The sequence below is a fragment of the Ruminococcus champanellensis 18P13 = JCM 17042 genome, assembly GCF_000210095.1.
GTDB lineage: Bacteria > Bacillota > Clostridia > Oscillospirales > Ruminococcaceae > Ruminococcus_F > Ruminococcus_F champanellensis.
Genome location: NC_021039.1, coordinates 1347861 through 1405531, shown reverse-complemented (window position 1 = coordinate 1405531; position 57671 = coordinate 1347861). Strand labels below are relative to the sequence as shown.

At 52.2% G+C, this 57671-nt stretch carries 53 protein-coding genes, 4 tRNA genes and 1 pseudogene (1 of these 58 only partly in view); 19 read left to right on the top strand and 39 right to left on the bottom strand.

Going from position 1 to position 57671, the window contains the following annotated elements:
* On the bottom strand, positions 1-428 hold the 5' portion of the coding sequence (gene hydG / locus RUM_RS06150; RefSeq protein ID WP_015558311.1) for a [FeFe] hydrogenase H-cluster radical SAM maturase HydG. 988 nt of this gene lie to the left of the window's left edge; 428 of the gene's 1416 nt are visible here — the first part of the coding sequence; its start codon is at positions 426-428; its stop codon lies beyond the left edge, outside the window.
* A gap of 274 nt (positions 429-702) precedes the next feature.
* Between hydG and RUM_RS06145 the strand changes: the two genes are divergently transcribed.
* The 3 genes from RUM_RS06145 (at position 703) to RUM_RS06135 (ending at position 3037) form a co-directional block, all read left to right on the top strand.
* Positions 703-1308: a hypothetical protein gene (locus RUM_RS06145; RefSeq protein WP_015558310.1), complete on the top strand. Its 606-nt coding sequence runs from the start codon at positions 703-705 to the stop codon at positions 1306-1308.
* A 239-nt stretch (positions 1309-1547) separates the two neighbouring features.
* A complete protein-coding gene (locus tag RUM_RS06140; RefSeq protein WP_015558309.1) occupies positions 1548-2009 on the top strand; it encodes an NfeD family protein in 462 nt (153 codons plus the stop codon).
* A gap of 41 nt (positions 2010-2050) precedes the next feature.
* A complete protein-coding gene (locus RUM_RS06135; protein WP_015558308.1) occupies positions 2051-3037 on the top strand; it encodes an SPFH domain-containing protein in 987 nt (328 codons plus the stop codon).
* A gap of 320 nt (positions 3038-3357) precedes the next feature.
* On the opposite strand, the gene RUM_RS06130 is transcribed toward RUM_RS06135, so the two are convergent.
* The 4 genes from RUM_RS06130 to feoB all read right to left on the bottom strand — a co-directional run bounded on the left by RUM_RS06130 (position 3358) and on the right by feoB (position 9648).
* A complete protein-coding gene (locus RUM_RS06130) occupies positions 3358-5106 on the bottom strand; it encodes an ABC transporter ATP-binding protein (protein WP_015558307.1) in 1749 nt (582 codons plus the stop codon).
* Positions 5107-5122: 16 nt separating this feature from the next.
* Positions 5123-6292 carry a 2-hydroxyacyl-CoA dehydratase gene (locus tag RUM_RS06125; RefSeq protein ID WP_041326302.1) on the bottom strand — a complete coding sequence of 390 codons (1170 nt, stop codon included), beginning with the start codon at positions 6290-6292 and terminating at the stop codon, positions 5123-5125.
* Between the two features lie 244 nt (positions 6293-6536).
* Positions 6537-7289, bottom strand: a complete 753-nt coding sequence (locus RUM_RS06120; RefSeq protein ID WP_015558306.1) for an SDR family NAD(P)-dependent oxidoreductase — start codon at positions 7287-7289, stop codon at positions 6537-6539.
* Between the two features lie 10 nt (positions 7290-7299).
* Positions 7300-9648: a ferrous iron transport protein B gene (feoB, locus tag RUM_RS06115; protein WP_015558305.1), complete on the bottom strand. Its 2349-nt coding sequence runs from the start codon at positions 9646-9648 to the stop codon at positions 7300-7302.
* Positions 9649-9910: 262 nt separating this feature from the next.
* Between feoB and RUM_RS06110 the strand changes: the two genes are divergently transcribed.
* The 6 genes from RUM_RS06110 to RUM_RS12060 all read left to right on the top strand — a co-directional run bounded on the left by RUM_RS06110 (position 9911) and on the right by RUM_RS12060 (position 16153).
* Positions 9911-10510, top strand: coding sequence for a methyltransferase family protein (locus RUM_RS06110; RefSeq protein WP_015558304.1), 600 nt, complete (start codon positions 9911-9913; stop codon positions 10508-10510).
* 200 nt (positions 10511-10710) lie between these two features.
* On the top strand, positions 10711-11175 hold the full coding sequence (locus RUM_RS06105; RefSeq protein WP_015558303.1) for a rhamnogalacturonan endolyase family protein: 465 nt from the start codon (positions 10711-10713) through the stop codon (positions 11173-11175).
* A gap of 108 nt (positions 11176-11283) precedes the next feature.
* Positions 11284-12456: a helicase-related protein gene (locus RUM_RS06100; RefSeq protein WP_015558302.1), complete on the top strand. Its 1173-nt coding sequence runs from the start codon at positions 11284-11286 to the stop codon at positions 12454-12456.
* Positions 12457-12520: 64 nt separating this feature from the next.
* Entirely contained in the window at positions 12521-13603 is a 1083-nt protein-coding gene (locus tag RUM_RS06095) for a DUF3991 and TOPRIM domain-containing protein (RefSeq protein ID WP_015558301.1), read from the top strand.
* 5 nt (positions 13604-13608) lie between these two features.
* The gene (locus tag RUM_RS06090) at positions 13609-13941 is read left to right on the top strand and encodes a hypothetical protein (RefSeq protein WP_015558300.1); all 333 of its coding nucleotides are present in this window, start codon (positions 13609-13611) and stop codon (positions 13939-13941) included.
* A gap of 334 nt (positions 13942-14275) precedes the next feature.
* Positions 14276-16153 (top strand): plasmid recombination protein, encoded by a 1878-nt coding sequence (locus RUM_RS12060; protein WP_015558298.1) that lies wholly within the window; start codon positions 14276-14278, stop codon positions 16151-16153.
* 92 nt (positions 16154-16245) lie between these two features.
* Here RUM_RS12060 and RUM_RS06075 read toward each other — a convergent pair whose 3' ends face one another.
* The 12 genes from RUM_RS06075 to RUM_RS06020 all read right to left on the bottom strand — a co-directional run bounded on the left by RUM_RS06075 (position 16246) and on the right by RUM_RS06020 (position 25222).
* Entirely contained in the window at positions 16246-16647 is a 402-nt protein-coding gene (locus tag RUM_RS06075) for a type II toxin-antitoxin system HicB family antitoxin (RefSeq protein WP_015558297.1), read from the bottom strand.
* Between the two features lie 43 nt (positions 16648-16690).
* Positions 16691-16888 (bottom strand): type II toxin-antitoxin system HicA family toxin, encoded by a 198-nt coding sequence (locus tag RUM_RS06070; protein WP_015558296.1) that lies wholly within the window; start codon positions 16886-16888, stop codon positions 16691-16693.
* A gap of 778 nt (positions 16889-17666) precedes the next feature.
* Positions 17667-17758, bottom strand: a tRNA-Ser gene (locus RUM_RS06060).
* A 26-nt stretch (positions 17759-17784) separates the two neighbouring features.
* Positions 17785-17867, bottom strand: a tRNA-Leu gene (locus RUM_RS06055).
* A gap of 125 nt (positions 17868-17992) precedes the next feature.
* Positions 17993-20374: an endonuclease MutS2 gene (locus RUM_RS06050; protein WP_015558295.1), complete on the bottom strand. Its 2382-nt coding sequence runs from the start codon at positions 20372-20374 to the stop codon at positions 17993-17995.
* Positions 20371-21129 (bottom strand): DNA repair protein RecO, encoded by a 759-nt coding sequence (gene recO / locus RUM_RS06045; RefSeq protein WP_015558294.1) that lies wholly within the window; start codon positions 21127-21129, stop codon positions 20371-20373. Before recO ends, RUM_RS06050 begins: the two co-directional genes overlap by 4 nt.
* A complete protein-coding gene (locus RUM_RS12635) occupies positions 21062-21235 on the bottom strand; it encodes a hypothetical protein (protein WP_156299967.1) in 174 nt (57 codons plus the stop codon). Before RUM_RS12635 ends, recO begins: the two co-directional genes overlap by 68 nt.
* 72 nt (positions 21236-21307) lie before the next feature.
* A complete protein-coding gene (gene era, locus RUM_RS06040) occupies positions 21308-22201 on the bottom strand; it encodes a GTPase Era (protein WP_015558293.1) in 894 nt (297 codons plus the stop codon).
* A gap of 9 nt (positions 22202-22210) precedes the next feature.
* The gene (gene ybeY, locus RUM_RS06035; RefSeq protein ID WP_015558292.1) at positions 22211-22711 is read right to left on the bottom strand and encodes an rRNA maturation RNase YbeY; all 501 of its coding nucleotides are present in this window, start codon (positions 22709-22711) and stop codon (positions 22211-22213) included.
* On the bottom strand, positions 22704-23678 hold the full coding sequence (locus RUM_RS06030) for a PhoH family protein (protein WP_015558291.1): 975 nt from the start codon (positions 23676-23678) through the stop codon (positions 22704-22706). Before RUM_RS06030 ends, ybeY begins: the two co-directional genes overlap by 8 nt.
* A 124-nt stretch (positions 23679-23802) precedes the next feature.
* On the bottom strand, positions 23803-24954 hold the full coding sequence (locus RUM_RS06025) for a sporulation protein YqfD (RefSeq protein ID WP_015558290.1): 1152 nt from the start codon (positions 24952-24954) through the stop codon (positions 23803-23805).
* Position 24955: 1 nt separating this feature from the next.
* A complete protein-coding gene (locus RUM_RS06020) occupies positions 24956-25222 on the bottom strand; it encodes a YabP/YqfC family sporulation protein (RefSeq protein WP_242821780.1) in 267 nt (88 codons plus the stop codon).
* 89 nt (positions 25223-25311) lie between these two features.
* On the opposite strand from RUM_RS06020, the gene RUM_RS06015 reads away from it, so the two are divergent.
* The 3 genes from RUM_RS06015 (at position 25312) to RUM_RS06005 (ending at position 27564) form a co-directional block, all read left to right on the top strand.
* The gene (locus RUM_RS06015) at positions 25312-26379 is read left to right on the top strand and encodes a hypothetical protein (RefSeq protein WP_015558288.1); all 1068 of its coding nucleotides are present in this window, start codon (positions 25312-25314) and stop codon (positions 26377-26379) included.
* Between the two features lie 87 nt (positions 26380-26466).
* Positions 26467-27009, top strand: coding sequence for a hypothetical protein (locus RUM_RS13100; RefSeq protein WP_015558287.1), 543 nt, complete (start codon positions 26467-26469; stop codon positions 27007-27009).
* A 468-nt stretch (positions 27010-27477) separates the two neighbouring features.
* Positions 27478-27564 (top strand) — tRNA-Leu (locus RUM_RS06005).
* A gap of 146 nt (positions 27565-27710) precedes the next feature.
* Here RUM_RS06005 and RUM_RS06000 read toward each other — a convergent pair.
* The 4 genes from RUM_RS06000 to RUM_RS05985 form a co-directional block, all read right to left on the bottom strand.
* Positions 27711-28904 (bottom strand): site-specific integrase, encoded by a 1194-nt coding sequence (locus RUM_RS06000; RefSeq protein ID WP_015558286.1) that lies wholly within the window; start codon positions 28902-28904, stop codon positions 27711-27713.
* A gap of 99 nt (positions 28905-29003) precedes the next feature.
* Positions 29004-29222, bottom strand: a complete 219-nt coding sequence (locus RUM_RS05995; RefSeq protein ID WP_015558285.1) for a helix-turn-helix domain-containing protein — start codon at positions 29220-29222, stop codon at positions 29004-29006.
* Between the two features lie 9 nt (positions 29223-29231).
* Positions 29232-29756 (bottom strand): type II toxin-antitoxin system PemK/MazF family toxin, encoded by a 525-nt coding sequence (locus RUM_RS05990; RefSeq protein WP_015558284.1) that lies wholly within the window; start codon positions 29754-29756, stop codon positions 29232-29234.
* A 639-nt stretch (positions 29757-30395) separates the two neighbouring features.
* Entirely contained in the window at positions 30396-30866 is a 471-nt protein-coding gene (locus tag RUM_RS05985; protein ID WP_015558282.1) for an RNA polymerase sigma factor, read from the bottom strand.
* A gap of 517 nt (positions 30867-31383) precedes the next feature.
* Here RUM_RS05985 and RUM_RS05980 point away from each other — a divergent pair.
* Entirely contained in the window at positions 31384-31722 is a 339-nt protein-coding gene (locus tag RUM_RS05980; RefSeq protein ID WP_022403726.1) for a helix-turn-helix domain-containing protein, read from the top strand.
* A 64-nt stretch (positions 31723-31786) separates the two neighbouring features.
* On the opposite strand, the gene RUM_RS12405 is transcribed toward RUM_RS05980, so the two are convergent.
* The 11 genes and pseudogenes from RUM_RS12405 to RUM_RS05930 form a co-directional block, all read right to left on the bottom strand.
* Positions 31787-31960: a cysteine-rich KTR domain-containing protein gene (locus RUM_RS12405; RefSeq protein WP_081460003.1), complete on the bottom strand. Its 174-nt coding sequence runs from the start codon at positions 31958-31960 to the stop codon at positions 31787-31789.
* Between the two features lie 37 nt (positions 31961-31997).
* Positions 31998-34184 carry an ABC transporter permease gene (locus RUM_RS05975; protein ID WP_015558281.1) on the bottom strand — a complete coding sequence of 729 codons (2187 nt, stop codon included), beginning with the start codon at positions 34182-34184 and terminating at the stop codon, positions 31998-32000.
* A 2-nt stretch (positions 34185-34186) separates the two neighbouring features.
* A complete protein-coding gene (locus RUM_RS05970; protein ID WP_015558280.1) occupies positions 34187-34855 on the bottom strand; it encodes an ABC transporter ATP-binding protein in 669 nt (222 codons plus the stop codon).
* Between the two features lie 5 nt (positions 34856-34860).
* Positions 34861-35511: a hypothetical protein gene (locus RUM_RS05965; RefSeq protein WP_015558279.1), complete on the bottom strand. Its 651-nt coding sequence runs from the start codon at positions 35509-35511 to the stop codon at positions 34861-34863.
* A gap of 138 nt (positions 35512-35649) precedes the next feature.
* Positions 35650-36201: a hypothetical protein gene (locus tag RUM_RS05960; RefSeq protein ID WP_015558278.1), complete on the bottom strand. Its 552-nt coding sequence runs from the start codon at positions 36199-36201 to the stop codon at positions 35650-35652.
* Positions 36191-36709 carry an RNA polymerase sigma factor gene (locus RUM_RS05955; RefSeq protein ID WP_015558277.1) on the bottom strand — a complete coding sequence of 173 codons (519 nt, stop codon included), beginning with the start codon at positions 36707-36709 and terminating at the stop codon, positions 36191-36193. Before RUM_RS05955 ends, RUM_RS05960 begins: the two co-directional genes overlap by 11 nt.
* Before the next feature lie 235 nt (positions 36710-36944).
* Positions 36945-38627: a CHAP domain-containing protein gene (locus RUM_RS05950; protein ID WP_015558276.1), complete on the bottom strand. Its 1683-nt coding sequence runs from the start codon at positions 38625-38627 to the stop codon at positions 36945-36947.
* The gene (locus tag RUM_RS05945; protein WP_015558275.1) at positions 38585-39409 is read right to left on the bottom strand and encodes a phosphoadenosine phosphosulfate reductase domain-containing protein; all 825 of its coding nucleotides are present in this window, start codon (positions 39407-39409) and stop codon (positions 38585-38587) included. Before RUM_RS05945 ends, RUM_RS05950 begins: the two co-directional genes overlap by 43 nt.
* Positions 39399-40199, bottom strand: a complete 801-nt coding sequence (locus RUM_RS05940) for a class B sortase (protein ID WP_015558274.1) — start codon at positions 40197-40199, stop codon at positions 39399-39401. The genes RUM_RS05945 and RUM_RS05940 overlap by 11 nt, the downstream gene beginning before the upstream one ends.
* Positions 40196-41248, bottom strand: a pseudogene (locus tag RUM_RS05935) (VirB4-like conjugal transfer ATPase, CD1110 family); the annotation flags it as partial. The gene RUM_RS05940 and the pseudogene RUM_RS05935, both read right to left, overlap by 4 nt.
* Before the next feature lie 379 nt (positions 41249-41627).
* Positions 41628-41706 (bottom strand) — tRNA-Pro (locus RUM_RS05930).
* A gap of 352 nt (positions 41707-42058) precedes the next feature.
* On the opposite strand from RUM_RS05930, the gene RUM_RS05925 reads away from it, so the two are divergent.
* On the top strand, positions 42059-42913 hold the full coding sequence (locus tag RUM_RS05925; protein WP_015558272.1) for an alpha/beta hydrolase: 855 nt from the start codon (positions 42059-42061) through the stop codon (positions 42911-42913).
* Between the two features lie 52 nt (positions 42914-42965).
* Here RUM_RS05925 and RUM_RS05920 read toward each other — a convergent pair whose 3' ends face one another.
* Positions 42966-44882: a diguanylate cyclase gene (locus RUM_RS05920; protein ID WP_015558271.1), complete on the bottom strand. Its 1917-nt coding sequence runs from the start codon at positions 44880-44882 to the stop codon at positions 42966-42968.
* Between the two features lie 240 nt (positions 44883-45122).
* Between RUM_RS05920 and RUM_RS05915 the strand changes: the two genes are divergently transcribed.
* Positions 45123-46262, top strand: a complete 1140-nt coding sequence (locus tag RUM_RS05915) for a glycoside hydrolase family 5 protein (RefSeq protein WP_015558270.1) — start codon at positions 45123-45125, stop codon at positions 46260-46262.
* A gap of 55 nt (positions 46263-46317) precedes the next feature.
* Here the strand turns inward: RUM_RS05915 and RUM_RS05910 are convergent, their stop codons facing one another.
* The 4 genes from RUM_RS05910 to RUM_RS05895 all read right to left on the bottom strand — a co-directional run bounded on the left by RUM_RS05910 (position 46318) and on the right by RUM_RS05895 (position 50877).
* Entirely contained in the window at positions 46318-47676 is a 1359-nt protein-coding gene (locus RUM_RS05910) for a penicillin-binding transpeptidase domain-containing protein (RefSeq protein WP_015558269.1), read from the bottom strand.
* The gene (locus RUM_RS05905; protein ID WP_015558268.1) at positions 47673-48974 is read right to left on the bottom strand and encodes an FtsW/RodA/SpoVE family cell cycle protein; all 1302 of its coding nucleotides are present in this window, start codon (positions 48972-48974) and stop codon (positions 47673-47675) included. The genes RUM_RS05910 and RUM_RS05905 overlap by 4 nt, the downstream gene beginning before the upstream one ends.
* Positions 48974-49387 (bottom strand): FHA domain-containing protein, encoded by a 414-nt coding sequence (locus RUM_RS12630; RefSeq protein WP_041326637.1) that lies wholly within the window; start codon positions 49385-49387, stop codon positions 48974-48976. The genes RUM_RS05905 and RUM_RS12630 overlap by 1 nt, the downstream gene beginning before the upstream one ends.
* A 176-nt stretch (positions 49388-49563) precedes the next feature.
* The gene (locus RUM_RS05895; protein WP_015558266.1) at positions 49564-50877 is read right to left on the bottom strand and encodes a GDSL-type esterase/lipase family protein; all 1314 of its coding nucleotides are present in this window, start codon (positions 50875-50877) and stop codon (positions 49564-49566) included.
* A gap of 175 nt (positions 50878-51052) precedes the next feature.
* On the opposite strand from RUM_RS05895, the gene RUM_RS05890 reads away from it, so the two are divergent.
* The 3 genes from RUM_RS05890 to RUM_RS05880 all read left to right on the top strand — a co-directional run bounded on the left by RUM_RS05890 (position 51053) and on the right by RUM_RS05880 (position 54784).
* Positions 51053-52291: a BaiN/RdsA family NAD(P)/FAD-dependent oxidoreductase gene (locus tag RUM_RS05890; RefSeq protein ID WP_015558265.1), complete on the top strand. Its 1239-nt coding sequence runs from the start codon at positions 51053-51055 to the stop codon at positions 52289-52291.
* Complete coding sequence (locus RUM_RS05885) at positions 52288-53883, top strand: NAD(P)/FAD-dependent oxidoreductase (RefSeq protein ID WP_015558264.1); 1596 nt, start codon at positions 52288-52290, stop codon at positions 53881-53883. The genes RUM_RS05890 and RUM_RS05885 overlap by 4 nt, the downstream gene beginning before the upstream one ends.
* 100 nt (positions 53884-53983) lie before the next feature.
* The gene (locus RUM_RS05880) at positions 53984-54784 is read left to right on the top strand and encodes a helix-turn-helix domain-containing protein (RefSeq protein ID WP_041326300.1); all 801 of its coding nucleotides are present in this window, start codon (positions 53984-53986) and stop codon (positions 54782-54784) included.
* A gap of 146 nt (positions 54785-54930) precedes the next feature.
* Here the strand turns inward: RUM_RS05880 and prfB are convergent, their stop codons facing one another.
* Entirely contained in the window at positions 54931-56058 is a 1128-nt protein-coding gene (prfB, locus tag RUM_RS05875; RefSeq protein ID WP_015558263.1) for a peptide chain release factor 2, read from the bottom strand.
* Positions 56059-56262: 204 nt separating this feature from the next.
* Between prfB and RUM_RS05870 the strand changes: the two genes are divergently transcribed.
* A complete protein-coding gene (locus RUM_RS05870; RefSeq protein WP_015558262.1) occupies positions 56263-57162 on the top strand; it encodes an RING finger protein in 900 nt (299 codons plus the stop codon).
* Positions 57163-57263: 101 nt separating this feature from the next.
* Here the strand turns inward: RUM_RS05870 and RUM_RS13095 are convergent.
* Positions 57264-57671 (bottom strand): EF-Tu C-terminal domain-related protein (locus RUM_RS13095; RefSeq protein WP_041326299.1); only part of this gene is annotated, 408 nt, incomplete at its 5' end.

Below are 57671 nucleotides of genomic sequence, written 5' to 3'. Positions count from 1 at the left end.
TCTCCGGCTTCAATGGCAAGCCGCTTATGCCCCATGTCCTGCAGGGCAATGACCTCCCGGGCAACCTCCTCCTGGGTCAGCTTCTTCCGGGCAATGTGCTTGTTCTTCATATGATAGGGACAGTACACACAGCCGTTGACGCAATAGTTGGACAGGTACAGAGGGGCAAAAATCACGATCCGGTTGCCGTAAAAGTCCAGCTTGATCTGCTCCGCCAGTTCGTATACCTCCGCCAGCTTGTCCGGCAGCTCGCATGCCAGCAGCACGGAAGCCTCCCGGTGGGTCAGACCCTTCCGCAGCTTTGCCTTTTCAATGATCTGATCGATCAGCTCCACATCCGCCTTGTGGGCATCTGCATAAGCCAGAGTGTCCCGGATTTCATCGTCGTTGATAAAATCATCGGCGCACATGGATTTTACATCATACATACTTTTCCATTACTCCTTTCTTCCAGGAGACGCAAAAAAGCGGCTCCTGCAAAGGCGCAGAAGCCGCGATGGGGTTCAGTCATCGCAGTTGCTTCGCCTTTCCCCTCAGTCTCACTTCGGGTTCAGTTTTTGCAAGGTGTTCCCTGTCTGGGCTGCATTCAGGTTACGGTACTATTATAGCACGGATTGTCTGAAAATGCAATACGCAATCCCGCCTTGACAAAATCAATCCTTTTCCGGTATACTGTATGCACAATTACAAAGGAGGATGTACATGAATACGGAACGCATCAAAAAAATCAGCGGCGGCCTGTTGATACTGCTGGGCATCTGCTCCCTGACCTTTCTGCCGGGCATGGGCTTTTCCACGGGAACCATCAGCATCGACTCTTTCATACCTATGGCATACATCATCACCGGTGTGTGCCTGCTTCTGAACCGAAGCGAAACCTTCATGATCCGGAGCATGGCGGTACTGGAAGCCCTCTGGGTACTGCCATCCCTGTGGCTCAGTCTGCGGCTGCTCCAGGCTCCGGCTCAAAGCATCGTCACCGGCATTCCCGGCTTTTTCAGCAAGATCCTCTGGCTGTATTACCTGATCCATGCATTTCGGTTCGGGGTGCTGGCTCTGTTGGGCTTTTATGTGCCATACGCCAAAAAAGGCGCCCTGGTAGGCATGATCGTATATGGCGTGCTGGCAGTGTCCAAGGTGTTCTCTCCCCGTGCCTTTGTCCTGTATCTGGGCTATGCTCTATTGTTTCGCCGCCTGCGACAGCAGGAACCGGCACAGAACATGCCACATGCCGGGAACCATCCCAACGGGCAGGGAGATGTGATTGAAACCCATGGAGAAGTGGTACAGGATCACCCGGAAGGATAACGGCGTATGCAGGAGCATATAAAAGAATACGGGAGCATACACCGGAAATCACGCATCTCACCCGGCGCAGAACCGGCGATTGCGCCCATGCCCGGATGACGAGGTTTCAAAAAAGCGGTGAAATCCGTCCAATTTGGTTGAATTTATTCCTTTTCGGCACTTGTGTTTTTTCTGCTCTTATGGTACACTAAGATTACACCGGTGATCCCGAATATTACATAAAGGAGGGATGAAAAAACATGGATATGTTGATTTGGGGCATTGTTTGTATTGTCATGGCAATTGCAGAAGTGGTCACACTGCAGCTGGTCAGCGTATGGTTTTCCGTGGGCGCATTGGCTGCCTTTCTGGCAGCGGTATTCGGCGCAGGCAGAACCGTACAGTTTATCGTCTTTGTGGTGGTATCCGCTCTGTTGCTGGCATGCACCCGCCCGATCATCAAAAAGGTGATGTGCAAAAAAATAGTACCCACCAATGCAGACCGTGAAATCGGCAGCACTGCAACCATCATCGAAACCGTGGACGGCGCACGCGGCACCGGCAGAGCCCGCAAGGACGGTGTGGACTGGATCGCAGTTGCCGCAAACGGACAGATCATCCCGGAGGGGACTGTGGTGCGAATCACGGATATCCGGGGGGCAAAGCTCTTTGTAGAGCCGGAAGCCGCTCCCCAGCCTGCCGCATCCGCAGCAAAGCAGTAATACAGCATTGTTAGAAACAACAAAATATGGAGGAAATGTGTATGTTTGGTTCAATATTAGCATCCGGCTTCGGCACACTTGGATATCTGATGGTTGCGATTCTTGTGATCGTCATTTTCCTGGTCAGCCGGATCCGGATCGTTCCCCAGGCAAAGGTTTACATCGTAGAGCGTCTGGGTGCATTCCACGGCGAGTGGAGCACCGGCCCTCACTTCCTGGTGCCCTTCCTGGATAAGGTGGCACGGATCGTGTCCATCAAGGAACAGGTTGTAGATTTCAAGCCCCAGCCGGTAATCACCAAGGATAACGTTACCATGCAGATCGACACCGTTGTCTTTTTCCAGATCACGGATGCAAAGCAGTACACCTATGGCATCGAGCATCCTATGGCAGCCATTGAAAATCTGACTGCAACCACTCTGCGTAACATCATCGGTGAGCTGGAGCTGGACGCAACCCTCACCTCCCGTGATGTCATCAACACCAAGATCACTGCCCTGCTGGATCAGGCAACGGATCCCTGGGGCATCAAAGTGAACCGTGTGGAACTGAAAAACATTCTGCCGCCCCGTGAGATCCAGGACGCAATGGAAAAGCAGATGAAGGCAGAGCGTGAGCGTCGTGAAAAGATCCTCCAGGCAGAGGGCGAAAAGAAGTCCCAGATCCTGGTTGCAGAAGGTGAAAAGGAATCCAAGATCCTGAAGGCTGAAGCAGAAAAGCAGTCCGAGATTCTCAAGGCTGAGGCAGAAAAGCAGGCGCTGATCCTCCGTGCGGACGCTGTCCGGGAACAGAAGGTTCTGGAGGCAACCGGTGAAGCCCAGGCAATTGAAATGGTACAGAAGGCGCTGGCGGACAGTATCGTAAAGCTGAACCAGGCAGCCCCCAACGATCAGGTCATCAAGCTGAAGTCCCTGGAGGCATTTGCAAAGGCAGCGGATGGCAAGGCAACCAAGCTGATCATCCCCAGCGAGATCCAGGGGCTGGCAGGCATGGCTGGAAGTCTCAAGGAAATCATCAAGGAACAGTAATAGCAAGTACAGCAAAAGCCGTAGGAGCAAGGTTCTCTGCTGGTGAGACAGAAAAAACCAAATTTCTTGGAACAGGCATGATTTCGGTCATGCCTGTTCCGCTTTTAGTAGGGAGTGTTGACACTAAGATAATATGCAGATTTTCGAGCATACATTTTACATAGACAAGGCAAAAAGCAGGATGCGTGAAATTTTGCTGAAAAGATACGTTGTTAGGCTTAGTATCAACACGCCCCAGTTCATCCACTATCGGCTATGGTTCACTGAGAAAAAGACAACGCTTTTGCACACACTGCCGATGGTTAGATTTCGTTCCATGCTTACTCCATTTCCAGCATCCGGGCAAGGTAGCTGTCCGGATGGGCAAGCAGCTCTGCAAAGCTGCCCTGCTGTTGAATCTTCCCGCTTTCTACCACGATGATATGATCCGCACTGCGGATGGTGCTGATCCGATGGGCAATCAGCAGCACGGTAATATGCTTGTCCAGATTCCGCAGCACCTGCCGGATGAGACATTCGTTTTCATAATCCAGGGATGCGGTGGCTTCATCCAGCACCAGCAGTGCCGGATTTGAAGCCAATGCCCGGGCAAGCACGATCCGCTGCCGCTCTCCCCCGGACAGCCGCACTCCCCGATCCCCCACAAAGGTATCCATCCCCTGGGGCAGCCGCTGTACAAAGTCCCATGCCTGGGCACGCTGCAACGCCCGGATCAGCTGCTCCTCCGTCAGCTCCGGATGGAACCGAAGGATGTTTTCCCGGACGGTACCGTTCAGCAGTAATGGCTCCTGGGGCACATAGCTGATGCATTTGCGCCATGCGTCCATGCGCTCCGGCGTCAAGGGCGTGTCATCGATCCGGATCTGTCCGGCGGAAGGGGTCAGAAAGCCGGTAATCAGATCCACCAGAGTGCTTTTCCCGGCACCGGAGCGTCCCACCAGCGCCGTCACCCGGCATGCAGGCACCGACAGCTCCAGATGCTCCATCAGCGGGGCGTCCGCCCCCTCATAGGCAAAGGATACGTCCGAAAGCCGGATCTCCCGGTGCAGGGTCAAGGGAGCAGTCTCCGGCTGGGGTATGCAGGCAGACCGGGATAAGGTGTGCACCGTTTCCTCCATAGCCTGATGCACCGGTACGGCAGTCATCACATTTTGCAGAATGCTTTGCAGAGAGGTATACACCGGCCACAGCCGGGAGAAGATGTATACGATCACGATCAGCTGTCCGGCGCTGACAGATAAAAACGCCTGGGCAAAGAAAAACGCCAAAGCCACCAGCACAGCCGAGCCGATGGTATAAATCATGGCAGGCAGGGCGGTGAGCCGGGTCAACTCCAGATAGTTTGCCCGGTACAGCTCCGCCGCATCCCGGAAGCGCTTGCTCTGTGCCTGCTGAATGCCGTAAGAGCGGATTTCCTTCATGCCGCTGATCTGGTCGTCGATCTCCGCAAAAAACGTCAGTGCGGAGCTGCGTATACTCTGACCGCACTGCTTGGAGCGGCGCATCATGGGACGAAAGGCAAGGAAAAATCCACCGCCGCTAACCAGTACAAACAGGGTCAAGGGCACGTTCATCACCAAGGCAATGGCAATCTGCACCGCCGCCGTCATCAGCAGAGATATCCCCTGTACCAGCTGGATCGCCGCATTGCTGATCCGGGTACAGTCCGCATGAAACAGGTTCAAAAGATCCGATCGCCGGAACCGGATCAGATGCTGCCAGTCCGCCTGGGATACTGCCCCGTACAGCCGCAGCCGCAGCTTGGTCATGTAGTCCTGGGTGAGTCTTGCGTGCAAAAGCTGCACATGTCGGTTCAGCAGCGCCTTGCAGACCATGGCAAGCACGAACACCCCCAGAATGCATGCCAGCTGCACATTGCCGGACACATTCGGCAGAAACCGGTTCAGCACTGCCCAACGGCTGCCGGACTGTATGTCAAAGCATTGCAGCAGGGGCACCAGCAGCAGTACGCTGACGCCCCCGGACAGGGATACCAGAACGGACAGCAGTACCATCCGCACAAACCCCCGGGGATCGGAACGGTAAATGTCCCGGAGCAGGGAAAACATAGGACTCCTCCTTTCTCTACTGGGCATCCAGCAGCATCTGAATGCGATTTTCCACATTCACAAGGGTGCCGCTGGTGTCATAATCCACACTGACCAGATGGGCGTCGGGATAATGCCGCTGTAAATTCGGGTACATGCCCTTGCCGCAGATATGGTTGGGCATGCATCCGAAGGGCTGCACGCACAGCACCTTCCGGATCCCCAGCTCCACCATCTGCACCGCCTCACAGCTGATGAGCCAGCCGTCCGCCGTATGCACACCGTAGGGGATCAGTTCCTGCCGGGTGCGGCAGAACCGGTCATAGGGATCCAGGCACTGGAATCCAGCCTGCCGGACGGCATCCACCAGTTCCGTCTGCACCCGGTTCAGATACCAGAGCAACGGTTTGCAGGCTCTGCCCCAGGCGGCGTCCTGTACCATATGGGTGTCCAGATAATACAGGGCATACCAGGATAGCCCGTTCACATACACCTCACAGTTTCTGGCATGCAGATAGGGCACCAGACCGCAGTTACCCATACCGCAGTATTTCACATACAGTTCCCCTACGATACCGATCCGCTGTACCTGGCGCTGACACCGGGGAATTTCCGAAAAGGATCGGGCGATCTGCGCAAACAAAGCCTTCCGCTCGTCGTGCAGCAGAATGCCGCCCTGAAGCCGCCTACCCAACTGCTGCCGCCACCGGGCAAGCAGGGTCTCCGCCGCTCCCGGCTCCTTCTGATAGGGCAGGGTCTGGTGATACACCAGCATCAGCAGATCGCCGAGCAACGCCCCATTCACCGCCCGATGGAGCATGGAAGGGGTAACGTGCAGCTTTGCCCCTTCCTCCAGTCCCTTGACATTCAGGGACAGAATGGGCACGCTCCCGAAGCCTGCCCGGCTAAGGGCTTTGCGGATCATATGCAGGTAATTGGAGCCCCGGCAGGCATCTCCTGCCTGGGGAATCATCAGCACCGTATTGGAAAGGTCGTACTGCCCGCTGCGGAGAGCATGGAGCATCTGTCCGATGATGAGCACTGCCGGATAGCACAAATCATTGTGGGCATACTCCAGACCCAGGGCAGCAGCCTCCGGGCAAGCCTCCAGGATCACCGGGGCATACCGGGGCGTACAGAAGGCATACCGCAGCAGCGGAAAATGGAAATCCAGCATAGCCGGAATCAGTATGGTGGTTTTCGACACGGTATCCCCTCCTGTACAATCATTGCATCTGCGTCCTATTATAACACATTTTCCACCACAGGGCAAGAAAGAGCCGGCAGGATGCAGCCCTGCCGGCTCTCGGTTCAGACGATAGTGTGTCTGGATGGTTCAAAACAGTTCTTCCGGAAGTGTAAAACGTATGGGCATGTCCGGTACATCCGGCGAACCGCCTTCGGATCCACCCACTTTCCCCCTTGGCTGCAATCTGCATGACTGCCTGGTTTCATCGATCATAGGGCACCACACAGGAGGTCTCCGCCTGCTGTACCGCATGTTCCAGTGTCATACCGGAGAAATGGGGCGCTGCAAAGAGCCTGCCGCTACGGCGGTCATCCACGAAGGCACCGATCAGTACCCCGGGCAGTGCACTTTCCGGTGGATTCGGCGCATTGGGTCCCCCCAGATCCGTCCGGCACCAGCCCGGATCCGCAAGACTCAGAATCACGTTCGTGCCGTCATACTTAGAACCAAGATCCACCGTCACCTTATCCAGTGCCGCCTTGCTTGCGGAATAGCCCGCCTGCTGCGGATCCAGGGCAATGCCACTGGTGGTATTGATAATCCTGCCAAACCCCTGATCCACCATGCCCGGCAGCACATGATAACAGATCCGCATGGGAGCAATGGTGTTGATGGCAAAGCTTTTGATGTAATCCTCCGACGGAGTTTCCAGAAAGGCACTGCGGTACGCCACCTGCACTCCGGCATTGTTGAACACAATATCCAGGCTGGTGCCTGTCCGATCGATGCGGGTCATCATATCCTCCACCGCATCCAAGTCGGACAATTCCGCCTCCACGGCATATGCCTGTACGCCCAGCCGCTGTACCTGCTCTAACAGGGAACTGCAATGGGACAGCCGACGGCTGTGCAGCACCAGGTTGCATCCTCGTTTCGCCATCTCCAGGGCAATCAGTCTGCCGATGCCCCGGCTGGCGCCGGTAATCAACGCCCATTTTCCGCTTACGTCAATCATAAAAGCCTCCTTAAAATCCCAACAACATGCCCACCAGATGCACCAGACAGGCGGCGATCCAGGCGATCACACATTGTTCTACCACCACGGCGATTGCCCACTTTGCCCCAAGCTCCCGCTTGATGGATGCCACTGCTGCAATGCAGGGGGTATACAGCAAGCAGAACACCAGCAGACAGACTGCCCCCAAGGGCGTGAGCATAGCGTACAAAGCGCTGCTGTCCGGCATCAGCACCGACAGAGTGGAGACCACGCTTTCCTTTGCCAGCATACCGGTGATGAGAGCGGTGGATATCCGCCAGTCTCCAAAGCCCAGAGGCCGGAAGATGGGGGCGATCCAGCCGGCTACCAGAGCCAGCATGCTGTTCTGGGAATCCGCCACCATGCGAAATTTCGGATCAAAGGTCTGCAAAACCCAGATCACGATGGTTGCCACAAAAATCACGGTAAATGCACGGGTGAGGAAATCCTTCGCCTTTTCCCAAAGCAACTGTGCCACATTCTTCGCTCCGGGCATCCGGTAATTGGGCAGCTCCATTACAAAGGGCACCGGCTCTCCCCGGAACAGACTGCCCTTCATCAGCAGTGCCGCCAGAATCGCCATGAGAATGCCCCCGAAGTACAGCAGGATCATCACCAGCGCCCCATGCTTCGGAAAAAAGGCGGCGGTAAAGAACCCGTAAATGGGCAGCTTTGCGGAACAGCTCATAAAAGGCGTCAGCAGTATGGTCATTTTCCGGTCACGTTCGGAGGAAAGCGTGCGGCTTGCCATAACTCCTGGCACCGTGCAGCCGAAGCCGATCAGCATGGGAACAATGCTTCTGCCGGACAGACCGATCTTCCGCAGCAGCTTATCCATCACAAACGCCACCCGTGCCATATAGCCGCTGTCCTCCAGCATGGACAGGAAGAAAAACAGAGTCACGATAATGGGCAGGAAGCTCAGCACACTGCCCACGCCTCCGAATACTCCGTCGATCACCAGGGAATGCAAAGCGGGATGCACATTGGCGGCGGTCAGCCCCTGATCCACCAGATCCGTCAGCAGTCCGATGCCCCGGTCAAGCAGATCCGACAGAAAGGCGCCGATCACGTGAAAGGTCAGGAAGAATACCAGTCCCATGATGCCGATAAAGGCAGGGATGGCGGTGTATTTTCCGGTGAGGATCCGGTCAATGCGCCGGCTCCGGGCATGCTCCCGGCTTTCGTGAGGCTTGACCACCGTAGCGGAGCATACCTTCTGAATAAACCGGAAGCGCATATCCGCAATGGCGGCGGCACGATCCAGCCCCCGTTCCTTTTCCATCTGCACTACGATATGTTCCAGCCCGTCCTTCTCATTCTCGTCCAGCTTCAGCTGCTCCAGCACATCTCCATCGCCCCCTGCCAGCTTGGAGGCGGCAAACCGAAGCGGAATTCCCGTGTCCGCCGCATGATCCTCGATCAGACTCATGATCCCGTGGATACACCGATGCACGGCACTGCCGCTGCTGTTGGGATCGCAGAAATCCTGCCTGCCGGGGCGCTCCTGGTACTTGGCAACGTGGAGCGCATGGTCGATCAGCTCGTCAATGCCCTCATTCTTTGCGGCAGAAATGGGCACCACCGGCACTCCCAGTGCCTGCTCCATTTCATTGATGAGAATGGAGCCGCCGTTCTGGCGCACCTCGTCCATCATATTCAGCGCCACCACCATGGGAATATCCAACTCCAGCAGCTGCATGGTCAGGTACAGATTCCGCTCAATGTTGGAAGCGTCCACAATATTGATGATGCCCCAGGGCTTTTCCTGGAGAATGAACTGCCGGGTGACGATCTCCTCGCTGCTGTAGGGAGACATGGAATAAATGCCGGGCAAGTCCGTGATCCGGGTATTGGCATGGCCGATGATCTGCCCGTCCTTCCGATCCACCGTCACACCGGGGAAATTGCCCACATGCTGATTGGAACCGGTCAGCCGGTTAAACAGGGTGGTCTTGCCGCAGTTCTGGTTGCCCACCAGTGCAAAGGTCAGCATCTCTCCTTCCGGCAAGGGACATTCCCCTGCCTTAGTGTGAAACTTGCCCCCCTCCCCCAAGCCCGGATGGGGAATATCCCGCAGGCTCCGCTGGGATGACTTGGATGCAGGGGCAGTGGGGATCTCCTGCACGAGGATCTTCTCCGCATCCGCCAGCCGCAGGGTCAGCTCATACCCATGTATCCGCAGCTCCAGCGGATCTCCCATGGGCGCAAACTTTACCAGTGTCACCTCCGCATCCGGGATCAGACCCATATCCAGAAAGTGCTGCCGCAGGGCGCCTTCTCCCCCAACAGACCGGATCACGGCGGTTTTTCCAATTGCTAATTCTTTCAGTGTCATATATCAAACCTCTGTTACTGCAAAGCATTCCAAATCGGAACGCCTGAAAATGTGGATACATTCAGCGGGAGCTGTCTCCCTGCTGAAGCTGTCCAATTCCTTTTATTATAGTATAGGAAACAGCGCTTGTCAATGCATGCGCCTGCCGTTTTTAAGGCAACACGGCGCCGCAAAGGCACGTCTTGACAAGCATACCGCTGATTTGATATAATAGTCGATATGCAACATACACTACGCAATTTAAGAGGAGCGAAGGAACACCATGAAAATCCCATTGGAAGAACACCTGCCATATCGCCTGCTGGCGCTTGTGGTACTGGTGTTTTTTTACATCATTTACTTGCTGAAAATGTGGGCGCAGAAGCGTCAGGGCATTTGTACCCAGCAGATTGACCGCCAAAAGGAGCCCTCGATCCATAGAGTGGAAATCTGTATGAGCATTGCCACAGTGGGAATCATCCCCGCTCAACTGCTGTCCATTGCATTCGGCTGGAGCTACCTGCCGGATAGCGCCCGTTTCACCGGCTTTTGCCTGGGGATGCTGGGAGATCTGATCTTTCTGATCTCCGTTCTGTGCATGCGGAACAGCTGGCGCGCAGGAATCCCGGACAAGGATCGGACAGAGCTTGTCACAACCGGCATCTACCGTTTCAGCCGCAATCCGGCATTCCTGGGGTTTGATCTGCAATATCTGGGGGTGCTGCTGATGTTCGGCAATGGACTGACCGCAGGCTTTACGGTCTTTGCGGCAGTGATGCTCCACCTGCAAATTTTGCAAGAGGAGCGTTATCTCACGGAAACCTTCGGCACGCCTTATCTGGAGTATCGAAAACAGGTATTCCGGTATCTGGGACGGCGCTGAGTTGAAAATCCCAATGAGGAAACCATACTGCACGAGGATGTGGATACGCCGCATCCTCTATTTTTATGCCATTTTGCAGCATGACTGAAAAGTGCATGTTTTAGGCAGAATTGTGCATTGACAGGCATTTCAGGCTGAGATACAATAGCATTATAGCGTAGTTGTGAATAAGAAAAATAAGACAACAGGGGGATTTTTGAATGAAAGGAATTTTCAAACGAACCATCGCTGCAGCACTGGGTGTTCTATGTGCTGTACCATTTGCCGCCATGTCGCAGCCAGACAGTCAACCGGTCACTGTCCATGCAGCTTCTGTCCGGACGGATTCCTCCGGGCGAAAGATGGAGTATCTGGACCGAGGCGTGTATGCGGTCAACGCAGGCAATGCGGTATTTGTAAGCTGGCGCTCGCTGGAGGAGGATCCTGCCGGCTGCGCCTTCAATCTCTACCGGACAACGGATGGCACCACAACCAAGCTGAACGCCTCCCCCATCACAGGAGGCACAAACTACACGGATACCACCGCTGACCAGACCAAGGACAACACCTATTTTGTCAAAATGGTGACTGGCGGAGCAGAAACTGCTACGGACGGCAGCTTCACCCTCAAGGCAGGCGGCTCCATCTTCACAAAGGGCAACGCAGGCGCCGCCCAGGTCATGTGATCCTGTACGATGGCGCACGTCGTGAAGTCGCAAGCATCAGCGAAAAAAGCATTTCGCTGAAGAACCTTGATGCGCCTGATTTCGGCGGCATACTGACCGGTACTTCCGATGTACTTGCCTATTTTCCGGGATATCAACGCAGGAAAATATCGTGTGGTAATCGCTTCTACCAGCACTCTGGGCACGGGTGCAAACGTGCAGGAACGTCTCGCTGCTGTACATCATGTGGATATCCCCTGGAAGCCAAGTGATTTTGAACAACGTGAGGGACGTATCCTCCGCCAGGGGAATTCATTCAGTGAAGTACAGATTTTCAATTACATCACCGAAGGGACAATGGACAGCTACCTGTATCAAGTCGTTACCGACAAGGCAAGGTTCATTGCGCAGCTGCTGGATGATGAAACACCGGCTCGTATTTCTGAGGATTGTGACGATAAAGTTCTCACATACGGCGAAATGCAAGCAGCAGCAGAGGGCAACGACAACTTCCGCAAGCGTATTGAATTGGGCATGAAGGTTTCGGAATTGCAGTTTGCGAAGGCGGAATTCCAACGGGAAACTGGCGAGATGCGCAAAACGGTCGCAGCCATTCCGGAGCAAGTCGCTGCGCTCCGTGACCGTATTGACAGTATCAAATGCGATATCGAAACAATTGACCGCATGAGAAATCCGGAGGGCAAAATCGAAGATCTGACCGTTACAACGGCAACAGGCAATACGCTGACCAAGCAGGAGGACATCAATCTATATCTGCAAGAACTGCTCATACAAAAATCAAACGCACCGTTTAATGAAGTTCCGTGTTTTAAGATCAATGGCTTTCAAGTTACGGTGGAACTGGTTGGTTTACAGCAAGGCTTTGCATTTGCTGTACAGGGCGAAAGTCCGGTGGCTTATCGCACAGCAGCGGAAATCCACGACAAAAGTAATAATGCGCAACGGCTTTTGAATCTGTTGAACAATGGCATTGCAAATGAAAAAACAAAATGTGAAAACAGAATTGAAAAGCTGAACACTGATCTGATTCAGGCGACAGAACGGCTTGCAGTTGCATTCCCCCATGAGCAGGAATTGCAACAAGCGCAGTCGGAATTGGCACAGGTTGAAGCAGAGCTGCTTGGCATCACGGAAATGGAAGCGGCAATTCTGGATCCAGATGAGCAGCCCATTGAGGAAACCGCCGAGGAAAAAAAGAAACGGGAAAGTTTTGCGAAAAGTGACGATGACAATGATCTGAACCCAAACACAAGCGGCGAGGTTTTACCGCCGATCATGTAATTACAAATTGAAATTGCCCTTGCAGTTTTTGTGAGGGCAGTTTCTTTTTAACAAGGAGGAGAACATGAACAACGATGAGTTCAAGCAGCTCAGTGCAGCTGCACGCAGGGCAAATCTGCTTGACTATTTTCAGAACAGCGGCTATACAGTGGAGAAAAAAGGCGCAGAGTATTATATCAAAGAATTCTCCGGACTGTGCGTCAATCCGGACAGAAATCTTTGGTTTCATCATTATTCCGGGAAGGGCGGCAGCAGTTCCATCGATTGCCTGGTGCAAGTCCTGGGCAGAGATTTCAAACAGGCTGTGTTTGAATTGACGGGCAAGGATATTACAACAGTTCGTTCAAAGGAACATACCGGAGAGTATAAGCCCCAGTACACAGCACCGCCAAAGCCTGACCACTCTGCCCCGGAGAAAAGAGAATTGCAGATGCCGGAGCAATCAAAAAACATGCGGCAGTTGTTTGCGTACATGTGTCAATCAAGAAAAATTCCTGCACCGATCATTGAGGAATTGGTGCATGCCGGTCTGCTGTACCAGTCCGAACGCATGGTTACAGCAACAACGGCAACGGGAGAATCCAAAACATATCGCAATGCAAACGCAGTCTTTGTTCACAAAGATGCAGCAGGAAAAGTTGTGGGTGGTGAGATTCAGGGACTGAATTCATTCAAGCGATACAAGGGGATCGCAACCGGCACGGGAGAAAGTGCTTTCATATTTCATCCCGTACCGGCGAAGGATGGAAAAATCCATCGTGCATACATTTTTGAATCAGCCATTGACCTGATGAGCTTCTACAAATTTTGCGACAAGAAGAAAATGAGCGGTGCTGTTCTGGTGTCGATGGCAGGGTTGAAGCCGACGATTCCGCTGAAGCTACAAGCAGAGGGAGTCGAGATTTTTTCCTGCGTTGACAATGACGATGCCGGTCGCCGATTTGAAAAAGAGAATGGATTTGTTCGTCCGAAAGGTGTGATTGAACAGCTCGACAAGCAGGGCTTTAAAGACTGGAATGAGCTGCTGGTTTTCAAATCCAGCAATCTGGATGCACACTTGGAACGGCAGCAGCCTGAGCCGGAATTGCTGGAACGGACAAATCAAAATGAAAGACCAAATCTGGCGTTGTCAAGAAGAATGAGGTGATCCAAATGGAGAAAAAAATCAAAGCCAAGGATAAACCGGAAACACTATTTCTTTCTCCGGAACTGACCAATTATTTGTTATCTGCCCTCGCAAGGATTGAAGAAATCGACACCGGCAATCGTTACGCACAGTTGGCAGGTCAATTGAAACAAACCATCCTGCGGTTCTCAAAAAAGGAACAGCGAAAGGGGGATAACCGTGCAGCGGTCATCCTCTACGGGAAGGAAGCATCCGCACTGATCATGCTTCTGACTGTTTATATCAGCGCAGTATCAGACTCTGAACCACATGACTTTTTTTCTGAACTCGGAAAAAATAGAAAGGGTGAAATCGTATGATTGTAAATATTTTCTGTTGTGAAAAGGGTTTGGGAATTCCCAATCTGCGGAGCAGACAAAACGCTGCAAATCATTTTTCGGAGAAAAACTTTTTGGGTTCTCCCGAAAAGGAATTGTGCAGCGGTTTAGCCGTCAAGGTCGCAGACTTTGCCCAATATTGGAGCGGAGCGAGAATTCTGTTTTGATCGAACGCTTTTTGCGTTTGACAAAACAGATATTGGGTAAATTGTATCCATTCCGTCGGAACGGATACTTCAAGCACCGCAAAAATGCGGTGTGCTGAAAAAAAATCAGCGCACTTGGCTGAAAAGAAAAAGGAGCGAAGGACGAGAATATGGACGCATACAGCATCAGTTTTACACTGGGCAAGGCAAGTCATCCACACGGAGCGAACCTCCGGCACAACAACCGGAAATTCCTTGCCGCCAACATTGACCCCACCCGGACAAAAGAAAATGTGACGTACAGACAGCAGAATGTGTGTGCAGCCTATCACCACCTGTTCGACCAGGCTGTCAAGGAATACAACGACCAACAGTATCGCAAAGACAGAATGATCGATGATTACTATGCCAGGATCGCTGCCAGCAAAAGAGAAGAAGCATTCTACGAAGTCGTAGTGCAGTTTGGCGATGTGAAAACCGCTTCCTGTGAAAGTCAGCGTGGAGAGATTGCCAAGGAGATGCTTGAAGATTACATGTTTTCTTTTCAGCAACGTAATCCAAACCTCTATGTATTCAATGCAGTGCTGCACATGGACGAAGCGAGTCCGCACCTTCACATCAACTTTGTACCCTTCTACACCAAGGGCAGAAAGAACGGCTTGTCCAAAGGCGTTTCCATGAAGCAGGCTTTAATAGAGGAGGGATTCAAGCCAAAAACCACAAAGGATAATCAACTGGTTATGTGGGAGGAAGCTGAGCGCAAAGAAATGGAGCGCATTCTGCACCGGCACGGCTTTGTGCGTGAGGACAAAAATGCCCACTATGCGCACATGACCGTTGAGGACTTCAAGTACTCACAAGATCTGAAAAAGCTGCGAGCACAGCTTCGGGATGCAAACACTGTGACCGAAATGGATCACGAGGAAAAAAGCATCCGGCGGCTCAAGGATCGGCTGGCTGCTCTGGAGCATGAAACCGCAAAGCTGAAAAAAGAAAAACGCTCCCCCTACAAAGCATTCTTCTATACGCTCCCGGAAAAGCAAGCGTATGTGCAAGCAAAGCTGGATGCGCTGCAAATCCCGTACCGGGAAACGGAGAACGGATTTGAAGCGCAGGAGTGCTATGTGGATCAGATTCGGAAGATCGAAAAGGAGTACAGCCCAAAAACCAATCAGCGTGAGCAACTTCGCAATGACATTGACAGACTGCTCATGCAAAGCAAGGACTTCGAGGAGCTGCTTGAACGTCTGCATGCCGCCGGATATGAAGTGAAGCAGGGCAAGTACATCTCTGTCAAGCCGAAACACGGTGGCTCCTTCCTGCGGCTCAAGGGTCTGGGCGAGTACTACAGCGAACAGGCGCTGCGGAATCGGTTTGCAGAAAAAGCACGCTACGAGCAGCAGCTTGCACAGCGTGTGGCGGATGCAAGGCGGCAGTCCACTCCAAATGCTGTTGTGCTGCGCACCATTCAGTTTTACACGATCTCATTTGCAAAGGGCGGTCTGCCGATGCACCGGCGCAACCAGCAGAAGCCGTTCGCATGGACAAACGATGCAGAACTGGATGCCCTGCTGGCACTAAACCAAAAAATCAATGACGGTGCTACACTGAATTCCCTGCGTACAGACTTTGCTGAAAAAGAAAAAGCGGCAGCTGATGCGGAAGGCAAGCTGCACACTGAAGAACAAGATTTGCAATCGTTCTATGATTTGAAAGAGAAACTGCTGATCGTTTATGAGGGGAAACCGTCACGGCTGTTCACAAAAGAACAGGCAGTTGCCGCCCTCCATGCATATCCGTCCATCACAGCACAGAATTACCGGAACGTGGATGCACTGATTGCCAATCAGGAAGCAGCTGTCCAACAAGCTGCTGCGGATCTTGCGCAAAAGCAGAAGGAGTTTTCGGAAAGCTCCGATACTCTGGCAACTGCTGAGAAAGTGTTCGGCGGAACGTATGTGCAATCCCTTGCAGCAGAGGAACGGCAACGTCGGGAAACACAATACCTTCCGAACGGAATCAAGTCAGCAAACGGTGAAGGAATTTGAGAAAGCATTTTTCTTTTCAGTTTGGTATCGTCTCGCTTGCGGTTGAAAAAATATCCCCTCTGAACCAGCAACACTGGCTAAGAGGGGATTTCTTATTTCTGAAGGCGGAGCTTTTCCACCAGCGCTTCCTGCAAAACAGCAGAGAAATTGATGCCTGCGTGTTCAGCTTCTGCATTGATCCAGGACGGAAGCGACAGTGTTTTTTTGATAAACCGCTTATGTTGCTTTGCTCGGAACGGCGGCATATACGCTTCCACCAGAACCAGTGTTTGATGTTTACCAACCTGGATCTGATCAAAGGGAGTGGGTTCCGGAATTTCTTCTCCGTCCTCCTCCATGCCAAACAAATGCAGCAGCATTGCTTCCTTGGCATTGCTTAACGCTGTTTCAAGATCTCCTGCGCAAGGCAAACAGCCGGGTAAATCCGGAAATTCAATGGAAATCCCTTTGTCCTCCTGTTCAAAAATTGCCGGAAAAACGTAATGATCCTTCATCGTGATTACCTCCTGTTCGAGTGGCTTTATCATGAAGCAGAGATCATACAAAGTGAACCCCTGCTTGTTTTTCGATGCTTTTCAGTGTTTTGATGGGAATATCCTTGACCGGGTGCGTAACCGTCACCCTCCCCTTTTTACTGGGATGCTTGAATTGATGGTGATCCCCTGCACAATTCACCTCGTACCAACCATCCGCTATTAATTGCCGGATGATGTCCCTGGATGAGAAGCTCTTCATTTCTTCTGTCGAGTAGACAGCTCGACACTCCTTTCCTGTGATTCAAACTGTAAAGGGATGTCCCAGCCCTTTACGGATCCTCTGTATCTATTATAGCACGTAAGTTGTTACGTGTCAATATTATTTCAACCGAATACATTGCATAAAAAAATCGCCCCTTCGGACGATTCAAAAAAATATTCGACTAGCTATTGACTCGCTCCCCAAAATGTGCTATAATGAAGGAGCGATGAATAAAGCATCACACGGGGTGCAGATGGACTGCAATCCAAATACACCCCATCATCAGACTGGTGGATTAAGCACCTGACTGACTTAGTGCAATGGCTATATCGTGTTCCATTGTAGCACGATTATAGATATTTGTCAAGAGCCTTTCAGACTGCTTCCACACTTGGTCTGAAGGGCTTTTCCTTTTCGCATAGAAACTTGACAATTGCATACAATTGATTGTCCGGCTTTCCGGCTCATGGAGTGGAAACATATCCAGCACATCCGTCACATACGCAAAGACAACCTGTTCAGCATGCTGAATCAACCCGTTTTTTCTTTTCAGAAAGGTAACAACGGCAAGGTATTGAGCGAACCATATGCATGACGGTGAATCGGTAGGCATACCCGAAGGATGCGATAACAATGCACCGGCAAGCGCAGGGCGGTGATAGAATGATACACCCTGTAGGCTTTGCAAGCAGACGGATAATTGATGATACAGTAAAATACATTAGATAGCCGAAACGAGCCGCTGTTTCGTGACTCGTTTCGGTATCATGTGTTTTGGCGGAAAGAGAGGGATTCGAACCCTCGGTACGCTATTAACGTACACACGATTTCCAGTCGTGCGCCTTAGACCAGCTCAGCCATCTTTCCATCTATGAAATCGTATCGTCAAATAGTGGTGCGAGTGACGGGACTTGAACCCGTACGTCGAAACACACGCCCCTCAAACGTGCCTGTCTGCCAGTTCCAGCACACTCGCAACGATTCTTTTTATGTCGCCGTCAATCGACTGCTTTAATATTATATCAGAATGTTTGGCATTTGTCAAGCACTTTTTAAAATTTTCTCGAAAAAATTCTGCCCGACAAATGCCGCCTGCATTCGTTACTTCAACTCCACGATGGTGACGCCGTCCTCCCCTTCGCCGAATACTCCAAGCCGGAAGCTCTTTACGTATTTCAGCTCCTTGAGCCGGCGATGTACCGCCGCCCGCAGCACACCAGTGCCCTTGCCGTGAATGATGGTCACGGTAGAAATGCCGGACACCAGGGCGCTGTCCAGAAACGCCTCCATCTGATACACGCCCTCGTCCGCTGCACAGCCCCGGATATCCAGTTCCATGGCGGCACTGCGTGTCACCTTGCTGCTGACGGATTTTTTGGCTGGCTGCCGCTTCTTGCCGTTGAGCATCACCTTCGCCGCCTGTTGCAGCCGCAGATTCTCCAGCTTCACCTTGGTTTTCATAATGCCGATCTGCACAAACACCATGTTGGAGCTGTCCGGTTCCGCCAGCACCGTTCCCTGCTTGTCAATGTCGGTGACATACACCGTATCGCCTTTTTTCAGGGGGCGGGGCAGCTTGTACTGCTCCTGCATCCGCTGCTGCACCGGATTTGCCGCATCATGCATCCGGGCAAAGCTGTTTTTGGTACGGGATTTCAGCTGGGACACCCGGTCAGAGAAGGTTTCCCGGTCTTTTTCATGTCGCAGCTGCTCCAATTCGTCAATGAGTCGGTTGGACTCGATCTTGGTGTTTTCGATGATCTGCATGGCAGACTGCCGTGCCTGCTCCAACGCCGCATCCTTTTCCTGCTCCAGCTGCTTCAGCTGTTCCCGGAGTGCCTGCTCGTGGGCCTGTGCCTCCAGTCGAGCCTGCCGCAGCTGCTGATTCTGGGTATCCAGCTCCGCCCGGGCAGCCTCCAGCTTTTCAATGACAGATTCAAACCGGGTCTGTTCCGTGCTGACCAGGGTCTTGGCATAGGCAATGATCTGGGGCGGCATGCCCAGATGCTCGGAAATGGCAAAAGCATTGGACTTACCGGGAGAGCCAATCAGCAACCGATAGGTGGGCTGCAGGGTTTCCAGGTCAAATTCGCAGGATGCATTCTCCACGTCCGGGGTTTCGATGGCATACAGCTTCAGTTCCTGGTAATGGGTGGTGGTCATCAGCTTGGCACCCTGCCGCTTCAACTGTTCAATGACGGATACTGCCAGAGCAGCGCCCTCCACCGGATCCGTGCCGGATCCCAGCTCATCCAGCAGCACCAGACTCTGGGCATCCGCTGTTTTCAGAATCTCAATCACATGGTTGGTGTGAGCAGAGAAGGTGGACAAATTCTGCTCAATGCTCTGGGCATCCCCAATGTCCACAAGGATATGGGAAAAGACGGACACGCTGCTGCCGTCCCCGGCGGGGATCAGCAGACCGCACATGGCCATGGCGCACAGCAACCCTACGGTTTTCAGGGCAACTGTCTTACCGCCGGTATTGGGACCGGTGATGATGAGCGCCTGATACTCCCTGCCCAGGGTCACGTCAATGGGTACCACCTTGGCAGGATCCAACAGCGGATGCCGCGCCTTTTTCAGCACCACCGCCCCGTCATCCGTCAGCTGGGGCAGGGTGGCTTTCATTTTCGCCGCCAGATTCGCCTTTGCAAAATACAGGTTCAGTTCGGCACACACATGGTAATTTTCGATGAGTACATCCGCATAAGCACCGCATTCTGCGCACAGATTGGTGATGATCCGCTCGATCTCCTCCTGTTCCTGGCTTTCCAGAAGCCGGATATCGTTGTTTGCCTCCACAATGGCAATTGGCTCAATAAAATAGGTTTGCCCAGTGGCGGAAGTATCGTGGATCAGCCCCTGTACATCCCCCCGATGCTCTGCCTTCACCGGCAGTACATATCTGCCGTCCCGGAGGGTCACGATGGACTCCTGCAAGTACTTCTGCATGGATGCGGAACGGATCATTTTATCCAGGGTATCCCGCAGCTTCTGACCGGACTGGGCGATCTTCCGGCGGATGGACGCCAGAGCGGTGCTAGCTCCATCGGCGATCTCCTCCTCCGACAAAATAGAACGCTCCAGCTTGTCCCGCAGTGCCGGATTGGGCGCCAGCCGGGAAAACAGATATGCCAGGGAGGTTTCGCTGTTCTCGCAGTGACAGTACCAGTCATCCAGGCTCTGGATCTGGTTCAACAGCCGTGCAACGCTCAACAGTTCCCGTAAAGAGATACGGGAGCCGGATTTTGCCCGGAGCAATGGGGCGCACACATCCTCCATCTGGTAGAAAGGAGGAGTGCCGTACTGAATGGACAGCTGCAACGCATCCTCGGTCATGCCCAACAGCTGCTGTACCCTTGCCGGATCGGCACTTGGTTCGATTTCCAGAGCCATCTGCCGGGTGCAGCTATTGGAGGTTTCCTCCGCCAGCCGCTCCAGAACCTTATGTAGCTCCAGGGTTTGAAAATAGTGATTCATGGTAAATTCTCCAGAGATTTGTAAAAGTCCAGCGTCCGGAACTGCCGTTCCAGATGCAATATCGTATAGCGTTCCGCCAGGACGGACAAGGCAGATGCCGTCCCCTCCCCCAGGCGGAAATGGAACAGCCGGTCAAAATCCGACAGCACAATGTGCCGGACAGCCTGCAGCACAGAGCCGCTCACGGGCATCTGTTCCCGATCCGGAGCAATCTCTCCGGCACAGTGGGCACAGATGAAATTTCCAGCCTGTAAGCGAAAAATCAGCTGCGCTGGTGCATACTCGCCGCACACGTCACAGCATACAATATCCGGCATCATGCCCAACTCTGTCAGAAACCGCAGCTCAAACAGCGCCTTCAGCAGGGGGACAGGCCGGCTGCCCTCCTCCAGGTAATGGAGGGTATTGAGCAGCAGACGCAGAATATCGGATTTTGCATGCTCCGCCCCCACCGCAAAGCCGATCAGCTCCGAAAAATAGGTGGCAAGACTCAGCCGGGTCAGATCCTGTCGCAGGTCGTAGAAAATCCGCTCCACCTGGGCGCTGTTCAGATAATACCGATCCCGGCGGCTGTCCAGACAATACTGCCCATAGGCGTACAGCTGGGATGCGGCACCGTGCCGGCTGGTGATTTTCTTCGCCCCCCGGACGGATACCTCCAGCACCCCCTGGTCTGCGGTGAGCAGATCAATAAACTTGTCCTGTTCCCCCACGCTCCGTTCCCGGATGACGATCCCCGTCACTGTGGTCAGCATGCTTCTTGTCACTCCCTGCCGGGCGGCTCCGGACTGCACGCAGTCCCCGATACCGCAGATAATCCTCTACACTGCCGCTTTTGGCGAATATCTCCCAATTGTCCATACGGATCACTTCCTCTCGGTAACAGTGTATCCGGATGAGCGGCAATTATGGGTTGAAATCCGTACCAGCGGATCAATCCTCCGTCAGACCAAAGGAGCGGATCAGTCCCTCCCGGTTCCGCCAGTCCTCCTTCACCTTCACCCAGCATTGCAGATTTACTTTAATGCGGAAAAAGTCCTCCAGGCTTGTCCGGGCGGCAGATGCCACACGCTTGAGCATAGCGCCCTTTTTCCCGATGACGATACCCTTATGGCTTTCCCGCTCACAGTAGATCACCACGGAGATATCCAGAATATCCTGCTCCTCCCGTTCGGTCATGGATTCCGTCATAACGGCAATGCCGTGAGGCACCTCATCGTCCAGCATCCGCAGCAGTTGCTCCCGGACCATTTCCGCTGCGATCACCTTTTCCGGCTGATCGGTGAACATTTCATCCGGGAAGAAGTGGGGGCTTTCCTTGGCGTGGGACAGGACCTCCTGCTCCACCAGATCCACCCCGTCCTGCTCCGTCACGCTGATGGGAATGATGCTGGCCGGGTCAAACCTGCTCTGGATCCCCACCATCATACCTGCAAGCCGGGTCTTGTCCTCCAGCAGGTCGATCTTGTTGAGGATTACGATCACCGGACGCTTCCTGCGCTTGCAGTCCAGCAGCATTGCCTCCTCCTGGGGGGTCATCTGCCGGGTACAATCCATCATGAACAGCAGCAGATCAATATCCACCACCGATTCAGTGACCGTGTTGAGCATATGCTCACTGAGCTTGTTTTTCGGCTTATGCAGACCCGGCGTATCCATAAACACCAGCTGTGTATCCCCGATGGTCTTGATGCCGGTGATCCGGGTACGGGTGGTCTGGGGCTTGTTGCTGACAGAGGCGATCTTCTCCCCCACCAGGGCATTGAGCAAAGAGGATTTTCCTGCGTTCGTTCTGCCCGCAATGGTTACAAAAGCACTTTTCGGCATAGAATCGTCTTAGTCCTCCGTTACAAAGCTGATATCCCGGGCAATGCCCAGCTTTTCCAGCACGGCTTCTTCCTTCTCCCGCATCTTCCGCTCGTCCAGGGGACTGGTTTCATGATCGTAGCCCAGCAGATGCAGCATGGAATGTACGGTCAGAAAGCCCACCTCACGTTCCAGGGAATGACCGAAATTATGCGCCTGCTTGAAGGCAGTTTCCAGAGAGATCACCACATCCCCAAGCAGTACATAGCCGGTTTCCTGGTTTACATCCGCCTTGCCGTCGGACAGCAGGGGGAAGGAAAGCACGTCCGTCACGCTGTCCTTATTCCGATAGATCTTGTTGAGATTACGGATCTCCTGATTGCTGACAAAGGAAACGCTCACCTCTGCGTCCCGGTCAAAATGCTCCGTAGCCAGCACAGCCTGACAGCAGCGGCGGATCAGCAGACGGATCCCCACCGGCACCTTTACATCCGATTGATTGTTTTTTACATATACCTTGAGCTTAGCCATTTTTGCCTTTTCTCCTTTCATTCTGATATTTCTCGTAGGCAGCGATAATATCCTGCACCAGTTTGTGCCGTACCACATCCCGTTCCTGGAACTGATGAATGGCAATGTCATCCACATTCCGCAGTACCTTCATCGCCTCCACCAATCCGGAACGTTTCGCATCGGGCAGGTCGATCTGGGTGATGTCCCCGGTGATGACCATCTTGCTGGAATTTCCAAGCCGGGTCAGGAACATTTTGATCTGCTCCGGTGTGGTATTCTGGGCTTCATCCAGAATGATGAATGCCTCGTCCAGGGTGCGTCCCCGCATATAGGCAAGAGGGGCAACCTCAATGCTTCCCTTTTCCATGTTCCGCTGTACGCTTTCCGCACCCAGCATTTCATACAGTGCATCGTACAGGGGCCGCAGGTAGGGATCCACCTTATCCTGCATATCCCCCGGCAGAAAGCCCAGCTTTTCACCAGCCTCCACCGCCGGACGGGTCAGCACGATACGGCTGACGGCATGGGCACGGAATGCCTTCACCGCCATTGCCACCGCAAGATAGGTCTTGCCGGTGCCTGCCGGGCCGATGCCCAGTACGATGGTGTTGTCCTGGATGGCTTCCACATACTTTTTCTGTCCCACAGTCCGTGCCCGGACGGGCTTGCCGGATATGGTAACTGCCACCGCATCCGCCGCCAGCTCCTTGAGATCCTGCATGGCACCCTCCGCCACCATGTTGGTCACATAGCGGATGGTCTGCTCCCCCACATTTTCTCCCTGGGGAGTCAGCCGTAGCATGGCTTCAATGGCCTGCGCAGCCCCCTGCGCCGCCTGTTCCTCACCAGTAACCTTGATGACCGTACCCCGGTTCAGCAGCGTTACATGGTACTTTTCCTCGATGGCGTGCCGGGTCTTGTCAAAATCCCCGAAAATCGTCAGGATCTGATCCATGGTATCTACTTGGATGATTTTTTCCGTCATATACTTTTTCCAACGCCCGAAGCGTCTCTCTCTCCTTTCCGCATCCAACAGCAGTCTGTGGACGCAGTTCACGCATCTTAATTCAGTATATCATATTTTTCAGAAATTTTAAAGGAGCATTCAATTATTTTATGAAAATTTCACGGATTGTTCCGATTTCTCCGCATATTACATAGCGAACATCACAATAAATCACCGAATCCTCCTGCCGGAATTCCAGGGTTTTGTCCTGGATCTCATCGGAGCCGTGAAAATTCTGCTCATACTGGGTGCATTTCTCCCGCAGCAGCGCCTCCGCCTCCTGCCGTTCGTATGCGCAGATCCGGTAGCCATAGGGGATGTAGGTGCAATGCAGGATCCCCATGGGAATCTCCCGCCCCAGCATGGAAAACCGGGTCTCACTTTCGGCATACTCATACATGGGCAGCTGCACCTCCCCGAAGTACAGCGGGATCCGCTGACCGAACAGGGACAGCACCCGGCGGCGCACCGGCTCCTCCGGGATCCGCAGTTCCTCCGCCAGGGGCTGGGCAAAGGTCATGGTTTCCTGATACACCCCGGTCACAGAGCCGGAGGCGTGGAAGTAGCTGACTGCCCCCGTTTCCTCCTCCAGTACGCCGCTGATGAGCACATCCCCAGCCTTCACCCCATCCCCCACCTGCCGCAGCACCATGCCGCAGGCAGGCATAATGGACTGAATGCAGGCATCCCGGGTGGCAACATAATTGCAGGGCACCCGGTCATGCAGCATGCCGGGCTGGGGGGTGGCTTCCGCCACATCCACCACAACTCTCCCCCCGGTGTGCCGGATGCCTGCCCAGCGAAGCTCCGGAATGGCAAGCCGCAGCTTTGTTTCGCACATGCGGAAATCGATGCCCGGGATCCATGCCCCCTGGTCGATGCCGATCTCCTCCAGCACCCGACGAATCTGTGCCTCCGGCACGGCTGCATTTCCCGTCACTTCCACCTTTACGATGAGATTGGACACCCAGAAAAACACCAGCAGGATCCCCAGAACTCCAAGCACTGCCCCATACCGGAACTTGATCCGGTAAAAGGAAAACCGCAGCCCCCGCCGTTCCGTCACCGTCAGCTGCACCTTGTGTTCCTGCGCCAGGAGTCGGGCTTTTTTCAGATGTCCCGCAGGCAGGGCCGCAGAAAACGCCCCCTCCCGGCAGCGCTGATCTGCACAGATCACCCCATTCTCCCGGAGCCCCTGCATGAATCCGGACAGGTTCGCCCCCTCCACCCGGATGGATACCCTTGCCCCCAGCATTTCAGGCACCCACCGGAGTCAGCTCCACGTTCCGGATCTCCCCGCTGACCCGGACGCCTCCGGCATTCAGATCCGTAACCGTCAGTCCCTGCCCCCAGATCTGTATGGACAGTCTTCCCGTCCGAAGCCGCACCAGCACATCATTCAACTCCAGGATCCGGCGGCAGTTTTCCACCAGTACATCCCGGTTCTCCACAATGTGCAGCGTGGTGCTCAGGCTGCAAAAGTCCATGGCTCGTTCCAACCCTCGTTTGCCCATGCTCATCACCTCAGGCAAGTATATGTCCCCGGGGACATAAAAATGCCCTGCCAGCCATAGGCTGTACCAGTGGGAAAATCCCCGGAAAGGAGGGGCTTATGCGACAATCCACACACAATCTTTGCTTGCTGACGGGACTGTGCATTGCCGGCTGGGCACTGCTGCGGCATGGAGCAGCGGCGGCAGAAGCCATCCGGACGGGCATGCAGGTCTGTATGTTCCAGATCGTACCCTCCCTGTACGGGTTTCTGATCCTCACAGGCGTGCTGCTGCGGATGGGGCTGCACCGGAAGCTGGGACGGCTGTTTCGTCCCATTGCGCGGCATGTGCTGCACATGACCGAAGGGGAATTTGCCGTGTTTTTGTGCAGTCAGCTGGCGGGGTATCCGGTGGGAGTGCAGATGCTGACGGATCTGGTGGGGCAGGGAGAAATTCCGCCTCGCCGTGCCGCCCGGCTTGCCGGGGTCTGCTTTGGCAGCGGCCCTGCCTTTGTGCTATCCCTGGTGGGAACGGCTCTGTATCCCAACACGCCGGCAGGCAGTCTGCTGTTTCTGAGCGGCATGCTGGCAAACCTGATCCTGGCAATCCTGTTTCGCCCGGAAAAACCGGACGCAGCGGCTGTCCCGACAATGCCGGTGCTGCCGTTCAGTCTGGCTGTCGTCAGTGCCACCCGTGCTGCTGCATCCGGTCTGTGCAGCATGTGCGGCATGATCCTGCTGTTCCGGCTGCTGCTGGCTCCCCTGCCCGGTCTGCTGCCGGATGTGCTGTCCACTGACGTAAAAGCCGGGATCCTGAGCCTCCTGGAGATCTCCTGTATCACCCGGATGCCTGTCATGCAGCTGAGCCTGCTGCCGGTAGTATGCGGTCTGCTGAGCTTTGGAGGGATCTGCGTGTTCATGCAGCTGCTGGCATCCGGAGGAAACTGGATGCACAAAGCAGAATTTCTTGCCATGCGTCTGCTGGCAGCGTTGCTTTCTGCCGGACTGTGCAAATTGGCAGCGCCCTTCTGGATGCGGAATGTGGCAGTTTCCGCCTTTGCCGGAACCATGCGCATGACACAAAGCGCCACACCTTTGCTGCCGATTCTGCTGGTTCTGATGACGTTTATGATTCTTTCGCAAAAAAAGCTGGACAATTCCGCGAAAGCATGCTATAATAAAATGTAGATTCAGACAACACCGCACAAGGCGCATCCAAGGCTTTGTGCGGTGTCGCCTAAACGAACGAATCAGTTTTTGTATGAGGTGATTAAAATGGGTCTGTTTGATATTTTTCAAAGAGGCGGCAAATATTTCGACAAAGACATTCCACCCCACTGTGAATACTGCGATTTTGGCAAGCGTGCCAAGGATGGCAACAAGGTTCTGTGTGACAAGCGAGGGTTAGTAGACGCTGATTTCTCCTGTGCTAAATTCGTTTATTCTCCTCTGAAGCGGATTCCCGTCAAGCAGTTGAACCGGGTTGGCTTCCTGGATGAGGATGATGAATTCAACGATGATGACGAGCAGGAAGAGCCCCAAAAGCAGCCTGATGCCAGACAGGCACCTCCGCCCCTTCAGGCAGCAGATGCTGCTCCAGCACCTGTAACGTCCACGCCACAGCCTGTAGCACCTGCACCAACACCGGAGGAAAAGTCCGTGCAGAATGGTGCACCCGTCCCGGAAGAAGCACCTGCATCAGACACACCTAAGCAGGAAGCAGCCCCGACGGATGCTGCGGCAGACGCTGCTGCACTGGAAGCAGAAAAGGCAATGGAGGCCGCATTCCAGGCTATGAACCAACCCAAAAAGTCTTAAGGCAACACCGCACAAAGAATGTGTGGTAGATGTGCCAACAGATTTTTCGTCAGATTGCATAGAAACGACGCAGGAATACTGGCGTATTGCAAGGAGTTTCTGTGTGATATGACGGAAAATTCGTCAGCAGATGCTGCGCATAGCCGACAGGCGGGCTTTGTGCGGTGTTGCCTTAAGGAACTATGCAGCTGCACCAATTGGTGCAGCTTTTTTCTGCACGACCTATTGACAACGGCAATTAAAAATGGTATAATAATTATGTTCTGATTTCATACCATGCCGGTGTGATGGAATTGGTAGACGTAGTGGACTCAAAATCTACTTCGCCGTTTCATACTACCGTTCCGTAAACCCTTGATTTTACAAGGCTTTTTGAAAACTGAATATGTAACTTGCTTTTAATGTCCCTCCACGATGTCCCTCCGATTTCTCGGACAGGACATCGGGAGACGACTTAAAAATATAAATGCCGGTGTGTCGGAATTGGCAGACGAGACAGACTCAAAATCTGTTATCCGCAAGGGTGTGTGGGTTCGAGTCCCACCACCGGCACCAGACCTTAACAGCTCGTAAACCCTTGATTTATCAGGGTTTGCGGGCTTTTCTTTATGCTCTGCTCCGTTATGTAACGCCCCTCCAGCAACAGCAAATGCACTGTTTTATGGCTCATTTTTAGGAGGGACATTGGAGGGACATGAGCGTTATTTGGAGGGATATACACCCAAAATCGCATTGGCAGACGCAACCTTTGAACTGAAATTCAGGTGCGTATAAATGTTTGATGTGGTCGAAATGTCGCTGTGTCCTAACCATTCTTGAATCTCTTTCAGGCTGACACCGTTTGCATACAACAGACTTGCGCAGCTATGCCGGAGATCGTGAAAGCGAATTTTCCGCATACCATTCTTTTCAAGCACCAGCGGGAAATGCTGGGTGATATAGCCGGGTTTTACAAGCTCTCCGATCTCGTTGACATAGATATAATCGGTGTATTGCCGACAATACGACCTGCCGCACAGCTTTCGGTTTAGCTCCTGCTCCGCTTTCAGGCGGTACAACAGTTCCTCAAATGGCGGTACAAGTGGCAGGCTGCGATAGCTGGCCTTTGTCTTTGTACGATCCTTTTGGATAATTTTGCTCTTGCCGTCGATAGTCGCCTGCGTTACTGTGTGCCGTATGGTGATCGTTTTCTTCTTGAAGTCAATCGCATCCCATTTCAAGCCTACGGCCTCGCTGCGGCGCAGTCCGTAAAACGCGCCGAGAATCACGCCAAGCTCTATGGGGTCGCCCTTTACCACCTCAAAAAGACGGTTTAGCTCATCTTCCTCATACGCGCTGCCGACAAACTTTTCTTTTTTCGGCCGTTCAATGCGATCAGCCGGATTCGTGTCAATCAAACCGAGTTTGAAAGCGTGCTGCAACGCCTTTCGGATATTTGCGTGGCGGTGTATGACCGTGTTTGCGGAAACGCCCCGCACCGTCAGTTCATAGGTGTAATAGTCCTGAATGTGCTTTGGCTTTATCTCCCGTAAGAGCAGACCGGGGTGGTGTTCCTCAAAGTATGGGATAATTTTGCTCTTGATTCCCATAGAATACGCACCGTAGGTCGTTTCCTCCACATTCTTTTTTATCATTTCCAACCAGTCGAGCAGAAATGTTGTAAAGAGAATGGAATCGGTGGAAACCTTGCCTGTACTGCGTTCTAACGCTCTTGCCTCCAACTCTGCTTCTTTGGCTGAACGGGCTTCTATAAGCATTTTTTCGGCACGCTTCTTATTTCCCTTGACAGGGAGCCCCGTGGATTTTGACGGCGTGTGCCGTTTACCGTATTCATCCACATAGTTGAGCACGATATGATAGTACCCGTTTTTCTCTCGCAGATGTCCTGCTACCATAATAAAACCTCCTTTGAGTGGTGCAGCGTAGATTCATCTGCCATTGACACTATCATTATAGCAATCCGAATCTCATAGGCCAAATGTGCAAATGAGGTTTCACGCATTAGATTTTTCTATCAATTCCAAATACTCTAAAATGTTGAGCTTTGGGATTCGATAACGGCGGCCGACAACAAAACTTTTAATCGTGCCTGCTTTCAAAAGGCGATATGCTGTCTTGGTACTTATGCCGCCGAGCATTTCACACATCTGCTCAACTGTAACGACATCAGGATAATCGCAAAAAAGGAGTTTATAGGCGTCCTGTGACTTCATAAGCGCCTCCTATCTGCCTTTTGGAATGACCTCATAATTGAAGCCATCTCTGCGGTTGCAGTTGGCACAAGCGCCGTGTTTCTCCTGCGGGGATTCAACCTTGCGTAAATCAAAAACACCCATACCGCAGAATTTATCGGCACAGGTGTTGCAAAGGCAAAGTATGAGTTTTTTCGGAATACTATCTATCAGATCAATGCTGATAGCAAGGGCGTGATTCATTTCTGTAATCTGTCCAGCCGATAGTCTGCCGACAAAATTATTCAATCGGCGTTTGTCAATGGTTCGCAGTTGTTCCAGAAGAACGATAGAGGGCTGTTCAAGGCCACATTCCGTCCCGATGTAATAGTGAGTGGGTAATTTGCTTTTCGTGGCTGTACGGCTTGATATGGCGGCCACAATGACCGTAGGGCTGTGACGATTACCGACATTGTTCTGAATGATAACGACCGGGCGATAGCCCTCTTGTTCCGAGCCGACACCTTTGCCGAGATCAGCATAGAAAATATCGCCCCGTAAATATGTTTTGTTCATGATTTTGACCTCCCAAATAAATTTAGACGGGTATATCCCGCCTATGTAAGAGGTCAAGCAGCAGAACAGGAATAAGTCGGAAAGGTATAAATAAATCCCTGCTTTATAGAACCGTTCCGCCGCTTGACCGTTTATTTTCAAATAATCCTATTTGTCCTCGACACCCCGGATCGTTATGGGAAGTCATCAAACGGCTGGCGGCTCACCAGCTCCACGGGAATCTCACCCCCGGTAGGTTCTCTATCGGCTGCTCTCATTGCCTGCGACGGCTCACACACGAAAAATGCTGCTCGCTCGGACTGTGACTGAACAGGAGTATCATTAGCCCTATTGCTTATCATCGCCATACCGGGAGCCTCCCGATACTTATAGCCGGCTGTTTATCGCTCCTTGCCGGAAATCAGAAAGCCAAAGACCGTATAATCAAAATAGGTGTAATCTCGTTGCTTCTGTTTTCCGCAAATCGTGGCGCAGCCGCTAATGTGGCTTATGCTCATCACAATAGCAATAGGAATGTGTTTGATGAATGGGTATTCAGTTGTAAAAGAGCAAACCCATTCACCGCACAAAACGGAAAACAGGCAGAGAGTTTTCGTACCTCTCCACCTGTTTCCTCACTTAAATCCTAAAACACAGGGACTATTTCAAAATTTTTTTCAAATTATTCAGAGCGGCATAAATCGAATCCTGCACCGTCTGATATTTGCATCCCTCCATTTCTGCAATTTGGGAGTATGTAAGTCCATTGAAATAATACAGTATGAGCCTGCGCCGTTGTGTTTCGGGCAGTTTGTTTATAGCGTTGTGCAACGCCTCATACCGCATATTGCGAAGAACCGCATCCTCAACCGATTCCGGGAGAACAAACGCCCGGTCATATAAAGTAGCCTCGGTAAGTTCTGAATGCTCGTAATGCCGATCCATTTCATTAAGAAATGAAAGATCGTCCAGTTCAAAGCAATCCAGAAGTTCAAATAATTCTTTGTTTATCAGCAATTCCCGTAACACACCTTGTCCGTCCCGAAAGGAAAGATAATGCTTGTCCTGTCGTTTGGAAAGTGTATAGGGATTGTCTTTGTCTTTTCTGCGTTTTGGACGCTTCTCGTCCATAGTCGTTTCCTCCGATCAATCTGAAATTTGAGAAATTCAGATTGATCGGGGCGGTGAACGACAGCGTGGTAACGGTGCTTTGCTATATACAAAAACGCACCTGCATAACGGCAAAAATCGCCGTAACACAAGTGCGTTGTATTCTGTGTCAGATAAAAGGTGGTCTGTGGGTTCAGGGCGCGAGCCACAATATCCCGATGAAGAATTTAGACTTTTTTTGACCGTGTACCATCGGGGTGTAGGCGGTCTAAATCATACAATCATATTCGCTGCTTATAATCAGCAGCGAAGCGTTGGCGGCAGTCCAGCGCATAAAAAATCCCTCCAAACCAAAACGCTGAATTGGAGGGATAGGCACAGCAAAACACCCCGGCAAAACCTCGTTTTTTTATTTGTCAGGGCTGTTATTCTATTCAGTTCAACAATTTACGAACTGTCCGTTCATTTATAATTGAATTACCATGCCATTATCAACATGACATAATTAGGTACAATTATATGTGGAGGTGAACCGACAGTGCATAAAGAACCTGAAACGCTTGGAGAAATCCTTAAAACTGCTCGTATGCGTGCCGATATTACAATGGAAACGCTGGCGGAAAGAGTTGATATTACCGAGCGATACTTATATCGGATTGAGAACGAGGGAAAGAAACCCAGTTTTGATGTCCTCTATAAACTCATCCGGGAACTTGCAATACCAGCGGATTCGATTTTCTATCCCGAAAAGCCGTCCAAAGATTCCGAAATAGAAAATCTTGTCCGTATGCTTTACGGCTGTAATGAGCGTTCAATGGAAATTATCAAAGCAACCGTAAAAGCCACATTGGAAAGTCAACCAAAAGAACAATCATAAAGCTGCTTTTCAAAAAACAGAGCCGATGATCTGCGAGGTATCTCACAGGTCATCGGCTCTGCGTCTATGCGTCCGGCTCTTTGATGACAACTATATTCAAATTTTCAACTTCGATCAAACTTTCCTGCTTGCATTTCGGACAGTAGAGAGGAAAATTCTTTAATACTGTGTCCTCTCTGATTTTGTCACGCGTTTTACTACCGCAGGTTGGGCATAAAATCCAATGCTCATTTCTCATTGCATCACCGCCTTTTCATACAATCATTTTTACATCATCACACAAAATCATTTCTGACATCCGCAATAATATCTCCATTTTTGATTTTCCATAGCCCATATAGCGATGTAAGAAACATAATAAGGAACATAGCCAATGAAGATATTACAAATGCTCCAAGCGGAAATACAAAATCAATTACCGCACCGACTACAATGCTTTTATATATCAGATAGCATAACGGCAAAGAAGAAATGCCGCCGATTAAGATCGCAAGCAAACCATTCCGCAGGTTTTCGATGCAGAGCATAGCAAACAGCTTATTTACCGTCATTCCTACCGAACGCAATACCGCAAATTCACGCTTACGCATATTGAGGCTCGTAGTTATGACATTGAAAACATTTGCACAGGATATTACGGTCAAGAGAATTAAAAAGGAAGTTGAAAACAGCTTTATCATTGCGGCAAAGTTTCTCTGCGATTCATAGCTTTCAGCAGAACTGAATATTGACACATCTTCGGCAAGACCAACGCTCGTTAAATAATCCGTTGTGTTTTTTTGAATGTTCGCATAGTTTGGGGATTGTATCATTATTTCCTTGCTTGTGATTTCTGCATTAAACTCAGGCATACGGCTTTCGGGAATCAAAATACTGATGCCTCCGTAATTCGGTCTGAATTCAAGCGGAAAGTCATAGTTGCCAACCGTAAAATTAACGCTGAAAAAGGTATCGTAATAATTCTCATAATCAAAGCGGTCATTTGGATTTGCGTTAATATCTTGGCTGAGCCGTTCACTCGCTGCTTCACTCATATAACGCACATCGGCGTGATAGCTTCCGTCTTTCAAGATAGGAAAACTCGTGCTTTTACTATCCTCGTCGATTTCATCATAAAAGGCACTCGCATAAACGGAATTATCATTTTTAAGTCCATTTTGCGAAAGGAACTCGGAATAGCGTTCATTTGAAATAATGAATATATAAAACGGAGCTTTATATAATTCGGAGCTTTCTTTAAGTGTAGCCCAATCCGAGCCTCGGTAGCTGTCAGTTATCCATTCCGAATCAAGTAAAACACTATGGAAATGTGAGGGACTTTCCGCAAACCAACCGACTTCATCAATGCCGTCCTGCGATTTTACAAAGCTGTATAGCTCATCAAATTCTTTCGTGCCAAACTCCATAGAATAGTTCATACGCAGATCGTAGCCTATGTTCTTCCGTTCTGCTTCTACAAATGAGAGCATATACAGGCTGAACGCATTTGCAGACACAAAAAGAAAGATACTGATTGCAAGCGAAAATGTTATTGCACGAAACGCTTTCTTTTCTCGTTTTATAGTACGCTTTGCAAGCAAATTTTCAGCAGAAGAAGTAAAGTTACTGCACTTTACTTTCATCACGCCTTTTTCACCTTTCAGATTGCCTATTATCGAAATTTTAGAAGCAGCGCGAGCAGGAACACCGGCGGATAGTAACACCAACAGATAACCGAAAATTGCTGTCATCATAAGCAGCCATCCGTTTATATGCAGCCGCATACCAATGTTCACATAGAGTACTTTCCCCATATATGCTCCGAAAATATCAAGCAACGCCCAAGAAGTCAAAAGACCGAGGACTATACCGATCGGTATCGCAACCGTCCCAAGTAAAAGAGCTTCGGAATATACAATCGTGCGAATATCTTTTTGGGTTGCACCAATCGAGGATAAAAGTCCGAGTTCTTTCGTCCTTTCGGAAACGGATATAGCAAAGGCATTGTATATCAAAGAAATTGCACCCACAGCGATGATAAGAAGCAAAGCGGCGGCAATCCCCATTATTAGGCTCTTAATACTCTCGCTTTGTGAAATCCCGAGATAGGAAAGCAATTCCGTGTGATACGAATATTCTGTTGTTTCACTTAAATATCGGCTTGCAAATTCGTACACCTCGTCTGGATTTTTAAGTGTAATGCGGAATACATCATTTTCGTCAATGGAGATCATTTGGGTGGATAAAACGCCCTCTGCCGCTTCAAGGTCTGCTATTTGTTCTGCGGTGGTGTTATACACGGCAATATGCCAATTTCCGTCCTTTTCGATAATGGAATCTATCGCAGAATCGAGCATAGAATTTAACAGCGTAAAAATCGTACACACCATGAGGACGGACAATACAATTCCCATAAGTGTTATCAGCGTTCGCCCTTTATTTTTCCGCAAGCTCCTTGTTGCAAGTTTAATACAAACACCCATAGTTATCCCTCCGAGAGCTTACCGTCCTTGATGATAAGCATACGGTCTGCCAACTTTGCAAGCTCCAAATTGTGCGTAATCATAATGAGCGTTTGACCGTATTGTTTATTTGCACTCCCCAGAAGCTCCATTACCTCTGCTGCACTTTTGCTGTCAAGATTTCCTGTCGGTTCGTCGGCAAGCATAAGCGCAGGATTTGTAAATAAAACTCTGCCTATGGCACAGCGTTGTTGCTGACCGCCTGAAAGCTGGCTCGGCAGATGACTTCTTCGCTCTTTCATTCCAAGCGTATCCAGCAATCGGTCAAGCGTTTCTTTGTCGGTTTTCTTTTTATCAAGGCGGCAAGGGAGCGTTATGTTTTCCTCAACCGTCAAAGTGGGAACGAGATTATAAAACTGATAGATTAAGCCCGCCTTTCGTCTGCGATAATAGGCAAGCTCCTTTTCGCTCTTGGCATATATATCCTCACCATCTACATACACCTTGCCGGAGGTGGGGCGGTCAATACCGGCAAGGATATGTAACAAGGTCGATTTTCCCGATCCCGACGGACCGATGATAGAAACAAATTCGCCTTTTTCTACGGTAAAAGATACATTGTCAAGTGCTTTAACCTCTGCCTCTCCCGCTTGATATGTTTTGCATAGATTACAAACATTCAGTATCGGCATATAAATCATTCCTTTGTAAGGCTTTCTTGTATTTTAGCTTCTGCTTCATCAAGATTGGCAAAGCTGGTAATTGCACCGTCAAACAGATCAGCATTGAAACGAATAGCTCCGTCGGACAAGATAACAGCAAAATGATCTTCTCCGAACATAGAATATTCGCAAATATCGTCATAGTAAAAAGTTTTTCCGTTGATTTCCGCACAGCTCTGTTCTGTTACTTCTTTCAAAAGGAAAATGCCCTCTGTTCCATTCTCCAAATGCGAGATTACAACAGACGAGTCATTTGCAGAAGCGTTATCCACACATTTCGGCAGCAAAACCGTTACCGTGCTGTCTGCTTTTGCATTTCCCGAAATAACCTTTGTGATTTTTATGGTAGCAAGTGCTTTTTGAGCAATTTCACCTTTGCCGTAGTCGATTTGAATATTGCGTACTGTTTCTATTGTACCTCGTACAATCGTATCGCTGTAACTGTTAAAGATTTCTTCCGAGGTCAATGGGGCGGGCAAGATTGTTGTTTTTTCAAATTCGTCAATGTAGGTAACCTTAATTCCTTTGGATCGCTCCAATTCAAAATCACCTTTGGAAGAACAGCCTGTAAAAATAAGGGTAGCTGCGATCAGCAAGAGCGAAAGTGTAAAAATGGTCTTTTTCATAAGTTTTGCATCCTTTCATAATTTGTTTTAGGCTTTCATGCCTTACTTATATAAACACAAAAGGCGAAATATCGGATGCAAAAAAGCAGGCATTTTTCAAAAGAAAACTGCCTGCTTTGCGGTGCTGATTTTATATTGTTAATCAGTTACTATTTTTTCAAAATAGTAAAATTGCCCATCGCCCTGCAAAATGATAACCTCGTCACTATATGGATATATCTTGGCTCCGATGATACTGTCTTTGTCGATCACGCTATCTGTCTGTATAATGTCCGTTTCGGTTAAAATTCCCGTAAATAAATCCGGGTTCTGTTTTAAGTCCGAAATATTGTTAAGTCCGTATTTGTCAATAACCAAGCGATTTGAAAAATAACCGTATTGCTCATTTTCGTATGAAATAGTGATTGAATAAAACACATCTTGCGCTATATGTTCCGGTTCTTTATTGAGAACAAATACAGCAGTAATGCTTAAACTGATAACCAAAACAAAAGTGGCAGCTAACGCACTTATCTTTCTAAAAGACCATACAGCAGCCGTTTTGTGCTTGTTTTGATTTGTGCCGAGCATTGCATAAACCTTTTCGTCAAGAGAAGTAAGGTCGTGCTTTTCTTCTGATTCAGACGAAATATTATCAGCCTGTGTTTCGATATACTGTTTCATTGCTTCTTTGATTTTTTTATCGTTCATATCCATCCTCCTTTAATCGAGCTTTCAGCAGCTTTTTTCCACGAGTGAGCTGTGATTTTACGGTGCCGTGTTTTCTGTTCAGAAAATCCGAAATCTGCGATGTGGATAATTCGTAATACAAATGGAGGATTAGCACATCCCGATATTCGGCAGGCATACTTTTTATATTCTGATAGATGATTTTGCAGCTTTCGTCTATAATAACACTTTCAGCAATGTTTTCATCACTTGCAAATTCATACTCAATGTCTGACAAGGAGACCGTTTGAATATGTCTGTCCCGTATCATATTAAACGACATATGTTTTACCGCCATTGTCACATAATATATACAATCTTTGCTGTCAACATCTTTTATCGCATCTAAATTTCGCATAATCGGGGGGATTGTATTATGTACTGCGTCCTCTGCATCCTGCGGATTTTTTAATATTTTCAATGCGACTGCATACATTGTGTTTTTATGCTTTTCATAAATGGCGGTCATTTTTTCAATTTCTTTACTCATACGACCTCCTAAATTATAAGACACTCTCTCAATAATCTATAACACGAAAAAAAGAATTTCGGATGCATTTTAGATAGTAGATTGAAAATTTATTTTTTCGCTGTTTTTAATTCCTCAATAGCGTTCCTTTACTGTCGTATCGTATATTTTAACACATAAAAGTTAAGAAATATAGTCTGCGTTTTGTTTCCTGATAATTATGTACCAACCGCCCCCAAAAAAGGCGGTTGATTTTTTAATACGCAGGCACTCCGTAACCGAGGAATTCATAATGCCCTACGGCATAATGATTTTCCCGGCAGGAATCCCCGGAATTGCCCTCTATGGTATAAATAATTCCGTCCTCAACTCGTTCGACAATTCCTACATGGTCGGATAGCCCGTCCTGCGGACCGGACGAACCCTTGTTGTTCCAATCGAAAAAGATAATCATACCCGGCGACGGCGTGGCGCTGTTGTCAATCCATTGACCTCTATCCTTAAACCATTGCACGCCGTTTGTGCAGCCTGCAAATTTCGGGATAATACCACTATCAATATACCCGCACTCATTCGCCGCCCACGAAACAAAACAGGCGCACCATTCCACACGGCTGTCAAAGCCATACCAACTCCAATACGGCTGACCGCCCACATTGCCAATCTGCGAGAGAGCAACGGAAACAATTTGTCCGTCCTCGGTGTAAATGCCATAAAGAACCGCGCTCCACATACTGCGGTTTTCTTCGGCAAGAAGTTCCGCAAGCTGCTTGCGCTGATCTGCATTGAATCCGAATTTATCTGCCATTTCTCCGGCGGTCTTATGAGCCACCGATATATACAGATAAGTCCGTGTGACCGTCGTTTTCGTTTCAACAATATTGCCGTGACCGTCATCCGTTTCGGTGATAATTTCCTCGGTCTTTGTTTCGGTTCGTGAGGATATGGTATTCATCTGCCAAAATATATCTTTTAGAATCGCTTTTTTTGAAGCGTCCATAGTGGCGACATCCTGCGGATTATTCGGATCGGTAGTAGTCTTAACCGCATAAACAGCCAAAACCTCCGGCCAGACGGCACGGGAGCCGGACATTTCCAAAACATCATAGGAGATATTCGTTTTGGTGGTGTCAAGCTGCGTTTGGTAATCGGTGTTGATTTCCTGTACCACGCTTTGCATTGTCATACTGCTTCCCGAATCCTCGCCCGAAAAAAAGATACCGAAACACGAGCCGACAATCAAAGCAATCAGGCATACCACAATGATAATCACAACGGCAACCCAACCGCCGGCGGCGATAGCGGAAATCAAGGCCTTTGTTCCGGCTATAATCGCCTTGACCGCCGCAACCGTGGCTTTGGCTGCCGCCTTTATCGTGGCAACGGTCGCTTTGGCGGTGGCTTTCGCCGCCAGTGCTGCCGTCCTTGCCGCTTTAGCCGAAGCCTGTGCGGTTTTTTGAGCGACTTTCGCTGCCTGTTCACTCGTTTTAATCGCAGTTCGGGCGGTCTGTTCGGCAGTCTTAACCGTTTTCTGTGCGGTCTTAACTGAACCCTTTGCCGTTTTAATTGTAGATTTACCCGTGGATTTTGCCGTCTGCTTGATCGTTTTTTCGCCACGCTCCAGCGTCTTAATGGATTTTTGAGCCTGCCGCTGCCGAAAATGCTCTTTTGCTTTGGAGATATTGTTTTTGGTAGATTGAACCCCACGGCGGCCTTGTTTGTCAAACTGCCGAACAGCCTCACGGGTGACGGTATCAGCACAGCCGGAAATACGGTCTGCGGCATATTCTTCGGCTGAACCCTCTGCAGAATAAACGCCGTGCTCCGCTTTGTCCTTTGTGCGGATATAGGCATCTTTCATCCGCTCTGCGGCAACCGCCGATTTATCAATCGTTTTTACTGTTCCTTTGACAACATTCTTTGTTTTGATGTCCGGCATAGCGTCACCTCCGATCCGAGCCGGGATAATTCTTTCCGTAAAGCAGCGTGAAACGCTCTGCTTCTGATATTGCCGCCTGCGACCTGCCATTCAGCCTCAAAGTCAAACCGGGCGGCAAGCTGACAGACAGAATAATTTTTGATAAAAGTCCTACAAGTGGTTTTGTCCCATTCTTCAAGCTGCCGCCATAAATCCGGGAAATTCCGATACAGCTTCCGCAGTTCTTCTAAACTTTGGAGCGGACAGCACCAACAGAAAACACGGCTGAAAATACGATATAAACCGCCCCAATCAAAACCTCTTGCATAGCAATAATCAAGGCAATCCTTTTCGGACATACCCCATTCCACAAGAGGATAGCAGGCAGTTTTTATGCGTTGGGTTTCGTCTGCGGCAATACCCACATACTCCATAATTTCATACTGTTCTTTCAGATCACGGAGATAAGCGTCAATGACACGGGTTTTGAGAATACCCGTACACCAGCGGTTGCGGGGGCCTGCCCAACTCATTCCCCGGTATTTTGAAAGAGCAGGATTTTTTCTTTTTGGGGTGTAATCGTAAAAGTAGTATTCAAAATCGTGTTCTGCTTTCAGACGGATAATCGGTCTGCCGATATATGCCTCCAAACGGTTCAGGTGTTCATACATCTGCGGGAATTCAAGCCCGGTATCACAGAAGATAATCAGATCAACCGGGCGCTGTTCTTCCAATAGCCGCAAAAGCATAGCCGTCGAATCCTTGCCGCCAGAAAGCGAAACAACATATTTTTTAGGTTTCATCGCCGTCCACCTCCACGGCGGGAGGAATAACCTGTTTTGCAACAACGACCATTCTGCCGTTTTGACGGCTGTATTCGCAGGTGGAAAGCGTAATCAGCTTATCGCCGTATTCGGCAGAAACGCCCGTATCGTATAAAGCAAGCTCCTTGCATTTGGCGATATAGGTGTTGAAATCCCCCGCGCTACCCGCATTGACAAAGTGGTAATACTTAAAACCTTGTTCAGAATAGGCGACGGTTTTGAAAGCTACGATAACCTCATATTCGCCAAAGCCGGACAGCGTATCAAAACGGATTGTTTTGTGTTCTCTGTAAAAATCCTCGTCCGTGTACTTGCAGAGATCGGCAAACATACTGCCGTTATTCATGTGATGGCCGTAAATTACGCAGTTGTCGGATAAACCGAGGTCGCAGTTTTCCTGCACATAGGGCACGCCGTAATCACTGTACTGCTTTTCAAAGCTGTGTTTCAGGTAGTAGTTCGGGTTGTCAATCGTCTGCATAACGGGATAGTCGATGTTTGTCCTCTCTATCGAAATCCAGCCCACAAAATCGCTGTTCTGTTCATACACCACAGCGTACTTTTCAAAAGCGGTTTGTTCAGGCTGCGGAGGTTCAGATTCCTGCGGCTCGTCGGCGGACGGCGTTTCGGCCTCCACAAGCGCGGCGATCTTGTCAAAGGCTTCGGCGCTCTGCTTTTCGTCTGCATACTGCCGCCAGAGCATAACGCCGGAGAAAAGGAAAAGGGCGGCACAAGCGGCCGCCCCGAACATCAGATATTTGCTTTTCATTGTGTTTGACCTCCCATAACGCCCTCGCCGGGTCTTGTGGTAATGAGTTTGTAAAGCTCGGTGTTTTTCGGGAACTTGTTTACAAACGGGACGAGAGAAGCGCCGTATTTCATTAACCCGCAGCCTGCGTCTGCGTTGGTAATATAGCTCATCTGCTCGGTGGAGATATTCAAAAGCTCGGAGAGTTTGGTGCGATCCGAAGCCGCTTGATTTAACATCACCACAAATTCCGAGTTGGAAAGCATTGTGCTTGCCTGCACGGAATCCAAAAGATACTCTACATTCTGCGTGATAGCGCAGGGGTGGGTATTCCTTTTTCTAAACTGCCGCCACGCCGAATTAAAGAAATTGGCGCTAAACTCATTCTCATAAACAACATGGAATTCGTCTATAAACAGGTGGGTTCGCTTGCCCTTTTTCCAGTTGGTCGTAACTCGGTTGAGCATAGCGTCGGTAATGGTGAGAAGTCCGGCGGGTTTTAGCTGTGCGCCGAGGTCGTGAATATCATACGAGATAATGCGGCTGGAAGTGTCAACATTGGTTTCGTGGGCGAATACATCCAGAGAGCCGGAAGTGAAAAGCTCCAAAGCAAGCGCCAGATCGTGCGCTTCCTGTTCGGGCTGTTCCAGCAGTTTTTCACGCAAGGTACAAAGGGTAGGCACTTTGCAGGTCTGCGCCTGCTCCTTGTAAACGGCGTCGGTGCAGCGGTCGATAATAGACTTGTGGTGAGCGCCTACGCCGCTTGGGTCAATCTGTTCGATCAACGACATAATAAACTGCGCCTTATCCACAATCGGGTTGTTATCGCCGTACCCCTCAACCATATCCATTGCATTGATACGGTCACGGCCACCGGCGGCAATCCGAATGACAGAAGCGTTTTGTTTCCCGATAGCCTGTATAAGCGGCGTGTATTCGCCCTCCGGGTCACAGATGATAATATCGTCGTTGGTGGCAAGGGCAAGGAAAATAATCAGCAGCTTTGCAAAGAACGATTTACCCGAGCCGGGAATTCCGAGCAGGAACATAGACTGATTCAAAAGGTTTGCCATAAATCCGGTGTAGATGATATCAAGCGCAAGCAGGAGAAAGAGGACGAGCGGCATGTGCAGATCGTTTCCAGGCTGACAGCGGTCGAAGCGTCCGCCAAGCAGGCGCACCACAGGCTGGATAGCCTGGAGGGGAAGATGACGGAGAAATAAAACCAGCCCCAGGGGGGTCATCCTCTGGGGCTGGTCATGTGTCATATTTCGTGTCATATATGTGTCGAAAAGGCGGTACAATGTGCATATTGCATGGCACATTTTGTATAAGGGCATCGCATTATGATGGAGAAGTGTACAAGCAAAAAATCCACTCATTCCTGCGTTTTTGAAGCATATAGCCATTCTTGCAATAGAAAACCCCTCCGGATTCCAGAGGGGTTAATGGTCGGGATGACAGGATTCGAACCTGCGAAATCTCTCGCTCCCAAAGCGAGCGCGATACCAAACTTCGCCACATCCCGATATTCGGTTTTCAGTGTATTCCGATGTCGCCAGGATCCTATCAGTCGTTGTCGTTCTTGACTTCTCGGAAAACCAACAATTCGCATGTTACAAGGAGTTCTAAAACTATAGGGAAAAGTAATGGATGTTGCCCCAAACCAGATACTCTACCAATTGCAGCATGCTTCATCATTTATAGTATACCACATGCAGCAAGGGTTGTCAAGATACTCCCCTGTAGCACTATAATGCAAAGTTTTTTGACAAACATACAATTGTGACAATCCCACACAAAGTATGCAGGATATTGCCTTGACTTTTCCTGCATTCTGCGCTATACTGAAATCCATCCATACAGAAAGAAGGTTCTCTATGTCTATTCAAACCATCCCTCTCACCGTCCCCTATGAAAAAGCGGGACTGGATGTGGCAGGACTGCATCCCACCCTCACCGCCGTGACCCTGGACTACAGCAAGGAGATTGGTCAGAAGCAGCACAGCGCCGTGATTCTCTGTCCAGGCGGCGGCTATGAATTCTGCTCCGACCGGGAAGCAGAGCCGGTTGCCATGCGGCTTGCAGGCTACGGCATCCAGGCATTCGTCCTGCGGTACAGCGTGGTGCATAAGCCATTTCCTACCGCCCTGCTGGAGCTTGCAGCAGCCGTCAGCTATGTGCGCAGCCATGCAGAGGAGTACGACATCCACCCGGATCGGATCGCTGTCTGCGGCTTTTCCGCCGGAGGGCATCTTGCCGCAAGCCTGGGTGTGTTCTGGAGCAGCAACCTGATCACCGGCGTATTCGGAGATCCGGCAAGCTGTCGTCCCAACGGGCTGATCCTGTCCTATCCGGTGATCACCGCCGGGCAGTATCAGCACGCAGGCTCTATTGACAACATCATCGGAGAAAAAGCCTCCCCGGAGCAGCGGCAGCTGGTATCCCTGGAAACCCAGATCACCCCGGATGTTCCCCCCACCTTCCTGTGGCACTGTGCGGACGACGGACTGGTTCCCGTGCAGAACAGCCTGCTGTTCCTGGAGGGGCTGAGCCTGGCAGGGGTATCCTACGAAGCTCACATTTACCCCAGCGGCGGTCACGGGCTTGCCCTGGCGGATCAGACCACTGCCATGGGCACCTGGCATCTGAACCCGGACTGTGCTGAATGGTTTGACCTGGCGGTCAGATGGATCAACCGGACACTGGGTACGCCCAGGCTGGCGGACGCATGAAAAAACGGACACTGGAATTCCAGTGTCCGTTTTTTGCAAGGGCTGTACCCGATTATCTTCTCACCCGGCTGCGGCGGTGGTGATCCTTTTTTTCCGTATACATCTGTTCATCCGCCAGAGCGATCCACTCATCCACCGTGGAATTGTAATCCGGCACGCCTACATGGAAGCCGCTGCTCATTTCGATCCGGTAGCATCTGCCGGAGGTGCGGTTGTATTCATTCAGCTTGCTTTGCAGGGTATGCACAATGGTAATGGGGTGCATGGACTCCTGGAATCTGCCTGCCATGACAAATTCATCTCCGCCGAACCGTGCCACCACGCAGGTGTCCGAGGAAAAGCCGTCCAGGAACCGGGCAAAGGCACGGATGGCGCTGTCCCCCTCCTGATGCCCGTAGGTATCGTTGATCTCCTTGAGTCCGTCCAGATCCAAGGAAATGGACATAAACTGTGCCCCTTCCTCTGCGCAGGCGGCAAAGAGCTTAATGGCATGGTTGTAAAAGCCCCGGCGGTTCATCAGCTCCGTCATGGGATCCCGCACAGTTGCACACTGCAGCTGGTCAATCATTTTTTGCAGTTGCACCCGGGTTCTGGCATTTTCCAGCACCACGCTGACGCTGCATACCAGATTGCTCAACAGGGACAGATCCATGACAATATCGGAGTATTCAACAGCGATATAGCCAATGATCCGATCCTGGAAGTGCATGGGTACAAAGAGAATGGCGCCGCAGCTTTCCACCTCGTAATCATAATTGGGCAGCAGATCCAGCCGGCTGAAATCATACGCCTGCTCCAGAATGTGATCCCGGCAGCACACCAAAGTGCGGATGGTGTTGGAGAAGCCCTTCACCGGATAGGGGCTGGCACCGGTCATGCCAAACAACTCCCGGTAGAAGTCATCACACACGCAGAACCAGCACTTTCCCGTCCAGAACTGCTGTGCCACTTCCCCCAGTCTGTCTACAACGCCCTGCGCCGTTTCCTCCGCCGTAATGGATTCCACAGAGCCGTTGACCCATTTCAGATAATGCTGCATCTGCTCCAGCTTCTGGTACAGTTCTTCCTTGACCTCACTGTTTACCGCACCGGAAAAGGATGCACAGCCGCAGGATTCCTGGAAGTGGGGAATACAACCCACATGCTCCTGTCCGGAGGACTCCTGCTGCCCTGCCAGTACCTGCGCCAGACGCTCCACTGCCAGTCTGCCTGCGGCATCCAGATCCGGCTGCGCCGTAGTGATGGAAGGACAGAAGTTCAGCGCCTTGCTGACCCCATCCAGCCCGGATACACATACATCCTGCGGCACCCGGAATCCAAGCTGCTCCAGTGCCCGGACTGCGCCGATCGCCATTTCATCGTTGGCGCATACGAACGCCTCCGGCATTTCCCCCTGCTCGCTGTAGTACCGGAGAACCGCCCGGTACGCAGGCTCATCCCAGAAGCTGCCGATCAATTCCCGGCTTGGCTCTACCGGAATGCCGCATTCCCGCAGCACCCGCTCATATGCCTCCCGGCGGATCCGGGAAACCGGATATTCCTCCTCCCCGCCCAGGTAGTTGATCTTAGTAAAGCCATGAGCCTCTACAAAATGGCGGGTCATCATTTCCACCGCATTGTCATAATTGATGGTGATGTTGCAGCAATCCTGCTCCGCTCCGTCCACGCACACTACAGGCAGACCCTCCTCCTGGGCACGGTGCTTCAGACCCTGCACCAGCTCCGGATCCTGCAGCGTGATATTAAACAGGATCAGTCCGTCAAACTGGGAGAAGTTCACCAGCTCATAAATGCTTCTGTCCCCTTCCCGGCTCTTCTTTCCGCTCCATTCGTCCGCAAAGGAATAAAACACATTCAGCTTAAAATCATGACTGTTACAGGCTTTGGTGATGCTTTTGAGCAGGGGCGTCTGATACTCGTTCCCCAATCCCCCGATGCATGCTGCGATACGTATACTGCGTTTTGACATACTACGAAACCTCCCGTACTCTTTGCAGATCTCCCGTCAGAACAGCACCACTGCATTGTCCCGTTCTGCGTACTTCCTTTTATTATAACATATATAAGCCGATTCGTCAATAAATAGACAGGCTCAAAAGAATATTGTTTTGTATATTGACGTACAATGCCGATTCCGGTATACTTACAATATAGGCAACCCTCACATGCCCTGTGGAATGCTGCCTGCCCTCTACAGAAAGGAAACAATATGAAAAAGATCAAATGGATCCCCCTGCTGCTGACCGCTCTGTGCAGTGCTTCTGCGGTTTCCTGCGGCAAAAACGACGCTTCCGGCAGTATGCGAGATATCTCCACCGCCCAGGTGGTCAAGGAAATGGGCGTGGGCTGGAATCTGGGGAACACCCTGGAGGCATGCGGCAGCTGGATTACCGGCTCCTCCGTGGAAAACTATGAAACCGCCTGGGGCAACCCGGTCACCACAAAGGAAATGATCGACGGCATTGCCGGTGCCGGATTCAAATCCGTCCGGATCCCGGTGGCGTGGAGCAATATGATGGCAGAGGATTACACCATCGACGCCTCCCTCATCTCCCGGGTCAAGGAGGTCATCGGCTATGTACTGGACAACGATATGTACGCCATTATCAACATCCACTGGGATGGTGGCTGGATCTCCAAGGCGGACGAAGACCATGACGGCACGCTGGAAAAATACAAAGCCGTATGGAAGCAGGTGACTGCGGAATTTTCCGACTACAGCGACAAGCTGATCTTTGAATCCCTCAACGAGGAGGGCGTTTATGAAAACACCTGGAACCGCTACAGCAATGTGGGAGACAAGGAAAAGGCTTTCGGCTTACTCAACGAGCTGAACCAGAACTTTGTGGATCTGGTGCGGGAATCCGGCGGCAACAATGCAAAACGGCATCTGCTGATCGCCGGCTATGCAACGGACGTGGATCTGACCTGTGACCCGGCGTTCAAGATGCCTGCGGATCCCCAGAACCGCTGCGCCGTCAGCGTGCATTACTACACCCCCTCCACCTTTGCCATTCTGACGGAGGATGCTGACTGGGGCAAGGCAAGAAGCACCTGGGGCAGTACCAAGGAGATCAATGAACTGAACGGATATATGGATAAGCTGAAGACCACCTTTGTGGACAAGGGCGTGCCGGTCATCATCGGGGAATTCGGTACCACGACCACCAATAAGGAGCCGGAAAGCGTCCGGCTGTACCTCCGCTCCGTGGCACAGGCAGCATGGGACCGGGGCATGTGCCCGATGCTTTGGGACAACGGAGAGCATTACGACCGCTCCACTTGCAAGTTCCGGGACGAGGAGCTGCTCCGGGGCTTACAGACGGTCATGCAGTCCCAGCGTGCCTAAACGATCACCCATAGAAATCAAACAGGCAGTATGCGTCAAGCATACTGCCTGTTTTTTATTTCAGTGCATCCAGCATCTTCTGTACGATCTGATGGGTGGCGATCTCACCGCTGACCCGGTTCTCGATCACCACGCAAAAGGCGATGGGGAAATCCGGATCGTCCACAAAGCCCACCAGCAGGGAATTTTCCTCCCTGCCCCCGTTCACCTGGGCAGTGCCGCTCTTGACGGCAATGTCATAGCCCTTGATCTTTCCGGCAGCGGCATAATGATTCTTACCGTTGTCCAGCATGATCTTCCGGGTCTCCTGGGCGGCAGCCACAGAAAACAACTGCCCCGTATACTCGGTGGAAGCGGTTTTCGTCACCTTGCCGGACACATTGGTCACGGTGTCGATCAGATGGGGTCTGGTGGACACCCCTGTCCCGTTTGCAACTGCACTCTGCCACATCATCAGCTGACAGGGACTCACCAGCGTCTCCCCCTGCCCCATGCAGCTCCACTGGGTATCAAAATCATGGATATCCTGCAAGGTAGTGGAGGCAGTCTCGCTGAGGATCCCGTCAATGCTGATGGTCTGCTTCTGATCTCCGTTCACCGCATAGCCCATGCTCCGGTACACGGAAATGATCCGATCCAGAGGCATGCCGGAACGCTCCAGCAGCTGAGCAAAGAAGGGATTGCAGCTGTTGGCAAAGCCCTGGAAGATATTCTGCTTGCCATGGCCGCTGGATTTATGACAGTTGATAGACTGCCGGTTGTCGTTCAGATAGCTGCCGGTGCAGGAATAGGACAGGGATTCCAGTTGCTCCGCCCCCAGGATCTCCGTTGCGGCGATCACTGTGGAAACCTTCTGGGTGGAGCCGGGCACTGTGCCGTAAAATGCCTTGCACAGCAGACTGCCCTCCGGAAAGTTGGCAATGTCCCCATAGCCCTTTGCCACATCCACACAGGGCTTGCTCACATTCACCAGCATCTCCCCGGTCTTATAATTATAGGCAATGGCAATGCCATCCTTTTTCCCAAAGGCACTGTAGGTGGCTTTGTTGGCTGCGTGATCCAGGGTAGTGTGAATGGCGGTTTTGCCAGTCTGCCGCATGCCGGTGGTAAAGCTGTAGTTGGTAAGAGACTCCAGATTCCGTGCCACCAGGGTATTGGTCATCTGTCCGCTGGTATCCCCGATCAGGCTGCCGATGTCGGCAAAATGTCCGCTTTCATAGCCCTCACAGCCGTTGATGCCGTCAAAGAGCACGTCTCCCTCCCGGTCATACACCATACCGTAGCAGGGCTTGCCGGACTGGGAAATGTAAAAGGATGCCTCCAGCTGGATCCGTACCACCAGTACGATCATCCCTGTCAGAAACAGCAGAAGCATCAGCGTGATAAGCCGTCTGCCGCGTAAGATACTTTTCATGCCGTCGCCTTTCTTTTCTTTTTCAATGCAGGCTTCTTTTTCTTGGGCACCTTCACCTCAGAATGGAACAGGGGGGACTGGGTTGCCTTCAGCAATCCCACCAGAAAGCCACTGGTGAGCATGGAGCTGCCTCCCTGGGAGATGAAGGGAATTGTGACCCCGGTAAAGGGGATCAGATTACAGGAACCGAAAATGTTCAGGGTCATCTGTACCACGAACACCGCTACCACTCCGTTGACGATGCAGGCGTGATAATAGGAACGGGGGGTATTGGTCAGACAGGTGCAGAGGATCAACAGAATGGTGAAGATGGAAAGCAGTGCCATCAGCAGTCCCCACTCCTCACAGATGGTGGAAAACACAATGTCCGTATTGGAGGCAGCTACCTTATGCAGGGTACCCTGACCAGGACCCTTGCCGAACCAGCCTCCCTCCGCAATGGCGATCAGCGCCTTGCACTGCTGATAACCGCTGCCGCTGGGATCCTTCCAGATGTCCGCATGCAGACGCTCCAGCACATAGGCTGGGGCGATCTTCACTGCCACTGCCGCCAGCACTGCACCGCCGGCACACAGCCCGGCAATGAGCTTTTTGGACAGCTTTGCCCGGGGATAGCAGATCCGGCAGATCATGCCGCAGCCTGCCACAGCCAGGAAGGTAGGCAGACTGCCCAGATCCCGGCACCACCACTGGAGCAGCACGATCAGCACCGTACAGCCGTACACATACCAGTTATCCCGGACGATCATGAAGCCCAGGGTCTTCTTTTTGTTCTGCTGGGCGGAGATGGAGGTGGCGCACAGCAGGACGAATACGGGCTTTAGAAATTCCGAGGGCTGGAGGGTGATGAACCCCAGGTCGATCCAGATGCCCCGGCTGCCGGTGAACAGCAGGATGGACAGCATCAGCACGCCAAATAACACATAATAAATGGGTTTGCGCCGCTCCGTGACCACAGCGTCCCGGGTCAGCAGATAGGCAATCTGGCAGAACACAAACGCTCCCACTGCCATCAGGTAATGCTTGAACGCAAAGCCCACGCCTCCGAAGCAGGACTGGAAGATCACGCTCATATTCAGCAGCAGCACCAGGGCGAAATCCGCCGTATAGGTAGCCTGCCGCATGAGCCGCAGTACGCAGAAGTAGATCAGATCCGTGCCCAGCACAATGGCTGCCAGCAATCCCACATCTGTCACAGCCTCGTAATTGCCCCGGAACAGAATGATCGCCAGCAGGGACATATGGGACAGCAGGATCAGCAGGATCAACCCGAAGTAGGATATTCCGTTTTTATACATCACGCACTCCTTTTCCGCAGGCACAGGGTGGTTGCCCCGATCCGGATCCGGTCATTTTCGTGGAGCCGCACAGAGGAGATCCGCTTGCCGTTTACATAAGTCCCCCCGGCGGAGTTCAGATCCGTGATCCGCCATACCCCGTCGCATACTGTCAGCAGTGCATGATACCGGGAGGCGGTGGCATCCTTCAACTGAATATCGGCAGCGCCGTGTCTGCCAATGAGGATCTCCTCCGCCCCCAGAGGGTACCGACGCTTGCTGTCCGCCAGCTCCATCCGGGCGCTGACCTTTTCCCAGACCCGTTCCGTCACACGGCGTTCCCGCCCGGTCATCAGCATCAGCACCAGGGCACATATATCTACGATCACCAGAGCCAGTGCGCATAGCAGCTCCCCACTCATGGGAAAATTCATCCATTCCTCCGGCACATCCGTCATTCCTTTCTTTGTCCGTATTTTTGCGGCAGCACCGCACGAAGCTTGTGCGGATTTGCCTGATATCTGTATCCCTCCCAGTATACTATATTCCCCGGCGGATGTCAACGCCCGGAGAACTGCAAAAAGCCGGGTATTACCCGGCTTCTGCGTGTTTATTGGTTTGTCAGCATGCGCCGCAGGATGCACAGGTCGGCACTGTCGATCACGCCGTCCCCGGTCAGCTCCGCAGCCTGCCAGTTGGTCAGGGTACCGGCACCCATGAGCCATTTTTGCAGCAGCACCACGTCTGCCACAGTGCATGCCCCGTCCTGATTCAGATCCCCTGCCACTGGCGTATCCCCGGTTTTGTATACCGCATCGTACATGGTCTGTGCCCAGAGCTGCCGCATGCCGTCATAGCCCTGCTCGCTGGGATGCACCCCATCGGCACTGAGCAGCTCCGGATGCTCCCGGAAATAGGCTTCAAAATCCGGGCCCTTTACCACATCCGGATAGTTCTCATAGATTTTGTCCACCATGGCGTTGTATGCCGCCAGATTGTCCCCTACCCCCGGCTCCGTGGCATAGGGGATCCTGGGCACCACCGGGATCTTGCCTGTCGCCAGCACCTGCTCCACCATGCTGGCAGTATTGGCATAATACTGCGCCGCACCGGTCTGGTTGCCCCAGGCATCGTTGGTGCCGTAAGCAATGCTCACATACTTCCCCGGAAACGCCTCCAGCCACCGCTCCATATTTGCAGCACCCTCCACGCTGCGAATGCCGCCGATGCCGCCGTTTTCCTGAATGGGGTAATAGGTGCTGTCGATCTGATGCACATACTCCGCAAAGCCGGTGCCGTAGCAGTTCATCATGCCGCAGGCGGTAATGGAATCCCCGTAGAAGATCCAGCTGTCGGATACACCCTCTGCTGTGGTATGCACATCCATGTTGATGGAGATATAGCCTCCCTCTTTGCCGTCACTACCGGTCACATGGAGCCGGATCCAGTTGCAGCCGGCCATATCCACCACATGCTGCCGGGAATGCAGGGTGTTCCCGGTTACAGTGGCTCGCACCTCCCAGCCCTCCTCCGGATAGGTACCGCCGGGAGCGCTGTTCACCTCAACGGTGTAATCCGAGGGCATGCCATTGGGACTGCCGTTGAGGATCGTGTAATCAAACTGCCCCGTAGCATTGTACCACACCAGCGTCACGCTTTTCCGCTGCGCCTCCGGTACGGCTGACAGGTCATAGGCAAGGTAATCCGGCGCTGTGGCATTCCAGAAGGAATAGTAGAACTTGTCGTTGCCGGATGCGGCTGCTCCTGTGCCGGCAGTGGAATATGCCGGCACCTCCCGGCTGATGACCGGGTTGGCAGTAACTGCTCCATAGGCGGTGAAATGCGCTGGGTAAGCCAGTACGCTGCTGCATACAAGCGCCGCTGACAAAACACCCAGCATGGTTCTCTTACGTCTGTGTTTCATGGTTCATCCTCCTTAAATGATTGTGGTCTTAAATTTAAGCTGTTCTTTTTACTAATGAAAGCATACCACAGATCCAGCCAAAAGTCAATGCCCGTGAATTGACTTCCCACCCGGGCTGTGCTATACTGAAAATAGCTTTGGGCAGACGCAAGCACTGCCCGTTACGGAGGGAACCATGACCCAGACACATACACAAATCGCCGTCATCGGCGGCGGCGCATCCGGCATGACCGCCGCATACACGGCTGCCCGGGCAGGGGCACAGGTCACCTTGCTGGAGCGGCTGCCCCGGGTGGGGAAAAAGCTGCTGCTCACCGGCAACGGCAGATGCAATCTCGGCAACATCCACCGGGAGCTGAACCACTATCACGGCTCCCTGCCCCAGGCAACGCAGATCCTTGCCCAAACCGATCCGGAAGCCTTTTTCCGCAGGCTTGGGGTCTGCTGCCGGACGGATCCGGAGGGGCGCATATACCCTATGAGCAACACTGCCGCATCGGTACTGGACGGACTGCGCTTTGCCTGCGACGATCAGGGGGTGCAGACCTGCTGTGATGCCCAGGTGACCGGCATGCGCCGGGACAAGGGCGGATTTCTTCTCACCACGCCCCAGGGGGGTCTGCATGCAGAACGGGTGATCTTTTCCGCCGGGGGCTATGCTGCCCCCAACTGCGGCACGGACGGCACCGCCATGGCACTGCTCCGGGGACTGGGGCATCCGGTACATACACCCCAGCCGGCTCTGTGTCCCATCCGGACGGATCCGGCAGCAGTCAAGGCTTTAAAGGGCATTCGGGTGCATGCAGCAGTCAGTGCCATACTGGGCAGCAAATGCCTGCGGCAGGAAACCGGCGAATTGCAGTTTGCGGACGGCACCCTATCCGGCATCTGCGTCTTTCAGCTGTCCGGGCTTGCCGCCCAATACGGCTGCAAATTGACCGTTTCCGTGGATCTGCTGCCGGAATGGAGCCGGGAGAAGGCATATCGCATGCTGTCTGAACTCCACACACAGCGCAGAAAACTGCCCCTGGAGGAACTTCTCACGGGCATGCTGCCCAAGCGGCTGGGACAGGTTCTCCTGCGGCGGATCACGGATGCTCCTCTGACGGAGCCTGCCTCCCGTCTGTCCCCTGGGCAATTGCAGCAAACCGCACAGCTACTGAAGGCCCTGCCCTTCCCCGTCACCGGCACCGCCCCCTGGCAGACTGCCCAGGTCACCATGGGGGGCATTCCGGGCAGTGCTCTGACGGACACCCTGGAATCCCGGATCTGCCCCGGTTTGTACATCACCGGAGAAGCAACGGATCTGTACGGAGACTGCGGCGGCTACAATCTCATGTGGGCGTGGGCATCCGGCATCTGCGCCGGGAAAGCCGCTGCCGGATCTCTGCACAGAAAGGAGTGCAACCCATGATTCTGATACGCAGCGTAACCCTGCCCCTGTCCTACACCCAGAAAACCCTGACGGATCTGGCGGCACAGCGACTGCATACGGACAGAAGGCAGCTCCAGAGCGTCACCCTGTTCCGCCGGTCAGTGGATGCCCGGAAAAAGCAGTCAGTTCATTTCACCGCCTCCCTGTTGGTCAACGCCCATCAGGAGGCCGCTCTGCTGGCAGCATGCAAAACCGACAAGGACGTGCTGCCCTATACTCCCTACCAGTACCATGTTCCGGCAAACCCCGGCAAGGTGCAGTCCCCGGTGGTCATCGGCAGCGGTCCGGCAGGTCTCTTTGCCGCCTATGTGCTGGCGCTTGCCGGCACCAGACCCATCCTGCTGGAACGGGGCTATGATGTGGACACCCGGACTGCGGCTGTACGCCGATTCTGGGAGACTGGCGTTCTGGATCCGGACTGCAATGTCCAGTTTGGAGAAGGAGGCGCAGGCACCTTTTCTGACGGAAAGCTGAACACCGGTACCAAGGATCCCCGGATCCGGTTCGTGCTGGAAACCTTTGCGGCATGCGGTGCCCCCGGCGAGATCCTCTGGCAAGCCAAGCCCCACATCGGCACGGATCGGCTTGCTCCCACGGTGCGGAATCTCCGACAGCGGATCTTAGGACTGGGCGGAACGGTACATTTCGGCGCATGCGTCACCGGTCTGGAGCAAAAGAATGGAAGGCTAAGGGCAATCCGGTATATCCAGGGAGGGGAAACCGTGCTCCTGCCGACGGAGCATGCCATTCTCGCCATCGGTCACAGTGCCCGGGACACCTTTTCCATGCTCTGGAGCATGGGGATCCCCATGACGCAGAAAAGCTTTGCAGTGGGCATGCGGATCGAGCATCTGCAAAGCCGGATGAACCAGACACTGTACGGAAAATTCGCCCACCATCCCGCTCTGGGGGCGGCGGATTACAAGCTGGTGACCCACCTGCCGGAGGGACGCAGTGTGTACACCTTCTGCATGTGTCCCGGGGGACAGGTGGTGGCCGCCGCCTCCGAGCCGGAACATGTGGTGACCAACGGCATGAGCTGCTTTGCCCGGGACGGGAAGAACGCCAACAGCGCCCTGCTGGTGGGGGTGCAGCCGGAGGATTTCGGCAGTGATCATCCCCTTGCCGGGGTGGAATTCCAGCGCCGGATCGAACATCAGGCATACCTGGTGGCAGGCAGAACCTACATGGCGCCTGCCATTACCGTGGGGGATTTTCTGCTGAACCGGACGCCAAAGGCATACGGGGCGGTACAGCCCACCTACGCACCAGGCACGGTGCTGCTGCCTCCGGAGGCATATCTGCCCCCGTTCGTCTGCCGCTCCCTGCGGCTGGCACTGCCCCGGCTGGGACGGCTGCTGCCGGGCTTCGATGATCCGGAAGCACTGCTCACCGGGCCGGAGACCCGAAGCTCCTCCCCTGTCCGGATCCTCCGACAGGAAAACCTTCAATCCGCCGGACTTGCCGGGCTGTATCCCTGCGGCGAGGGGGCAGGCTATGCCGGGGGCATCACCTCCGCAGCCGTGGACGGGATCCGCTGTGCAGAAGCGATACTGGGCAGCATGGCATAGCGTGCGTCAGAATTTGCTCAAAACGTCAAGCGCATGCCGGACAGATCTGGTATACTAAAGATACGATACCGGTATCCATTCATCAACAGGGGATGATCGCTTGAAGAACTTTGAAGTGCTGACCGAAGCCCTTGCATACATCGAACAGAACCTGGAGGAGGAATTCACCCAGCAGGATGTGGCAAACGCCTGCTATGTGTCCCTGTCCGGGCTGCAAAAGCTGTTTCGCTATGCGGTGCATTTCAGCGTGGGGGAATATATCAGCAAACGGCGTCTGACCCATGCGGCAAGACTGCTGTGCAGTACGGAACGCAGCGTCACGGAGATCGCTTTGCAGTTTCAGTACCATTCCCCAGAGGTATTTGCCCGGGCATTTTCAAGGCTCTGGGGCGTGAACCCCTCCGTATTCCGGAGCAGCCGGCGATTTACTGATTTGTATCCTCGCCTGCTCCTCAACCAGACTGGAGGTACTGATATGCCAAACCAACGTTTTGATATTTCTGAATTGTACGATTTTCTCGGAAGCCGCCGGGATTGTTACATCATCTGCTTTGACACGGTGCGGCTGATGGAAACCAATGACACATACGGCAGAGAAGCAGGGGATCTGCTGATCCGCACCTCCCTGGAACGGATCGAGCAGGAACAGGGAGAAAACATGCTGCTGGTGCGTGTGGGGGGCGATGAATATGCTCTGGTCACAGATATCCGGCAGCCGCAGGAGGCAGAGCAGTTAATGCAGCGTGTGCTTGCCCACAACGGAGAACCGGTACACTTCCGCCAGGGGCTGGAGCTGCCTTTGAGCCTCCGGGGCGGTCTGACCAAATTTGAAGGCGGCTGCATGAAATACAGCGAGCTGTTTGACCAGATCGAGCATACCATCAATCAGTCCCGCAGATAACCGGGCAAAATGCCGACAGAATATCGGAGCCGATCCGGACGGCAAAGGCGCTCAGGCAGTTGTAAGCGTATAAACACAAAACCCGAAAGCACGATGCTTTCGGGTTTTTCTTATGGCAACACGCACGAAGCATGTGCAGTGTTTCCTTATACTTCCTTCTGATTCAGAGTACCGTTACTCAATGCCTTTAAATAAGCATTGATGAATCCGTCCAGATCCCCATCCATCACGGCAGAAATATTGCCGTTTTCAAAGCCGGTACGGTGATCCTTCGCCAGGGTGTAGGGCATGAACACATAGGAGCGGATCTGGGCGCCCCATGCAATTTCCTTCTGCACGCCCTTAATGTCCGAAATCTTCTCCAGGTGCTCCCGTTCCTTGATTTCCACCAGCTTGGAGCGGAGCATTTTCATAGCAAAATCCCGGTTCTGAAACTGGCTTCGCTGTGTCTGACAGGAAACCACAATGCCCGTGGGAATGTGGGTCAGACGCACTGCGGAGCTGGTTTTGTTGATGTGCTGACCGCCGGCGCCGCTGGAACGGAATACGTCCATCTTCACATCCTCCAGTCGGATGTCCACTTCCATGCTGTCGTCAATTTCCGGCATAACCTCCAGTGCCGCAAAGGAGGTATGCCGTCTGCCGGATGCGTCAAAGGGGGAAACCCGCACCAGACGATGCACCCCTGCCTCCGACTTCAAGAAGCCATAAGCGTTCTGTCCTTCCACCAGCATGGAAGCGCTTTTCAGTCCAGCCTCGTCCCCGTCCAGATAATCCAGCAGGCTGACCTTGAAGTCATGCCGCTCCGCCCAGCGGTTGTACATCCGGTACAGCATCTGCGCCCAGTCCTGCGCCTCCGTGCCACCGGCGCCTGCATGGAACGTAAGGATCGCATTGGAGCCGTCATATTCCCCGGTCAGCAGGGTGGACAGCTTCTCCGCCTCCAACTCCTCCTTGAAGGACTCCACATCCTGCAGGATCTCCTCGTTGGAGCTGTCGTCATCCTCCTCCATGCAAAGATCGATCAGCGCAATGGTATCCTCCAGCTTCTGATTTAAGTGGCGGAATTTGTCCACCGTATTCTCCAGCTTGCGGATCTTCTGCATTACCTTCTGGGACTTTTCCGCATCATCCCAGAATCCATCGTATGTGACCTGAATCCGCAGATCATCCAGCTCGGACTGGGCGCGGGCAACTTGAAGTACATCTCCAAGCTCCTTCAGCTGGGGGCGATATCCAACAAGCTCTACTCGTAACTCATCCAGTAAAACCATATAAAACCATCCTTTTTCTCAATTGAAACTACTCAAAGCAATTCACTTTATATTATACTACAAATTCATTGAAACTGCAAATCTTTTCTTGAATTTTTTCGAAACTGTGGTATAATAGATACAAGTATTTCTGAACCCATCAGAATACATCGTACACAGCACGTTTTAGAAAGGAGAGCATCGGGCAGAGCCCGGTGAGAGTAAATGGATTATACCAACAAATTATGTTCAAAATGCGGAAAGCCCTTCCGACCGGAGGATGACGTGGTGGTATGCCCGGAGTGCGGCTCCCCCTACCACCGTGCATGCTGGGAGGAGGCTGGCGGATGCATCAATACCGCTTTGCATCAGTCCGGTGGCAGCTGGCAGGCTCAACAGGACGCTCAAAACCAGCAGCGCAAGGAATGCCCCCGCTGCCACTATCAGAACCTTCCGGACGCAGCCTTCTGTTCCGGCTGCGGCATGCCGCTCCAACCAACCGGCACACCGGAATCCGGCGAACCCCAGGTGGAAATGGCTGGGGTACGCATCGATCCGGATCAACCCCTGCTGGGCTTGAACCCGGAGGAGGATCTGGGCGGTGTCACCGTAGCGGAGATGGGGGATTTCGTAGGTTCCAACCAGCTGTACTATCTTTCCCTGTTCACCGCCATGAAGCGAACCGGCAAGAAAATTTCCTTTAACGCCATGGCGCTGCTTTTCCCCCATATTTTCTTTGTGAACCGAAAAATGTGGCTGTGGACGCTGCTCTCCCTGATGGTGCAGTTTGTTCTGGGAATCCCTTCCGCACTGCTGCTGATGGGACAAATGGAGGGGTTCTCCCTGATCGCAAACCTGTTCCACACCAATACAACGCTCTTTCAGCTGCTGGTAAGCGGCTGTTCCCTGCTGGATCTGGCATTCTCGGTGTTCATGTGCCTGTATGCCAATTACCTGTACCGACAGCATGCCATCCGAAAAATCACACGACTCCGTGCCCGGAATTATCCCCTGCCCCAGTATCGGGAAGCCATAAAGCGTGCAGGCGGCACATGTCTGCCCCTGGCGATCGCCTTTGTACTGATCTGGATCATCATGCAGTTTTACAGCACTGGTATGATGTAAGGCTCCCATAAATCAAAAAGCGCAGAAGATATCTTCTGCGCTTTCTGTTTGCCCGGATACAAAAAGGGAAGGCGTTATGCCTTCCCTTCTTATTATTTTAATTAGCCATTGATCTTGGTAACAACGCCGGAACCTACGGTTCTGCCGCCCTCACGGATAGCGAAACGCAGACCTTCCTCGATAGCAATCGGGGTAATCAGCTCAACGTCCATCTCAACGTTGTCGCCAGGTGTGCACATCTCAACGCCCTCGGGCAGGGAGATGATACCGGTAACGTCAGTTGTTCTGAAGTAGAACTGGGGTCTGTAGTTGTTGAAGAACGGTGTATGACGGCCGCCCTCTTCCTTCTTCAGGATATAAACCTGGCCCTTGAACTTGGTGTGGGGATGAATGGAGCCGGGCTTGCAGAGAACCTGACCTCTTTCAACCTGGTCTCTTGTGATACCACGGAGCAGAGCACCGATGTTGTCGCCAGCCTCAGCGTAGTCCAGGGTCTTACGGAACATCTC

What these genes read in the sequence shown, in the direction of transcription:
- RUM_RS05975 (WP_015558281.1), bottom strand. Translation starts at nt 34,184, where the DNA reads ATGGGTGTTTGTATTAAACTTGCAACAAGGAGCTTGCGGAAAAATAAA.
- RUM_RS05905 (WP_015558268.1), bottom strand. Translation starts at nt 48,974, where the DNA reads ATGTATAAAAACGGAATATCCTACTTCGGGTTGATCCTGCTGATCCTG.
- RUM_RS06145 (WP_015558310.1), top strand. Translation starts at nt 703, where the DNA reads ATGAATACGGAACGCATCAAAAAAATCAGCGGCGGCCTGTTGATACTG.
- RUM_RS12060 (WP_015558298.1), top strand. Translation starts at nt 14,276, where the DNA reads ATGGACGCATACAGCATCAGTTTTACACTGGGCAAGGCAAGTCATCCA.
- RUM_RS06015 (WP_015558288.1), top strand. Translation starts at nt 25,312, where the DNA reads ATGCGACAATCCACACACAATCTTTGCTTGCTGACGGGACTGTGCATT.
- RUM_RS13100 (WP_015558287.1), top strand. Translation starts at nt 26,467, where the DNA reads ATGGGTCTGTTTGATATTTTTCAAAGAGGCGGCAAATATTTCGACAAA.
- RUM_RS12405 (WP_081460003.1), bottom strand. Translation starts at nt 31,960, where the DNA reads ATGAGAAATGAGCATTGGATTTTATGCCCAACCTGCGGTAGTAAAACG.
- recO (WP_015558294.1), bottom strand. Translation starts at nt 21,129, where the DNA reads ATGCTGACCACAGTGACGGGGATCGTCATCCGGGAACGGAGCGTGGGG.
- RUM_RS05895 (WP_015558266.1), bottom strand. Translation starts at nt 50,877, where the DNA reads ATGAAACACAGACGTAAGAGAACCATGCTGGGTGTTTTGTCAGCGGCG.
- prfB (WP_015558263.1), bottom strand. Translation starts at nt 56,058, where the DNA reads ATGGTTTTACTGGATGAGTTACGAGTAGAGCTTGTTGGATATCGCCCC.
- RUM_RS06030 (WP_015558291.1), bottom strand. Translation starts at nt 23,678, where the DNA reads ATGACGGAAAAAATCATCCAAGTAGATACCATGGATCAGATCCTGACG.
- RUM_RS06110 (WP_015558304.1), top strand. Translation starts at nt 9,911, where the DNA reads ATGAAAATCCCATTGGAAGAACACCTGCCATATCGCCTGCTGGCGCTT.
- RUM_RS05955 (WP_015558277.1), bottom strand. Translation starts at nt 36,709, where the DNA reads ATGAGTAAAGAAATTGAAAAAATGACCGCCATTTATGAAAAGCATAAA.
- RUM_RS06025 (WP_015558290.1), bottom strand. Translation starts at nt 24,954, where the DNA reads ATGCTGGGGGCAAGGGTATCCATCCGGGTGGAGGGGGCGAACCTGTCC.
- RUM_RS05990 (WP_015558284.1), bottom strand. Translation starts at nt 29,756, where the DNA reads ATGAACAAAACATATTTACGGGGCGATATTTTCTATGCTGATCTCGGC.
- RUM_RS05960 (WP_015558278.1), bottom strand. Translation starts at nt 36,201, where the DNA reads ATGAACGATAAAAAAATCAAAGAAGCAATGAAACAGTATATCGAAACA.
- RUM_RS05870 (WP_015558262.1), top strand. Translation starts at nt 56,263, where the DNA reads ATGGATTATACCAACAAATTATGTTCAAAATGCGGAAAGCCCTTCCGA.
- era (WP_015558293.1), bottom strand. Translation starts at nt 22,201, where the DNA reads ATGCCGAAAAGTGCTTTTGTAACCATTGCGGGCAGAACGAACGCAGGA.
- RUM_RS06100 (WP_015558302.1), top strand. Translation starts at nt 11,284, where the DNA reads ATGTACTTGCCTATTTTCCGGGATATCAACGCAGGAAAATATCGTGTG.
- RUM_RS05925 (WP_015558272.1), top strand. Translation starts at nt 42,059, where the DNA reads ATGTCTATTCAAACCATCCCTCTCACCGTCCCCTATGAAAAAGCGGGA.
- RUM_RS06050 (WP_015558295.1), bottom strand. Translation starts at nt 20,374, where the DNA reads ATGAATCACTATTTTCAAACCCTGGAGCTACATAAGGTTCTGGAGCGG.
- RUM_RS05885 (WP_015558264.1), top strand. Translation starts at nt 52,288, where the DNA reads ATGATTCTGATACGCAGCGTAACCCTGCCCCTGTCCTACACCCAGAAA.
- RUM_RS05915 (WP_015558270.1), top strand. Translation starts at nt 45,123, where the DNA reads ATGAAAAAGATCAAATGGATCCCCCTGCTGCTGACCGCTCTGTGCAGT.
- RUM_RS05890 (WP_015558265.1), top strand. Translation starts at nt 51,053, where the DNA reads ATGACCCAGACACATACACAAATCGCCGTCATCGGCGGCGGCGCATCC.
- RUM_RS12630 (WP_041326637.1), bottom strand. Translation starts at nt 49,387, where the DNA reads ATGAATTTTCCCATGAGTGGGGAGCTGCTATGCGCACTGGCTCTGGTG.
- RUM_RS05965 (WP_015558279.1), bottom strand. Translation starts at nt 35,511, where the DNA reads ATGAAAAAGACCATTTTTACACTTTCGCTCTTGCTGATCGCAGCTACC.
- RUM_RS05950 (WP_015558276.1), bottom strand. Translation starts at nt 38,627, where the DNA reads ATGCCGGACATCAAAACAAAGAATGTTGTCAAAGGAACAGTAAAAACG.
- RUM_RS06000 (WP_015558286.1), bottom strand. Translation starts at nt 28,904, where the DNA reads ATGGTAGCAGGACATCTGCGAGAGAAAAACGGGTACTATCATATCGTG.
- RUM_RS06140 (WP_015558309.1), top strand. Translation starts at nt 1,548, where the DNA reads ATGGATATGTTGATTTGGGGCATTGTTTGTATTGTCATGGCAATTGCA.
- RUM_RS06120 (WP_015558306.1), bottom strand. Translation starts at nt 7,289, where the DNA reads ATGATTGACGTAAGCGGAAAATGGGCGTTGATTACCGGCGCCAGCCGG.
- RUM_RS05985 (WP_015558282.1), bottom strand. Translation starts at nt 30,866, where the DNA reads ATGGACGAGAAGCGTCCAAAACGCAGAAAAGACAAAGACAATCCCTAT.
- RUM_RS06070 (WP_015558296.1), bottom strand. Translation starts at nt 16,888, where the DNA reads ATGAAGAGCTTCTCATCCAGGGACATCATCCGGCAATTAATAGCGGAT.
- RUM_RS05910 (WP_015558269.1), bottom strand. Translation starts at nt 47,676, where the DNA reads ATGAAAAGTATCTTACGCGGCAGACGGCTTATCACGCTGATGCTTCTG.
- RUM_RS12635 (WP_156299967.1), bottom strand. Translation starts at nt 21,235, where the DNA reads ATGGACAATTGGGAGATATTCGCCAAAAGCGGCAGTGTAGAGGATTAT.
- RUM_RS06135 (WP_015558308.1), top strand. Translation starts at nt 2,051, where the DNA reads ATGTTTGGTTCAATATTAGCATCCGGCTTCGGCACACTTGGATATCTG.
- ybeY (WP_015558292.1), bottom strand. Translation starts at nt 22,711, where the DNA reads ATGGCTAAGCTCAAGGTATATGTAAAAAACAATCAATCGGATGTAAAG.
- RUM_RS06075 (WP_015558297.1), bottom strand. Translation starts at nt 16,647, where the DNA reads ATGAAGGATCATTACGTTTTTCCGGCAATTTTTGAACAGGAGGACAAA.
- RUM_RS06095 (WP_015558301.1), top strand. Translation starts at nt 12,521, where the DNA reads ATGAACAACGATGAGTTCAAGCAGCTCAGTGCAGCTGCACGCAGGGCA.
- feoB (WP_015558305.1), bottom strand. Translation starts at nt 9,648, where the DNA reads ATGACACTGAAAGAATTAGCAATTGGAAAAACCGCCGTGATCCGGTCT.
- RUM_RS05920 (WP_015558271.1), bottom strand. Translation starts at nt 44,882, where the DNA reads ATGTCAAAACGCAGTATACGTATCGCAGCATGCATCGGGGGATTGGGG.
- RUM_RS05940 (WP_015558274.1), bottom strand. Translation starts at nt 40,199, where the DNA reads ATGAAAAGCAAATATCTGATGTTCGGGGCGGCCGCTTGTGCCGCCCTT.
- RUM_RS06090 (WP_015558300.1), top strand. Translation starts at nt 13,609, where the DNA reads ATGGAGAAAAAAATCAAAGCCAAGGATAAACCGGAAACACTATTTCTT.
- RUM_RS05995 (WP_015558285.1), bottom strand. Translation starts at nt 29,222, where the DNA reads ATGAAGTCACAGGACGCCTATAAACTCCTTTTTTGCGATTATCCTGAT.
- RUM_RS05945 (WP_015558275.1), bottom strand. Translation starts at nt 39,409, where the DNA reads ATGAAACCTAAAAAATATGTTGTTTCGCTTTCTGGCGGCAAGGATTCG.
- RUM_RS06105 (WP_015558303.1), top strand. Translation starts at nt 10,711, where the DNA reads ATGAAAGGAATTTTCAAACGAACCATCGCTGCAGCACTGGGTGTTCTA.
- RUM_RS05970 (WP_015558280.1), bottom strand. Translation starts at nt 34,855, where the DNA reads ATGCCGATACTGAATGTTTGTAATCTATGCAAAACATATCAAGCGGGA.
- RUM_RS06130 (WP_015558307.1), bottom strand. Translation starts at nt 5,106, where the DNA reads ATGTTTTCCCTGCTCCGGGACATTTACCGTTCCGATCCCCGGGGGTTT.